Origin of the sequence: Nocardia miyunensis NBRC 108239 (genome assembly GCF_001613065.1) — a bacterium.
Classification (GTDB): Bacteria; Actinomycetota; Actinomycetes; order Mycobacteriales; family Mycobacteriaceae; genus Nocardia; species Nocardia miyunensis.
Map to the genome: position 1 here is coordinate 1 of NZ_BDBQ01000044.1, position 57,671 is coordinate 57,671.

At 64.9% G+C, this 57,671-nt stretch carries 53 protein-coding genes and 1 tRNA gene (1 of these 54 running past the window's edge); 27 read left to right on the plus strand and 27 right to left on the minus strand.

Annotated features, from left to right (window positions below; genetic code table 11):
* Positions 1-758: 758 nt before the first annotated feature.
* Entirely contained in the window at positions 759-2,156 is a 1,398-nt protein-coding gene (locus NM2_RS18595; protein WP_067670523.1) for a cystathionine beta-synthase, read from the minus strand.
* 125 nt (positions 2,157-2,281) lie between these two features.
* Between NM2_RS18595 and NM2_RS18600 the strand changes: the two genes are divergently transcribed.
* The 3 genes from NM2_RS18600 (at position 2,282) to NM2_RS18610 (ending at position 5,312) form a co-directional block, all read left to right on the plus strand.
* Complete coding sequence (locus NM2_RS18600) at positions 2,282-2,752, plus strand: hypothetical protein (protein WP_245718113.1); 471 nt, start codon at positions 2,282-2,284, stop codon at positions 2,750-2,752.
* A gap of 279 nt (positions 2,753-3,031) precedes the next feature.
* Positions 3,032-3,928, plus strand: coding sequence for an SGNH/GDSL hydrolase family protein (locus NM2_RS18605; RefSeq protein WP_245718101.1), 897 nt, complete (start codon positions 3,032-3,034; stop codon positions 3,926-3,928).
* 163 nt (positions 3,929-4,091) lie between these two features.
* Complete coding sequence (locus NM2_RS18610; protein ID WP_067670290.1) at positions 4,092-5,312, plus strand: acetyl-CoA C-acetyltransferase; 1,221 nt, start codon at positions 4,092-4,094, stop codon at positions 5,310-5,312.
* 188 nt (positions 5,313-5,500) lie between these two features.
* On the opposite strand, the gene NM2_RS18615 is transcribed toward NM2_RS18610, so the two are convergent.
* Positions 5,501-6,280 carry an alpha/beta fold hydrolase gene (locus NM2_RS18615; RefSeq protein ID WP_067670292.1) on the minus strand — a complete coding sequence of 260 codons (780 nt, stop codon included), beginning with the start codon at positions 6,278-6,280 and terminating at the stop codon, positions 5,501-5,503.
* A 283-nt stretch (positions 6,281-6,563) separates the two neighbouring features.
* Here NM2_RS18615 and NM2_RS50230 point away from each other — a divergent pair, with 283 nt between their 5' ends.
* From NM2_RS50230 to NM2_RS18630, 3 genes are read left to right on the plus strand one after another with little or no spacing between them, the layout of a single operon-like run.
* Positions 6,564-7,193 (plus strand): nuclear transport factor 2 family protein, encoded by a 630-nt coding sequence (locus NM2_RS50230; RefSeq protein ID WP_169816190.1) that lies wholly within the window; start codon positions 6,564-6,566, stop codon positions 7,191-7,193.
* A complete protein-coding gene (locus NM2_RS18625; protein WP_067670296.1) occupies positions 7,190-8,194 on the plus strand; it encodes a sigma-70 family RNA polymerase sigma factor in 1,005 nt (334 codons plus the stop codon). Before NM2_RS50230 ends, NM2_RS18625 begins: the two co-directional genes overlap by 4 nt.
* Positions 8,182-9,069, plus strand: coding sequence for an NAD(P)H-binding protein (locus NM2_RS18630; protein ID WP_067670298.1), 888 nt, complete (start codon positions 8,182-8,184; stop codon positions 9,067-9,069). Before NM2_RS18625 ends, NM2_RS18630 begins: the two co-directional genes overlap by 13 nt.
* A 91-nt stretch (positions 9,070-9,160) precedes the next feature.
* Here NM2_RS18630 and NM2_RS18635 read toward each other — a convergent pair whose 3' ends face one another.
* Both NM2_RS18635 and NM2_RS18640 read right to left on the minus strand, forming a co-directional pair.
* The gene (locus NM2_RS18635; RefSeq protein WP_067670525.1) at positions 9,161-10,018 is read right to left on the minus strand and encodes a Bax inhibitor-1/YccA family protein; all 858 of its coding nucleotides are present in this window, start codon (positions 10,016-10,018) and stop codon (positions 9,161-9,163) included.
* Between the two features lie 146 nt (positions 10,019-10,164).
* The gene (locus NM2_RS18640; RefSeq protein ID WP_067670300.1) at positions 10,165-11,316 is read right to left on the minus strand and encodes a class I SAM-dependent methyltransferase; all 1,152 of its coding nucleotides are present in this window, start codon (positions 11,314-11,316) and stop codon (positions 10,165-10,167) included.
* Between the two features lie 415 nt (positions 11,317-11,731).
* Between NM2_RS18640 and NM2_RS18645 the strand changes: the two genes are divergently transcribed.
* From NM2_RS18645 to NM2_RS18655, 3 genes are all read left to right on the plus strand, one after another.
* Complete coding sequence (locus tag NM2_RS18645; protein WP_067670302.1) at positions 11,732-13,294, plus strand: S10 family peptidase; 1,563 nt, start codon at positions 11,732-11,734, stop codon at positions 13,292-13,294.
* Between the two features lie 229 nt (positions 13,295-13,523).
* Positions 13,524-14,222, plus strand: a complete 699-nt coding sequence (locus tag NM2_RS18650) for a DUF6153 family protein (protein ID WP_067670305.1) — start codon at positions 13,524-13,526, stop codon at positions 14,220-14,222.
* Between the two features lie 91 nt (positions 14,223-14,313).
* The gene (locus tag NM2_RS18655; protein WP_067670307.1) at positions 14,314-14,937 is read left to right on the plus strand and encodes a DUF305 domain-containing protein; all 624 of its coding nucleotides are present in this window, start codon (positions 14,314-14,316) and stop codon (positions 14,935-14,937) included.
* Positions 14,938-15,035: 98 nt separating this feature from the next.
* Here the strand turns inward: NM2_RS18655 and NM2_RS18660 are convergent, their stop codons facing one another.
* Both NM2_RS18660 and NM2_RS18665 read right to left on the minus strand, forming a co-directional pair.
* Positions 15,036-15,323 (minus strand): hypothetical protein, encoded by a 288-nt coding sequence (locus NM2_RS18660; RefSeq protein ID WP_067670309.1) that lies wholly within the window; start codon positions 15,321-15,323, stop codon positions 15,036-15,038.
* Between the two features lie 342 nt (positions 15,324-15,665).
* On the minus strand, positions 15,666-17,039 hold the full coding sequence (locus NM2_RS18665) for a lipase family protein (protein ID WP_084531223.1): 1,374 nt from the start codon (positions 17,037-17,039) through the stop codon (positions 15,666-15,668).
* 220 nt (positions 17,040-17,259) lie between these two features.
* Between NM2_RS18665 and NM2_RS18670 the strand changes: the two genes are divergently transcribed.
* Together NM2_RS18670 and NM2_RS18675 are read left to right on the plus strand one after the other, a co-directional pair.
* Entirely contained in the window at positions 17,260-18,492 is a 1,233-nt protein-coding gene (locus NM2_RS18670; RefSeq protein WP_067670527.1) for a PucR family transcriptional regulator, read from the plus strand.
* A gap of 264 nt (positions 18,493-18,756) precedes the next feature.
* Positions 18,757-19,332, plus strand: a complete 576-nt coding sequence (locus tag NM2_RS18675; RefSeq protein ID WP_157121164.1) for a hypothetical protein — start codon at positions 18,757-18,759, stop codon at positions 19,330-19,332.
* 30 nt (positions 19,333-19,362) lie between these two features.
* On the opposite strand, the gene NM2_RS18680 is transcribed toward NM2_RS18675, so the two are convergent.
* The 3 genes from NM2_RS18680 to NM2_RS18690 all read right to left on the minus strand — a co-directional run bounded on the left by NM2_RS18680 (position 19,363) and on the right by NM2_RS18690 (position 23,694).
* Positions 19,363-20,805 carry an amino acid permease gene (locus tag NM2_RS18680; protein ID WP_067670529.1) on the minus strand — a complete coding sequence of 481 codons (1,443 nt, stop codon included), beginning with the start codon at positions 20,803-20,805 and terminating at the stop codon, positions 19,363-19,365.
* Positions 20,806-20,990: 185 nt separating this feature from the next.
* Positions 20,991-22,328: a phosphotransferase enzyme family protein gene (locus NM2_RS47580; protein ID WP_157121165.1), complete on the minus strand. Its 1,338-nt coding sequence runs from the start codon at positions 22,326-22,328 to the stop codon at positions 20,991-20,993.
* A 25-nt stretch (positions 22,329-22,353) separates the two neighbouring features.
* On the minus strand, positions 22,354-23,694 hold the full coding sequence (locus NM2_RS18690) for a purine-cytosine permease family protein (RefSeq protein WP_067670317.1): 1,341 nt from the start codon (positions 23,692-23,694) through the stop codon (positions 22,354-22,356).
* 179 nt (positions 23,695-23,873) lie between these two features.
* On the opposite strand from NM2_RS18690, the gene NM2_RS18695 reads away from it, so the two are divergent.
* Positions 23,874-25,175, plus strand: coding sequence for a glycosyltransferase 87 family protein (locus NM2_RS18695; protein ID WP_084531227.1), 1,302 nt, complete (start codon positions 23,874-23,876; stop codon positions 25,173-25,175).
* 282 nt (positions 25,176-25,457) lie between these two features.
* Here NM2_RS18695 and NM2_RS18700 read toward each other — a convergent pair whose 3' ends face one another.
* From NM2_RS18700 to NM2_RS18715, 4 genes are all read right to left on the minus strand, one after another.
* A complete protein-coding gene (locus tag NM2_RS18700; protein ID WP_067670319.1) occupies positions 25,458-26,426 on the minus strand; it encodes an ornithine cyclodeaminase family protein in 969 nt (322 codons plus the stop codon).
* A gap of 3 nt (positions 26,427-26,429) precedes the next feature.
* The gene (locus NM2_RS18705; protein ID WP_067670321.1) at positions 26,430-27,347 is read right to left on the minus strand and encodes an ABC transporter substrate-binding protein; all 918 of its coding nucleotides are present in this window, start codon (positions 27,345-27,347) and stop codon (positions 26,430-26,432) included.
* A 27-nt stretch (positions 27,348-27,374) separates the two neighbouring features.
* Positions 27,375-28,757 (minus strand): MFS transporter, encoded by a 1,383-nt coding sequence (locus NM2_RS18710; protein ID WP_245718102.1) that lies wholly within the window; start codon positions 28,755-28,757, stop codon positions 27,375-27,377.
* A 266-nt stretch (positions 28,758-29,023) separates the two neighbouring features.
* Positions 29,024-29,632, minus strand: coding sequence for a GntR family transcriptional regulator (locus tag NM2_RS18715; protein ID WP_067670323.1), 609 nt, complete (start codon positions 29,630-29,632; stop codon positions 29,024-29,026).
* A 233-nt stretch (positions 29,633-29,865) separates the two neighbouring features.
* On the opposite strand from NM2_RS18715, the gene NM2_RS18720 reads away from it, so the two are divergent.
* From NM2_RS18720 to NM2_RS49105, 4 genes are read left to right on the plus strand one after another with little or no spacing between them, the layout of a single operon-like run.
* Positions 29,866-30,201, plus strand: a complete 336-nt coding sequence (locus NM2_RS18720; RefSeq protein WP_067670531.1) for a WXG100 family type VII secretion target — start codon at positions 29,866-29,868, stop codon at positions 30,199-30,201.
* Positions 30,198-30,503, plus strand: coding sequence for a WXG100 family type VII secretion target (locus NM2_RS18725; protein ID WP_067670325.1), 306 nt, complete (start codon positions 30,198-30,200; stop codon positions 30,501-30,503). Before NM2_RS18720 ends, NM2_RS18725 begins: the two co-directional genes overlap by 4 nt.
* Entirely contained in the window at positions 30,500-31,843 is a 1,344-nt protein-coding gene (locus NM2_RS18730) for a hypothetical protein (RefSeq protein WP_067670327.1), read from the plus strand. The genes NM2_RS18725 and NM2_RS18730 overlap by 4 nt, the downstream gene beginning before the upstream one ends.
* Positions 31,840-32,241 (plus strand): hypothetical protein, encoded by a 402-nt coding sequence (locus NM2_RS49105; protein WP_157121166.1) that lies wholly within the window; start codon positions 31,840-31,842, stop codon positions 32,239-32,241. Before NM2_RS18730 ends, NM2_RS49105 begins: the two co-directional genes overlap by 4 nt.
* Positions 32,242-32,607: 366 nt before the next feature.
* On the opposite strand, the gene NM2_RS18735 is transcribed toward NM2_RS49105, so the two are convergent.
* On the minus strand, positions 32,608-33,714 hold the full coding sequence (locus NM2_RS18735; protein ID WP_067670329.1) for a YeiH family protein: 1,107 nt from the start codon (positions 33,712-33,714) through the stop codon (positions 32,608-32,610).
* Between the two features lie 4 nt (positions 33,715-33,718).
* Positions 33,719-33,880 carry a hypothetical protein gene (locus NM2_RS50235; RefSeq protein WP_169816192.1) on the minus strand — a complete coding sequence of 54 codons (162 nt, stop codon included), beginning with the start codon at positions 33,878-33,880 and terminating at the stop codon, positions 33,719-33,721.
* Here NM2_RS50235 and NM2_RS49110 point away from each other — a divergent pair.
* Complete coding sequence (locus tag NM2_RS49110; RefSeq protein ID WP_157121167.1) at positions 33,879-34,355, plus strand: hypothetical protein; 477 nt, start codon at positions 33,879-33,881, stop codon at positions 34,353-34,355. The two genes, NM2_RS50235 and NM2_RS49110, sit on opposite strands and share 2 nt — an antisense overlap.
* A gap of 89 nt (positions 34,356-34,444) precedes the next feature.
* Here NM2_RS49110 and NM2_RS18745 read toward each other — a convergent pair whose 3' ends face one another.
* From NM2_RS18745 to NM2_RS18755, 4 genes are read right to left on the minus strand one after another with little or no spacing between them, the layout of a single operon-like run.
* Entirely contained in the window at positions 34,445-34,687 is a 243-nt protein-coding gene (locus tag NM2_RS18745; protein WP_067670332.1) for a hypothetical protein, read from the minus strand.
* Positions 34,662-34,772, minus strand: coding sequence for a DUF397 domain-containing protein (locus tag NM2_RS47585; protein ID WP_084531231.1), 111 nt, complete (start codon positions 34,770-34,772; stop codon positions 34,662-34,664). The genes NM2_RS18745 and NM2_RS47585 overlap by 26 nt, the downstream gene beginning before the upstream one ends.
* A gap of 28 nt (positions 34,773-34,800) precedes the next feature.
* Complete coding sequence (locus tag NM2_RS18750) at positions 34,801-35,007, minus strand: DUF397 domain-containing protein (RefSeq protein ID WP_067670333.1); 207 nt, start codon at positions 35,005-35,007, stop codon at positions 34,801-34,803.
* Positions 35,004-35,894 carry a helix-turn-helix domain-containing protein gene (locus NM2_RS18755; protein ID WP_084531233.1) on the minus strand — a complete coding sequence of 297 codons (891 nt, stop codon included), beginning with the start codon at positions 35,892-35,894 and terminating at the stop codon, positions 35,004-35,006. The genes NM2_RS18750 and NM2_RS18755 overlap by 4 nt, the downstream gene beginning before the upstream one ends.
* Before the next feature lie 554 nt (positions 35,895-36,448).
* Between NM2_RS18755 and NM2_RS18760 the strand changes: the two genes are divergently transcribed.
* From NM2_RS18760 to NM2_RS18770, 3 genes are all read left to right on the plus strand, one after another.
* Complete coding sequence (locus NM2_RS18760) at positions 36,449-36,967, plus strand: hypothetical protein (RefSeq protein WP_067670334.1); 519 nt, start codon at positions 36,449-36,451, stop codon at positions 36,965-36,967.
* Between the two features lie 74 nt (positions 36,968-37,041).
* The gene (locus NM2_RS18765; RefSeq protein WP_067670336.1) at positions 37,042-37,677 is read left to right on the plus strand and encodes a DUF6461 domain-containing protein; all 636 of its coding nucleotides are present in this window, start codon (positions 37,042-37,044) and stop codon (positions 37,675-37,677) included.
* A 419-nt stretch (positions 37,678-38,096) separates the two neighbouring features.
* Entirely contained in the window at positions 38,097-38,567 is a 471-nt protein-coding gene (locus NM2_RS18770; RefSeq protein WP_245718103.1) for a GtrA family protein, read from the plus strand.
* Positions 38,568-38,660: 93 nt separating this feature from the next.
* Here the strand turns inward: NM2_RS18770 and NM2_RS18775 are convergent, their stop codons facing one another.
* Positions 38,661-39,548, minus strand: a complete 888-nt coding sequence (locus NM2_RS18775) for a Sco1979 family transcriptional regulator (protein ID WP_067670538.1) — start codon at positions 39,546-39,548, stop codon at positions 38,661-38,663.
* 705 nt (positions 39,549-40,253) lie between these two features.
* Here NM2_RS18775 and NM2_RS18785 point away from each other — a divergent pair.
* The 4 genes from NM2_RS18785 (at position 40,254) to NM2_RS18795 (ending at position 45,483) form a co-directional block, all read left to right on the plus strand.
* Positions 40,254-41,723, plus strand: a complete 1,470-nt coding sequence (locus tag NM2_RS18785) for an MDR family MFS transporter (protein WP_067670340.1) — start codon at positions 40,254-40,256, stop codon at positions 41,721-41,723.
* A 273-nt stretch (positions 41,724-41,996) separates the two neighbouring features.
* Entirely contained in the window at positions 41,997-42,350 is a 354-nt protein-coding gene (locus NM2_RS18790; protein ID WP_157121168.1) for an effector-associated constant component EACC1, read from the plus strand.
* Between the two features lie 22 nt (positions 42,351-42,372).
* Positions 42,373-43,725, plus strand: coding sequence for a caspase family protein (locus tag NM2_RS49115; RefSeq protein ID WP_169816193.1), 1,353 nt, complete (start codon positions 42,373-42,375; stop codon positions 43,723-43,725).
* Between the two features lie 204 nt (positions 43,726-43,929).
* Positions 43,930-45,483, plus strand: a complete 1,554-nt coding sequence (locus NM2_RS18795; RefSeq protein ID WP_245718104.1) for a class I adenylate-forming enzyme family protein — start codon at positions 43,930-43,932, stop codon at positions 45,481-45,483.
* 277 nt (positions 45,484-45,760) lie between these two features.
* Here NM2_RS18795 and NM2_RS18800 read toward each other — a convergent pair whose 3' ends face one another.
* Together NM2_RS18800 and NM2_RS18805 are read right to left on the minus strand one after the other, a co-directional pair.
* Positions 45,761-47,203 carry a lipase maturation factor family protein gene (locus NM2_RS18800; protein ID WP_067670345.1) on the minus strand — a complete coding sequence of 481 codons (1,443 nt, stop codon included), beginning with the start codon at positions 47,201-47,203 and terminating at the stop codon, positions 45,761-45,763.
* 72 nt (positions 47,204-47,275) lie between these two features.
* Positions 47,276-48,046 carry a Mut7-C RNAse domain-containing protein gene (locus tag NM2_RS18805; protein ID WP_067670347.1) on the minus strand — a complete coding sequence of 257 codons (771 nt, stop codon included), beginning with the start codon at positions 48,044-48,046 and terminating at the stop codon, positions 47,276-47,278.
* A 483-nt stretch (positions 48,047-48,529) separates the two neighbouring features.
* Here NM2_RS18805 and NM2_RS18810 point away from each other — a divergent pair, with 483 nt between their 5' ends.
* A complete protein-coding gene (locus tag NM2_RS18810; RefSeq protein ID WP_084531237.1) occupies positions 48,530-49,903 on the plus strand; it encodes a lipase family protein in 1,374 nt (457 codons plus the stop codon).
* A 129-nt stretch (positions 49,904-50,032) separates the two neighbouring features.
* Positions 50,033-51,145: an alkane 1-monooxygenase gene (locus tag NM2_RS18815; RefSeq protein ID WP_067670541.1), complete on the plus strand. Its 1,113-nt coding sequence runs from the start codon at positions 50,033-50,035 to the stop codon at positions 51,143-51,145.
* A gap of 79 nt (positions 51,146-51,224) precedes the next feature.
* Here the strand turns inward: NM2_RS18815 and NM2_RS18820 are convergent, their stop codons facing one another.
* Positions 51,225-51,893: an HAD family hydrolase gene (locus NM2_RS18820; RefSeq protein ID WP_067670349.1), complete on the minus strand. Its 669-nt coding sequence runs from the start codon at positions 51,891-51,893 to the stop codon at positions 51,225-51,227.
* 290 nt (positions 51,894-52,183) lie between these two features.
* On the opposite strand from NM2_RS18820, the gene NM2_RS18825 reads away from it, so the two are divergent.
* Entirely contained in the window at positions 52,184-54,481 is a 2,298-nt protein-coding gene (locus NM2_RS18825; protein WP_067670351.1) for an arylsulfatase, read from the plus strand.
* 48 nt (positions 54,482-54,529) lie between these two features.
* Here the strand turns inward: NM2_RS18825 and NM2_RS18830 are convergent.
* The 4 genes from NM2_RS18830 to NM2_RS18845 form a co-directional block, all read right to left on the minus strand.
* A tRNA-Leu gene (locus NM2_RS18830) sits at positions 54,530-54,603 on the minus strand.
* A 66-nt stretch (positions 54,604-54,669) separates the two neighbouring features.
* Entirely contained in the window at positions 54,670-56,136 is a 1,467-nt protein-coding gene (locus NM2_RS18835) for a peptide MFS transporter (protein ID WP_067670356.1), read from the minus strand.
* A 400-nt stretch (positions 56,137-56,536) separates the two neighbouring features.
* Positions 56,537-57,502: a Ppx/GppA phosphatase family protein gene (locus NM2_RS18840; RefSeq protein ID WP_067670358.1), complete on the minus strand. Its 966-nt coding sequence runs from the start codon at positions 57,500-57,502 to the stop codon at positions 56,537-56,539.
* Positions 57,489-57,671, minus strand: the 3' end of a protein-coding gene (locus NM2_RS18845; RefSeq protein ID WP_067670360.1) for a DUF501 domain-containing protein. The gene runs 369 nt beyond the window's last position; only the last 183 of its 552 coding nucleotides appear in the window; its start codon lies beyond the right edge, outside the window — the gene reads right to left on this strand; it ends in the stop codon at positions 57,489-57,491. The genes NM2_RS18840 and NM2_RS18845 overlap by 14 nt, the downstream gene beginning before the upstream one ends.

The window sequence follows — 57,671 nt, forward strand, 5'->3', positions numbered from 1 at the left end:
GGCCGGATGGGTCGCCTGCTCGATCGTCGAGGCCAGGGCGACGGGCTCAACCTGCGGGGTGTGCTGCCCGGCAGCCGAGGTGATGGCGGCGAGGGCGGCCACGGCCAGGGTGGCGGATCCGGCAGTACGCGCGACCGCCTTGGCTCTACTGGACTTGATGGACATGCGAAGTGGTTCCTACTCTGGGTTTCGGCCGTTGCCGGCCTGCAGCAGGCAGCACTGAACAGCGCTGACACCGTTGTGGTGGCTCGCCCGGGTGCTGGATGCTGTTGGGCTCAGAAAAGGGGGAGACTCTGACTCCCCGCTGATACGACGCGACTCAGCGGTTGCCGGGTGGCGCGGCGACGCGAGAGATGTTCACGCCCGCGGCGGCAAACGCTGCGACTGTGGCGCCGGGTGGCGCGACAAGCTCGGTCGTATTCCGCATAGCGTTGACACCTCCTCGTGTGTAATCCGGACATGCGGTCCGATAACCAACGAGGTCACAGGATGATTGCGGTAGGTTAACGTAAACCTAACTGAAGATGAACAGATAATGTTTCTAGGGCCGTTTGCCCACGATCCGCACTCGCTATCAAGCTCTGAGCGGGGAGTTTGATTGATAGCGACGAGTGCGCCAGATCACAGAAAAAGTTAGCGTGTCGTGATGAAAAGACCCGATTTGTCCGGTTTTCAGCCCTCTTCGGACACGGCTGAATAACGAAAAAGCCGGACCCTCGAACGGAGTCGAGGATCCGGCAATCAGCTGGCGATCACGCTCAGTGCACGGCGGGGATTCCCGAGGTGCTCAGGAAGCCGAGCAGATCGTGTCGGGTGATGACGCCGATCGGCTTGCCGTCCTCGACGACCATCAGCGCATCGGTGGACTCGAGCTCCTTGGTCACCGCCGACACCGGCTCGCCGGAACCGATCAGCGGGAACGAGGGGCTCATATGCTTCGACACCGGATCGGTGAGATGTGCGCGACCCTCGAACACCGCCGAGAGCAGATCACGCTCGCTGACGCTGCCGGCCACCTCACCGGCCATCACCGGCGGCTCCGCGCCCACCACGGGCATCTGCGACACGCCGTACTCGCGCAGGATCTCGATGGCGTCGCGCAACGTCTCCTGGGGATGGGTGTGCACCAGATCGGGAATTGCCCCGGATTTGCCACGCAGGAGGTCGCCAACGGTCGGCTCGGCGGTACTGCCGTCCAGACGGGACTGCAGGAAACCGTAGGAACTCATCCACTGATCGTTGAAGATCTTCGACAGATAGCCGCGGCCGCCGTCGGGCAGCAGCACCACCACGACCGCGTTCGGATCGCGCTCGGCCACACGCAACGCCGCCACCACGGCCATACCGCAGGACCCGCCGACCAGCAGGCCCTCCTCGCGGGCCAGGCGGCGGGTCATCTCGAAGGAGTCCGCATCGGAGACCGCGATGATCTCGTCCGGAATCGCCGGATCGTAGGCACTGGGCCAGAAATCCTCGCCGACGCCCTCGACCAGGTACGGCCGGCCGGTGCCGCCGGAATACACCGAACCCTCGGGATCCGCGCCGACGATCGCGACCTTGCCGCCGGAGACCTCCTTGAGGTACCGGCCGGTGCCGGTGATGGTGCCGCCGGTGCCGACACCCGCGACGAAGTGCGTCACCTTGCCCTCGGTATCGCGCCAGATCTCCGGGCCGGTGGTCTCGTAGTGGCTGGCCGGACCGCCGGGGTTGGAGTACTGATCCGGCTTCCACGCCCCCGGGATCTCGCGCACCAGACGATCGGAGACCTGGTAGTAGCTGTCCGGATGCTCGGGCGGGACGGCCGTCGGGCACACCACGACCTCCGCACCGTAGGCGCGCAGCACGTTCCGCTTGTCCTCGCTGACCTTGTCCGGGCAGACGAAAACGCATTTGTAGCCGCGCTGCTGAGCGACCAGCGCCAGGCCGACACCGGTGTTGCCGGAGGTCGGCTCGACGATCGTGCCGCCCGGCTTCAGCAGGCCCTGCTCCTCGGCGGCCTCGATCATCTTGACCGCGATGCGATCCTTGGAGCTGCCGCCCGGGTTCAGATATTCGATCTTGGCCGCCACCAGGCCGGACTCGGGCCCCACCACCGAGTTCAGCCGAACGAGCGGAGTGTTGCCGATCAGCTCGACGACGTGATTCGCGATGCGCATGCCGCCCATCGTTCCAGAAGTAACCGACAGTGTTGCTGTGACCCCGCAGTCATCGCACTCATACCTTTGAAAGCGCGCGTCGGGGGCACTCGACAACGAACTCCCCTATCATCTCGGGCGTGAGGATGCCTCAGACCGCCCGCAATGCCGCAATCGTGCTCGGTTCCCTCGGGGCCGCGGCCGCGATCGCGTCGTCCGCTGTCGCGGGCGCACAAACCACCGAATTCCCGCAGACGCCCAGCTTGTTCCACGGCGGAGTCTGCGGAGGAAATATCCGGACCTGGGCCGATACCAGCCCCGATTACGCCGGCCGGGCCGTGTTCAACGTCCAGGCCCGGGCCATCCAGGGCGTCGGCTCCGGCTCGTACCCGTTGGCCCCGCTGTGCAACGTGAACACCACCGTCGCCTGGCGCAATCTGAACACCGGCGCCGCCGGCCAGTGGCGGGTGAACGTCGTCTCGGGCATCTACGGCAGCATTCTCTACGCCGTCTACCAGAACACCGGTCCCGGCCGCATCGACGTCACCGTCACCACCGACAGCCTGAGCACGCCCAGCCACGGCACGTTCGACGTCCCGGCCCCTCCGGGACACTGACCACAGCACCCACTCGCTCGGCGCACCCCGTCCACTCGGACGGGGTGCGTTTGTCTATGTGGTGTGGGCGCGCCGGCACGAACCGGGAATCGGACACGCACACGGTCGCGGAACCCGCACCTGCCAAAGGCCGTTGAGAGGGGTGCGAGTTCCGGCAAAGAGTGCGGCTGACATTTCGAGAGGTGCTCGCGGGCAGTTGATGGTGCACGATAGATGCGAACGGCCGAGCAGGCCGATGAACAGGGACGAAACCGATAACGAGGACGGAGAGGCACTGCCGTGGTAAAAGGCTGGCGCACATTCGCGGTGACGAGTGCCGCGACAGTCGTTGCGGGTTCCGGGGCCGGAACCGCCTCGTGGGCGACCTACCGCCTGCTGATGTCACAGGCGCAGGCCGCGCGCACGCTGATCGGGCGGGACACCGCCAAACCCCCTGAAGCAGACGGTATCTACACCGCCGGATGCGCCGCACCCGAATCATGGCGCACCGGAACGCCTTTCGACATCCATCTGATGATCTTCGGCGATTCCACCGCCGCCGGAGTCGGCTGCCACAGCGCCGAGGAGGTGCCCGGGGTGCGGATCGCCCGCGGTGTCGCCGAGGCGACCGGGGGTCGAATCCGCCTGAGCACCAAGGCCATTTCGGGTGCCACCTCGAAAGGCCTTGCCGGACAGGTGGATGCGATGTTCGTGGCCGGTCCGCCACCGGACATCGCGGTCATCCTGGTCGGCGCGAACGACGTCACGAAGAAGCATTCGGTGCTGCAGTCCGCGCATCGATTGGGCAGCGCGGTCGAGCGCCTGCACAAGGCCGGAAGTGTCGTCGTGGTCGGCACCTGCCCGGACCTGGGCACGGTGGCGGCGATCCCGCAGCCGCTGCGCACCCTCGTGCACGGCTGGAGCGTCCGGCTCGCCCGAGCCCAGGTTGCGGCGACCCGGTCCGCGGGCGGATGCGCGGTGCGGATGGGTGATCTGCTGGGCCGCGATTTCCGCAGCACACCCGAGGTCCTGTTCTCCGCCGACGGTTTCCACCCCTCGGCCGCGGGATACGAACTGGCGGCCGGATATCTGCTGCCCGCGGTCCTGCGCGAAATCGCCGATCGGCGGACACACGCCGTGGCCACGGCCCGGACGGATAACCACCACCGAGCAGGCGCGTCGTCACCGACCGGTTGACCGGGGCGAATAGGCGGCGGGTGCAGGCCGGATCACCGCATACCGGAATACGGCATACCGGGTGTAGGTTCCCCGATCCCGGCGACGTAAGTTCGGAGGGGAATTCCGCACTCGAGTACCGAATGACCGCCCGGTCGTTCACTCGCCCGACAAAGGAGTCCTCATGCCAGAGGCCGTCATCGTTTCCTTCGCCCGCTCCCCCATCGGCCGCGCGGGCAAGGGTTCCCTCGTGAGCATGCGTCCGGACGACCTCGCCGCGCAGATGGTCCGCGCCGCCCTGGACAAGGTCCCGGCGCTGGATCCGACCCAGATCGACGACCTGATGCTCGGCAGTGGTCAGCCCGGCGGCGAGGCCGGTTTCAACATGGCCAAGGTCGTCGCCACCCAGCTGGGTTACGACTTCCTGCCCGGCGTCACCCTGAACCGGTACTGCTCCTCCTCGTTGCAGACCACCCGCATGGCGTTGCACGCGATCAAGGCCGGTGAGGGCGATGTGTTCATCTCCGCCGGCGTCGAGACCGTCTCCCGCTTCCCGAAGGGCACCTCGGACGGCTGGCCCGACACCCACAACGGCCAGTTCGCCGAGGCCGAGGCCCGGACCGTCAAGCGGGCCGAGGGAGGTTCCGGCGGCTGGACCGATCCGCGCGAGAGCGGCGAGCTGCCCGACATCTACATCGCGATGGGCCAGACCGCCGAGAACGTCGCCCAGTTCACCGGGATCTCCCGCGAGGAGCAGGACCACTGGGGCGTGCGGTCGCAGAACCGGGCCGAGGAGGCCATCAAGGCCGGGTTCTTCGAGCGCGAGATCACCCCGGTGACCCTGCCGGACGGCACCGTCGTCTCCACCGACGACGGCCCGCGCCCCGGCACGACCTACGAGAAGATCTCCCAGCTCAAGCCGGTCTTCCGTCCCGACGGCACGGTTACCGCCGGTAACGCCTGCCCGCTCAACGACGGTGCCGCGGCGCTGGTCATCATGAGCGATACCAAGGCCAAGGAGCTGGGCCTGACCCCGCTGGCGCGCATCGTGTCCACCGGCGTGTCGGGTCTGTCCCCGGAGATCATGGGCCTGGGCCCGATCGAGGCCGTGCGCAAGGCGCTGAAGATCGCCGGCAAGACCATCGACGACATCGACCTCTACGAGATCAACGAGGCCTTCGCCGTGCAGGTGCTGGGCTCGGCCCGCGAGCTGAAGATGGACCTGGACAAGCTGAACGTCTCCGGCGGCGCGATCGCCCTCGGCCACCCGTTCGGCATGACCGGCGCCCGCATCAGCGCCACCCTGATCAACAACCTGCAGACCCACGACAAGCAGTTCGGCCTCGAGACCATGTGCGTCGGCGGCGGCCAGGGCATGGCGATGGTGCTGGAGCGCCTGAGCTAGACCGCGCCTGCCTGAATTCCGGAAGATAAACCGGGACAACGCATTTCGACGAAGGGCGACCGCTTCGAGCGGGCGCCCTTCGCCATGCTCGGACAGCTCGTCACCACGCTCACTTAGCCCTTCGATACACTCGGCCGACGCGCCGAAACGCTCGAGCAACGCCTCGCCCACACGGCTGAGCACTCACCTCACGCGATGGCCGAGGCGAGGAAGTCCCGAACCAAAGGGCTTGCGATGGAACGGAATTCCTCGAAGTACGCATGCCGCGCGCCGGGGATCAGCTCGAGGCGCGCGCCCGGAATTCGTTCGGCGAGCAGCGGCGCGTTCGCCGCGGGGTTGAACCGGTCGTCCGCACCGTGCACGACAAGAGTCGGCGCGGTGATGGTGGGCAACACATCCCACGCGTCGTGCCGGTGACTCGCGATCAGATGACGACGTTGCGCATAGGAGGGCATCGCCGGATCGCCGAGCGTCTGATACGGCCCGATGGTGTGGGCCAGCCAGTCCGGTGTGTACATCAGATCCAGCAGCGTCTGTCGCGCGGTGGCCGGATCGGCGAGCAGACGGCGGATGTCGTTTCCGCGATCCGCGCCGTGGCGCCCGCCCGGTGACGTACAGCCCAGCACGAGGGCACGCACGCGTCCGGGATATTCCGCCGCGATCCACTGCGCTACCCGCCCGCCCATCGACGTGCCGTACACATCGGCCCGATCGATCCCCAGCTCGTCCAGCACCGCGATCGCATCCTCGGCGAATCCCCTTGTGCTGTAGGGAATATCAGGCTTATCGCTGTCACCGGTACCGCGATAGTCGAACGTGACGGTGCGATGCGATCCGTGGAAGTCCTCGCGAATGCCGTCCCACCAGTGATGATTGTTGGACTGCCCGGACAGCAGCAGCAACGGAAATCCGTCACCCTCGCCCTGACAGGCGAGACGAACCCCGTCACCGGCCTCCGCGTAGGGCATCGCTGATCCCCTTCCTCACGCATACGAAAATCGGCCGACCGCCAACAATACTGTGCGCGATCAGTCGATCTCCCCGAGCAGGTCCCCGCGCTGTCACATGGTTCACCGGCAGTTGGAGTCCGACGGTTCGCCCCTCTGCAGAAAATTCGCCACGTCGTCGCGGCGTGGACAACGCGAGCAAAGGCATGGACAGCGCGAGCAAAGCGGAACTCGCCGCACCGATGAGTTCGAGCGCCCCTCCGGATCTATATCAGTGACCGCTACGGATTCGAAGGAGTACGACATGGACAGAACAGTGGTGGTGCGATACCGGACCCGCGAGGACGCCAGGGCGGAGAATCGGCGGCTGATCGAGGAGGTATTCGCGCAGTTGACTCGCGAGCAGCCCGCGGAGGTGACCTATTCCGCGTTCGAGCTGGGCGATTCGGGGCAGTTTGTGCACACCGCGACGGCCGCCGATGGCGCGCTGTCGCAGCTCGACGCTTTCCAGCGGTTCCAGCGCGATATCGGATCGCGGGTCGTGACGGGGCCCGAAGCGGAGACGGCGACGGTGATCGGCGCCTATCGCCCCGTCCCGGCGAGCGTGCCCGTCGCGGTGGCGTTCGTCGAGGCATTCGGGCGCCGGGATCTGCCGACCGTCACCGGCATGCTGCATGAGGACGTCGTATTCGACAGTCCCCGAACGCATCTCACCGGTGTCGCGGACGTGTCCGCCGCCATCGGGGAGTTCGCCGCGGCGGTGACCGGGGTGGACGTCCTCGACGCGTTCGGCGACGACGACCGCGCGCTGGTCGTCTACGACATGCACACCGGCCCATTCGGCACATTGCGCACCGTCGACCACATCACCGTGCGTGGCTCTCGAATCGCCTCCGACACAGTGGTTTTCGATACCGCGCGGTTGCCGCGGTGACCACCGAGACGTTCGATGTCGCCGCACAGCGCTATCGCACCGAACTGTTCGCCTACTGCTACCGCATGCTCGGCTCGCCGCACGACGCCGACGACGCGGTTCAGGAAACCTATCTGCGCGCCTGGCGGGGTTACGACGGATTCCAGGGCCGCGCATCGCTGCGGACCTGGCTGTACCGGATCGCCACCCACACCTGTCTGCGGGCGATCGAACGCCGGGCGCGTCGCGCGTATCCGTCCGGGCTGGGTGGACCGGTGACCGACCCGACCGGGCCGTTGCAGTCGCGTCGAGCCGAAATCGCCTGGGTGGAACCAGTTTCCGATGCCGAGCTGGACCCGGCGGAGGTGGCGGCGGCCCGGCACACCCTGCGGCTGGCCTTCATCGCCGCGCTGCAGCATCTACCCGGTCGCCAGCGCGCGGTGCTGATCCTGCGCGAGGTGCTGATGTTCCGCGCCGACGAGGTCGCCGATCTGCTCGGCACCACCACGGCCGCGGTCAACAGCGCACTGCAACGGGCGCGGGCGCAGCTGGCCAAGACCGCGCCGCACGGTTACGACCTGACCGAACCGCAGGATGCCCGGCGTCGCACCCTGCTCGATCGCTATGCCGCCGCGTTCACCCGCGCCGATATCGACGGTCTGGTGGAGATCCTCGCCGAGGACGCGGTGTTCGAGATGCCGCCGGTGCCGTCCTGGTTCCGCGGACGCGAGCACATCGCGCGCTTCCTGCGGACCCGGCTCACCGAACCGGACGGCCGATATCTGGCCCCCGCCGCCGCGAACGGCCAACCGGCCTTCGGCCTCTACACCCGCGGCCACGGGGGCGTGCACCGCGCGCACGCACTACAGCTGCTGACCCTCGGCCCGGCCGGGATCGCGCGCATCGACATGATCCACGACCCCACCCTGTTCCCCCGCGTCGGACTGCCCCATCTGGCGCCCGGCGACACCGCACCCGATTCCGTTCCAGCGCAAGAAAAGAGCACATCATGCATCTCCTGACCGGCGTCACCGGGCTGTCCGGTTCCATCGTCGTCCGGGAATTCGCCCGGCAGGCGGTTCCGGTTCGCGTCCTGGTCCGCGATCCGGACGCCGCACCCTGGTTGCGCGAGCTCCCGAACGTCCAGGTCGTGCGCGGCGATATGACCGTGGCCGAGTCACTGACCGCCGCGTTCGACGGCATCGACCGCGCGCTGATGATCTCCTCGCCGCGCGGCGACATGGTCCGAACCCAGTGCCGCTTCATCGATGCCGCCGCCGCGGCCGGGGTCCGGCACATCGTCAAGTTCAGCGGGAAGGAGTCGGGAACGACCTTCGATCCGCAGGCATTCCGCGGCACCCGCTGGCATCTCGAGATCGAGAATTATCTGGAGAATTCCGGACTGGCCTGGACGCATCTGCGCCCCAGCCAGTTCATGCAGCTCTATCTCCCGGGCACACTCACCGGAGTGGATGCGAAACGCCGGGCGCTGGTCATGCCGATCGGGCAGAGTCGGCTCGCGCCGGTCGACATCGCCGATATCGCAAGGGTGGCGGTGGCGATGATGGGAGCCGACGGGATCGAGGGGCGGGCGTTCGACATGACCGGGCCCGAGGCGCTGACCATGTCCGAGATCACGGATCGGATCAGTGCGGCCACCGGCCGCGCGTTCGGCTACGAAGAGGTGACACTCGAGCGCAAACGCGCGCTGCATACCGCCGAGGGGTTGCCGCCGGAGGTCGTGGATCTGCTCGAGGAGATCTATCGCGGCCGCTACGCCTCACCGGAGTCGCAGGTGAATCTGTCCACCCATCACGAATTCGGTGTGGAACCGACCAGCTTCGCGGATTTCGCGCGTCGGCACGCGGCCGACTTCACCGCGGAGGCGGCGGCCTGACCGCGACGCCGCGAACAGACGCCCGGGAATGCGAACGGGTGGCCGCCTATTCGGCGACCACCCGTTACTCGGATCTCAGTGCGAGACCGCGCTAATTGCGTTGCAGGTAGCTCAGCAGGCGCAGGATCTCGATGTACAGCCAGACCAGGGTGACGGTCAGGCCGAGAGCCACGCTCCAGGCCGCGCGCTCCGGCGCACCGGCGCGGATGAGCTGATCGGCGGCGTCGAAGTCCAGCAGGAAGCTGAACGCCGCGATACCGATCACGATGAGGCTGAACACGATCGACAGCGGGCCGCCGTCGCGCAGGCCGAAGCCGCCGGGGGTGAAGAAGCTCGCGATCACGTTGCCGACCACCAGGACCAGCACGCCGATCATGGCGGCCACCATCATGCGGGTGAATCGCGGCGTGACGCGGATCGCGCCGGTCTTGTAGACCACGAGCATGCCGAAGAACACGCCGAAGGTGCCGAGCACGGCTTCACCGATGAGGCTCGCCCCGCCGACGCCGCCGAACTTCACATTGGTGAAGACGAACGACAGCGCACCCAGGAACAGCCCCTCGAAGGCGGCGTAACTCAGCACGATGGCCGGGTTGTCCTGTTTGCGGCCGAAGCTCGCGACCATCACCAGAATGAAGCCGACCAACCCGCCGACGCCGACGAAAAGGCCTGCGAGGCCGTTGTTCATCGAGGTCAGGGCGTAGGAGATGATCGCCATGACGGTCACCACGCCGAGCGTGATGCCGGTCTTGGTCACCACATCGTCGATGGTCATCGGCCGGGTGGCCGGTGCCTGCTGATACGGCTGCTGCTGGTAGGGCTGCTGATAAGGCTGGCCGTACTGGTCGAATTGCGTGGCACCGGCAGTCGGCGAACCGAACCCGGCGTAGCCGCCGCCGCGCTGCTGTTGCGGCAAGTTTCTGAAGATCGGGTTGCTTGTTGTGCGCACCGTTCTCGTGCCTTTCCGGAAGTCGCGGTCCACGGCGATCGTGGCCGTTCTGAGTATCCAACGTGTCGCGGGGAAGACAAGTTCCCAACCGGACAGAAATCGGACAAAACAGACTGTACCGGCTGAAAAATCCGCGCGCACGAAACCTAGTCCGCGCGCGGGTCCCGCATCCCTCGTACAGATCGAGTCACCGTGAACTTCCGGTTGCGTCCCACCACGTCGGTCATCCCGACGAAACGCTCCACCACACCCCGGTAGTTCAGGTGTGAATTGTAGACAGTCCAGAGCTCTCCGCCCGGTCGCAGCACGCGCCCTGTCTCGGTGAACATCTTGATCGCCGATCCGGTGTGCACCGCGGCTCCGACATGGAACGGCGGATTGCACAGCACCAGATCCGCGCTGTTGTCCGGCACGGCCGACATCGCGTCGTCGCGCACCACCCGCACCCGATCCGCGACGCCGTTCACCGTCGCGGTCGCCCGCGCCGAGGCCACCGCCGCCGCGGACTGGTCGGTGCCGATCACCGTCATGTGCGGGCGCGCCTTGGCCAGCGCGACCGCGAGAATCCCGGTGCCGCAACCCAGATCGATCGCATCGCGGGCGTCGGGTTTCATCCGCCGCAGATGTTCGATCAGGAATCGCGTGCCGATGTCCAGGCGCGGACCGGAGAACGCGGCACCGTGCGCGACCACCTCGAGCTCCAGCTCGCCGAGCTGTTTGCGAATCGGATACGGCGGCTCGCCCACTGCTCTGGGCCCGCGCGCCAACAGAATCCGCGACTTCTGCCGCCCCCGGCTGGCCTGCACCGACGAAAACGATTCAGCCAGAACCTCGTTCATCGCCGGGGTCAGGTACTTGTCCCGGGCGCCCGCGTACACCTGTACCTCGGGATCTGCGTAACGGGCTATGGCATCGGCGATTTCGGCCAATCCGGACAATGCTCGCGGCAATCGCAGCAGCACCACCCGCACACCGTCCAGCAGTTCGCGATCGAGCGCGTGCGTGGTGTAGCGGTCGGCGAGCGCGACCGTACGAGCGTTGTGCGACAACGCGAGCTCGCCGGTGAGCAGATCCTGATGCACCCGCACACCGCGCAGATCGTGTGCGGCGATGGCGCCCAGCGTGAGCGCGCCGTACCCGTCGTCCACCACCGCGACCCGGCCGTGCCCCGCCGCGGCCAGCGCGTCGGCCGCGGCATCGAGAATCAGCCGGTCGGCGGCATCGACCGCGTAGAGGTTCACCGCTTCCACGTCGGGGTATCGCCGCAACCGGCCCAGTACGTCGTCGACCTCGTGCACCCCTACAGTGTGCTAGATCGTTGCCATGCCGTCGCGCCGACCCCGGCAGTTGACCCCTCCACCATCCGCCCCATACGTAACAGCCGAGCATGGATCGCGGCCGGACGATACGCGTCGGCACAGGGTTGCTGACCCGAAGCTGGGGACCGCGAAGCATTTCGCCGCACAACCCTCGGCAGATCGTGCCGACCGTATCGTCCCGGCCACGTGAACGGAAACTGATCGCTGCACACATCTCTCCGAAGGCATTGCCGCACAACACTGTTGGCCACGAAACTCACTATTGCCGAACGTCTTGCCGCTCAGTAGGCTGACTTCCGAACGCATCATCACGTTCGGGGGGATTCTGGTCGGCCGAAAGATCCGGCGTGCCAAATCATTTGCCCGAACCCGTCGGACAGTGGGGGGATTTCACATGAGCAGCGATTCGCTGACGACCGGAGCGAGCACGGCCACAGAGGCCGATCAGCCGTACTTCGATCCGATCGCGTACGGCACCGGCCCCGACGACAACGTCACCGACACCGCCGAGACGGCCGCCGTCACCCATCACACGATCACCCTCGGCGGCCGCGAAATCGCCTATACGGCAACGGCGGGACACCTCGTCACGGTCGATCCGGGCACCTCGCGGCCCAACGCGAAGATCTTCTACGTCGCCTTCACCCAGGACGCTCGGTCCGAGACGGCACGTCCGTTGACGTTCTGCTACAACGGCGGCCCGGGATCCTCGGCCGTATTCGTCCTGCTCGGTTCGTTCGCCCCACGGCGGATCAAGACGAATATGCCCGATTACACCCCGCCCGCGCCGTACGCGATGGAGGACAATCCGGACAGTCTGCTCGACAAGACGGATCTGGTATTCATCAACCCGGTCGGCACCGGATATTCCGCCGCGATCGCACCGCACAAGAACAGCGAATTCTGGGGCGTCGACCAGGATGCCGATTCGCTCAAACAGTTCGTCAAACGCTATCTCACCGAGAACAATCGCTGGAATTCCCCGAAATTCCTGTACGGCGAGTCCTACGGCACCGCGCGCAGCTGCGTACTCGCCTACCGATTGCACGAGGACGGCGTCGACCTCAACGGCATCACGCTGCAATCCTCGATTCTGGACTACGCCACGTCGAGCGATCCGATCGGCCTGTTGCCCACGGCCGCGGCAGACGCCTGGTACCACAAGAAGGTCTCGATCACACCCGTGCCGACCGATCCGGCCGCCTTCGTCGAGGAGGTGGAGAAATTCGCGTCCGGTGATTACGCGGCGGCGCTGAAGGCGTTTCCGAAGGCAGATCCGGCGGTGGTCACCAAGCTGTCCGAATACACCGGCATCGACGTCGCGACGCTGACCTCGTGGAAGTTGGCCATCAACTACAGGTTCCTGACGACCCTCTTGCAGGACCGCGCACTCGCCCTCGGCGCCTACGACGGCCGCGTGACCGGCATCGATTCGGGCATCGCCGGAAAGGTCGATCCCGCGGCGGGCAGCAACGATCCGACGATGGCGGCCGTCTCCGGCGTCTACACCGCGATGTGGAATTCCTATCTGAACGAGCAGTTGAAATTCACCTCGAATTCGGAATACACCGCCCTGAACTCACAGGTTTTCGAACACTGGGATTTCTCGCACACCGACCCCACCGGCGTCAAGCAGACCGGCCCGTTGAACACCGCCGCCGATCTCGCCGCACTGATGGCGATCAATGTCGATCTACGAGTGTTGTCCGCCAACGGATTCTACGATTTCGTGACTCCCTGCTACCAGACCGTCCTCGATCTACAGCAGATGCCGCTGGAGGATGCTCGGGTGCGCAAGAATCTGACGATCCGCTTCTACCCGTCGGGCCACATGGTGTACCTCGACGGCAATTCGCGCACCGCACTCAAACAAGACCTCGCCCAGTTGTACGACACCGCGACAGGCGATACGGGCGCGGTGAACCGCGTTCTGGCGCTCCAGCAGAACAAGGGTTAGGTTGCAGCCGCTCAGTCCATGATCGCAGCGTGGGCAGGGGTGGTCGCCACACGTCCCTTCTGCAGCAACATGATCTCGACGTCCCGGCGCAAGACAAAGGTGCACTGAGCGCGCACCCGGACTCGGCCACGTCGTTGTGGCGACGCCGCGCCGTCACGGAACCCGCCGACGATGTTCACGATTCCGGGTATACGGGCAGGGGGTATCCAGTGGTCGCTACACTGTTCGCGTGAGCCGTCGGCCCGAAGATCTCGCCACCGGATGCGTCCGGGTGGCGGGCCTGCTCATGCTGTTGATCGGGATCGTGGTGATGCACATTTTCGTCGCCGCGCACGCATCGGCACATTCATCCGAACACCTTGCGGCACAGTCGAATTCCCAGCACTCGCCGGCGAAGTTCGACGAACCCACTGCCCGATTCACCCCTGACCTGTACCGAGGCCACGCGGCCATCTCCGCCGTAACACCGGCCGCAGCCGACATCTCTGCCACACCACGGGCCGCGGCCGATATACCGGCGATGAATCCTCGGGTGACGACCGCAACTGCCACCCGCCTCGCCCCCGATTCCCACCACCACCGATCGACGATCACCGAGGCAGACGCATCGGAATCGATGGCGAACCCGGGGACGACCGCCGCGCGGCATGATCCGGCAAGCATGATGGCGGCACCAGCCTCGATGATGCCCGGCGGTCATATGGATATGGGGTGCGCGAACGACTGCTGCGTGATGCGCGGCGGGATGCATGCCTGCGTGTTCATCCTCACCGCGCTCGTGCTGCTGCTGGGGCTGGCGTTTCTGGGCCGGGTCGGTGACGACGCGGCCGTGTCCACGCGAACGGTGCGCGGATGGGCGGCCCGGCATGCCCGTCCGCCACCCTGGACGACACCCTCTCTGGCCGAATTGTCGATTCTGCGGATCTGATGGACCGCCGTGTCGGCGTGACATCGCCACGCGGACACGGGTTTTCCGGACTCCAGTTCAGACCGTCGCAATTCTCCCCAGGAGTACAACCATGTCCACCTCACGTGCACGAATCACCCTGGCCGGTACCGGAATCGCCGTGGCCCTGCTCATCGCGGGCTGTAGCAGTGATTCTGGGAGTTCCGGCTCCGGCGCGGCCACCCCGATGGCCGATATGCCGGGGATGAGCCACAGCACCGCGAGCTCGACAGCACCCACTCGCACCGATTTCGATGCCGCCGACGTGACCTTTCTGCAGATGATGTACCCGCATCACGCGCAGGCGGTCGAGATGGCCGAGATGGTGCCGAGCCGGTCGCAGAATCAGCAGCTCATCGCGCTGGCATCGAAGATCCGGGCGGCACAGGCACCTGAGATGACGAAATTCGCCGATCTGCTGCGCAGCTTCGGCAAACCGGCCCCGTCGACCACGATGGATCATCCGATGGACGGCGTGATGTCGCAGGATCAGATGACGGCGCTGCAGAAGGCGTCGGGTGCGGACTTCGACAAGATGTGGTTGCAGATGATGATCGAGCATCACAAGGGTGCGGTCACCATGTCCGACGCCGAGTTGGCGAATGGCAGCAATGCCGAGGTCAAGGCGCTGGCACAGGGCATCATCACCGCCCAGCAGGCGGAGATCACACAGATGCAGGGCATGCTGAAGAGCTGATCGGACACTCGAAGGAAGGTCCCCCGCAACCGGGACCTTCGTTCGAGTGCGTCATCGGCGCCCGCTCGTGCTCGGCCTACCGGGCACGAGCGGCTCGATCAGCTGCCGATGACGGCGTTCATGATGGTTCCTGCGCTGGTGGCGACACCGCCCCCGATCATCGCGCCCGCCACCATCTTCGGCGACTCGAGATTGCCACCGTTCCACTTCTCCCAGGCGAATTTGCCGCCGCCGTAGGTGACGGCCGTGACGCCGGAGAGCAGTACGAACCAGGTGAAATACCGGACCAACTTGAGCAGCTTGTCCGCCGCCGGCGGGGTCTCCGGAGTGGGGTTGCCGACCTGGGCAAGCACAGTCGTATACATCTCGTGTGCGGCGAGAACCATGCTCACGTTCGTTGTCCTCTCGGGATGCTGAGGTGATGCTGGTGTGACCACCCGCCCGAATGTCGCTCAGAAGCGGCGGGAGCATGCAGGTAGAACTCGTCGAACATCTCCATTGAACCGCATTTGCCAGCCTCCGCGCAGGCGGACACACGAAATCGCCCGGCAGACGCACCCGAACCGCCGCTCACCCGGCGCGTCGCACGACGGCGAAGCTCTCAGCACTGCGAGGAGTGCGGGCTCGGCCGCCCGGAACTCAGGCGCGGCGGGCCACGCCCACCGGTCGATTGCGGTCTCCACCTCACCACACCTCGAGCCGGGGTCATCGAGGTTCGGACTGTCACCTCACGCCCGCGCCGGAGCAGGATCCGGGTGCGGGTTCGGAACGGGTGGCAACTGAGCTCCGGCGACGCGGGCGACCTCCGGGTGACGTGCTGGCCTATCGAGCTGCGGGACAAGCGGTTCGGGGCGGATCGGGCGAGCGGTGAGGAGGCGGGCGGTGAGACGGGCCATCGTGCGGTGGCCGCGGAGGGCTCGCCGGGTGGCAGCGACGGAACGGACCGTCCTGGTGCCGGTAGGGGCGGGGATGGCCGCGAAGCGGTCGGCGATCCAGTCGAGCATGGTGGGAATTGCGATGAACTGCAAGGGAAGATGAGTGCTGAGGCGGTCACGGAGGTAGTGGACGTGGGTGCCCGCGGCGGTGTAGCGGCCGACCAGGGCGTCGATGTCGGCGACGGCGATGATCTCGTCATTGACGCCCTGCACTATCAGCAGCGGCATATCGGGCGCCACTTCTCCCGGGCGGATGTCCGTGATGACCTCCTGCATCTCCGGCAATCCCAGCAGGGTTTCGACGTCGTGATCCGAATGCCTGCCGACGTCCCGGCCCGCCAGCCGCACGAGCAGCGGAAGAGTCAGGCCCACTTCGGCTTTCGCGAGCATATCGAGGTATCGCGCGCGCACCCGCGCGCGTGCGACCGGCTCCAGTTGCGGATAGGCGCGCCGCAGCCCGGCCAGGAAGACCATCGCGAATCCGGCGAACAACGTGCCGTTCATCCGCACGAATGCCGCACCCGGGTCGCCGACCGGCGATCCGGCCACCGCGCCGACGATCTCGAGTTCCGGCGCGTACCGCGCGGCCACTTCGGCGGTCCAGACCGTGGCCAGCCCGCCACCCGAATAACCCCACAGCGCAACGGGTGTACTCGCATCGAGGCCGAGGGGTTCGAAGGCCAGCGCGGCTCGAATACCGTCCAGCGCACGGTATCCGGGCTCGCGCGGCGCGCCGAATCGGCCGCCGAGCCCGCCGTGGTCGGGCACCGACACCGCCCACCCGCGTGCCAGCGCCGCGGCGACGAGCGGCATCTCCAACTGCGGAATCGCCCCGAGTGCCCGGGCTCCCCGCCGCAACGCATACGACGGAAAGCATTGCGGCGCAATCGCATCGATCGCACACTGAAACGACACCAGTGGGCGTCGCCGATCCGGCGTCGCCCCGCGAGGCAGCAGCACGGTGGTCACCGACGCCTCGGGCTCACCGTTGAGATCACAACTGCGATACAGCAGCTGCCAAGCCGAAACCCGCAGCGGCACAATGCCGAACACGGCGAGCTCGACCACGCGGCTGCGCAGCAGCGCCCCGGGCGGACGGTGTTCGAATCCGGCGGGCGGGCGGTAGAACGGATCACGATCGGGCCGCAACGGCCGAAACCCACTCACAACCGACCTCTATCCTGATCGCATCCGGCGCGGTGCCCGAATGTTCGCATCATTGCAACCCTTCCATGGAGTTCGAGTCGAAATGTATGCGGGGCCGGCGAGCATTGTCACTGCACTCACATGGACAGATATTCCGGATGAGATTGTCTCGCAATACAAAATCCTGCTCGGGGAGAGCGAAACCTTGCTCTGCCTGCTGTTCCCGATAACAATCGGCGGCATGTCCGACGCCGCCCGCACCACGCCTCGACGCGCCAGCATCGCCATGCGCATGCTCGATCGTCTGCCCCAGATAGCCGAGCGCATCCTGGCCTCGGGATTGGGCGCGACGCCGGCGGCGGCGGATCTTCCGGACGGGCATTTCCTCGAGGTTCTCCCCGCAATACACGGATGCGCGCACGCCTTTCTGCATTCAGTGGATCAACAGCGTGAATTCACGCACGACGAGGCCGCGCAATTCATCGTCCCGGTGGTGGAACACCATGCGCAGGACCGGCTTCCATTGCGACTGCTGCTCGAGGCGGTACACGCCTCGGCGCGACAGGTATTGCGGGAGGCGGTGGCATCGAGCGATCCGGACGATATGGATCAGCTGGTGGATTTCGGCGATCGCATGCTGTGTCTGCTGATGCACATCAACGCCATCACCGTGGAGTCCTATGCGGAGATGGAACAGACGATCTACCACGCCGAACGCGAGGCGCGCCGAGCACTGTGCCGCGCCCTGCTGCGTGGCCTTCCCCCGGGTGAACTCGCCGTCCGCGCCGGAATCGCGCTCGCCGAACGCTATTCGGTCCTCGCGATCGGACTGCCGCCCGCCGAGCATCCCGCCGCGGCGGCGCATCTGCTCACCCGGCGACGCATCCGGCTGCTGCAACAGACACTCGACAAATCGGCCGGAGTCGCGGTGCTGAACACTTTCGACGGTTCACGCGGAATCATCCTGCTGCCCAGCCGTTCCGCGAACACCGATCACGAACCATCAACGCTGGCAGAAGATCTCGCCGCACAGTTCGGCACCGTTGTCGTGATCGCCGAAATACCCGGCGTCCCACGTGAATCCATACCGGATTCGGCGCAATTGGCAACCGAACTCGCCGCGCTGGCACGACTACTGGGGCGCCCCACCGGCGCGTACCTCCTCGACGATCTACTCCTGGAATACCAGCTCACCCGTCCGGGCGCGGCGCGGGACCGGCTCGCCGAGCGCGTGGCCCCGCTGCTGCGCAGCCCGCATCTGCTGGAAACCCTCGACGCCCACCTGCGGCACGGCTCCGATCGCAAGGCCGCCGCGGCCGAAATCCACGTCCACCCCAATACTTTCAGTTATCGGCTGCGCCGGATCGCCGAACTTACCGGCACCGACCCGAGCGAACCCACCGGTTCCCGACTGCTGTCCGCCGCGCTCATCGTGCACCGCCTGTACCCGCCGCACGAATCCGCCGCCTCCTGAGATCGCGCCGCGATGGGGGCAGCCGATCACCGAACTTCCCGAATCGGACAGCAATTACGCAGCACCTTGGTAGCCAATCGACATAATCCCGCCATACCGTCAATCAATCCCCGAGATCAGGGCATTAGGCGAAGCAATCCGAAAATCAATCGCCCATACGTATAGGCAAATTGTTTGCCAAAAGGTAGCCTTTCGATCGACAGGGCGGCCCCCCGCCTCGTCGACTGGATGTATGCCTAGTACATGGCGGGGAAGCAGGTATTCATGGTTACGAATGGACAGCTCAGGGCGGTTTTGGCGATACTGCACGCCGATACCGACTCCGTCGAGGAGCAGGTCTGGCAGCGGGCGATGGCGAGTGCGGACAGCACCGGCGTCGAACATGCCATGCTGGCGGGGCTGCTGTACCGGGTGATCGGCGCGGACCTGCGGGATTCGCTGGCCACCGCACCCGATGTGGGCAGCCTGGAGGATCGCGCCCGTGCCGCCGGTCCCAGCGCGGTCGCCGTGCGGGGTGAGGATCTCTACGGTCAGGCGCATTTCGAGGCGTACTGGCTCACCGACCGCATCGCCGAACTCTACGGTGATCTGGATTCGGTCCCCCCGCCGCTGGCCGCCGCGGCCTATACCGCCGAGGTCACCCGCACCCTTTTGCGCATCCATCGTGACCTGCTGGAAAGGCCGAGAGCCGATGCCGCACATCCGGGTTGGGAGAGCATTCTGGATCAGCTGGATCGCGCCCGCGCACTGGCCCGCGCGGCGCACGCGGCCGCCGAGACGGTCCCCCAGCACAACATCGGCCGCCCGCCGACCAGACAGGAATTCCCCGCCGCCCGATGACGCACGGCGGCGGGGAATTTCATCTCGCTGCTATCGAAAAGCCTTGCGCAACAATGAATGCCGCACACCATAGGTGAAGTACAGCCCGAACCCGATGATCATCCAGATCACGAATCGCAGCCAGGTCTCCACCGACAGATTCAACATCAGCCAAATGCACGCCAGCACAGCCAGAATCGGAACGACCGGAACCAGCGGCACCCGGAATCCGCGCGGCAGTTCCGGCCGGGTGCGGCGCAGGATCAGCACACCGACCGACACCAGCACGAAGGCGAACAGCGTACCGATGTTGACCATCTCTTCGAGTGTGCCGAACTGCACGAAACCGGCCAGCACCGCGCAGACCACGCCGACGATCACGGTGATCCGCACCGGCGTTCCCTTGTTCCCGGTGTGCGCCAGGCCGCGCGGCAGCAGACCGTCACGCGCCATGGCGTAGAGCACGCGAGTCTGTCCGAGGAACAACACCATCACCACGGTGGTCAGACCGGCCAGCGCGCCGACCGAAATGAGGTTCTTCGCCCAGGTCACCCCGTGCACCGCGAACGCCGTGGCCAGGGTCGCATCCTTCGCGGCCAGGTCGGTATAGGGCACCATGCCGGTCAATACCAGTGAGACCACCACGTACAACACGGTCACGATCGCCAGTGAGCCGAGGATGCCGCGCGGGACGTTGCGTTGCGGATTCTTGGTCTCCTCCGCCGTGGTGGCGACGACGTCGAATCCGATGAACGCGAAGAACACCAGACTGGCCGCGGCCAGCAGCCCGTACCAGCCGAATTCGCTGTTCCCGGCGCCCGTCAGCCAGGAGAACAGCGTCTGGTGGATACCGGATCCGCCGCTGCCCGGCTTCGCCGGCGGGATGAACGGACTCAGATTCGACGCCTTGAAATACCGCAGCCCCACGACGACCACCACGGCGATGACGGCGAGCTTGATCGCCACCGCAACCGCCGACACCCGCGAGGACACCTTCGTGCCGATCGCCAGCAATACCGTGAGCACCGCGATCAACAGCACCGCACCCCAGTCGAAGGACACCGAGCCGAAGTGCGCGATCGGACTGTACGAGCCCATCACCTGGCCCAGATATTGCGACCAGCCCTTGGCCACCACCGAGACGGCCAGGGCGAATTCCAGGATCAGATCCCAGCCGATGATCCACGCGGCCAGCTCACCGAAGGTGGCGTAGGAGAAGGTGTAGGCGCTGCCCGCGACCGGGACCGTCGAGGCGAATTCCGCGTAGCACAGCGCGGTCAGCCCGCAGGCGATCGCGGCGAAGACGAACGCCAACGAGACCGACGGCCCGGCGACGCTGCCCGCGGTCTGCGCGGTGAGGGTGAAGATGCCCGCGCCGACCACCACGGCCACGCCGAAGATGGTCAGATCCCACGCCGTGAGGTCCTTGCGCAGCTTCGAATCCGGTTCGTCGGTGTCGCGGATCGATTGTTCGACCGACTTGGTGCGCAGCAGCGCCGCCCACCGTCCGGCCGGTGCGCCCGAGGCCCTCCGCTGTTCCGGCTCCGGCTGGTCCTGCTCGCCGCGGATACCCAACGTCCCTCCTCCCTGTGCGCCGCCGATGCGACGCGATCACATCACGCCCGAACTTAGCAGAGCCGATGTGACCGAAATCTCCAGGTTGCTGCCATGATGCGGGATCAGTGCGAAAGCTCACCCAGCAGTGCTCGAAAATCCCGGCCCTGCTTGGATGCCGACCACCGCAGATGTCCCAGAAAATAGCTGCGATAAGCGATTTCGGCATTTTCGCGATTCGGCCGAGCCAGTACCGAACAGAAATAGTCTATCTCGGAGAGTTCGTAGTGAATATGCACGAGTGGGAAGATCTCTGGCAGCGCGACACGTTCGCGCTCGGTCATCGGCCGGACTCCGCGGTAGCCGCGCAGGAAGGAACCGAGTTGCCGGGTGTGGATGCGGACCGGCTCGCCGCGGCGCAACGCGAGCCAGTCGATCGCGAAACGCTCGATCGCGGTGGCGATGTCGAAGACCGCTGTGGTGCGATCGGCGAGGCCGAAATCCAGGACCGCGGTGATCTCGTCGTCGTGCCACAGCAGATTCGTGCCGTGCCAATCATTGTGCGTCCACAGCGGTTTCAGGCCCGAGAGGTCGACCGTGCTGGGCGCGGAGGCCGCGCGCAGGTCCGCACGCCAATCACGTTCGGCCAGAAACTCCGCGAGCGCGGGCCGGGCGGCGATATGGCGTTCGACCGCCACGACCGGATCGGTGCACAGGGCCGACTGCAACGGTCGCAGCGGACGCTCGGGTGCGTCGTAATCCTCAGCGGCGCAATGTATCCGGGCGAGCATCGCACCCGCCGCGCCGGCATGCTCGCACGACAGATACGGCGACCAGGAGAACGCGTCCCGGTACCGGTCGGCTCCCGCACCCGGTACCTGGAATTCGTAACTGAACTCCGCGCCCGTGTACGACCACACCTCTGGTACTGGAATACCCTGTGCCCGAACATGATCCATGAACGCGTGTTCCTCGGCGAGCGCATCGGCCGCACGCAGCGCCACCGGAACCCGCTTCACCACCTGCCGCGTGCGGTCGGCGAATCGAACGAGGGCGGTCGTCGAAAGCGGACGCGGACTATGCCATTCGATCGCTATACCTTCGGCCTCCGCTTCGCTCCGGCAGTCCGCGGCCCCCCTTTTTACTTCCACCGGTCTGTCGCTGGGCTTCTCCGCTCGATCAGACCAGGATCGCCCCTCGACACTGCCCAATTCCGCTGCGGCGGGCCACGGCCACCCAAGAGCCGATTCTTCCCTCCCCCGCTTCGCTCCTCCGCTCCGCTCGGTCCGGAATCCACCCGGGCCGCCAGGTTTCGGCATTGCCCGAGGTGGGTGGGGTCCAAAATGCCCCGGCGCCGCATCGTCGGGATGGCCGTCCCACGAATTACCCTCCCGCAGAACGTTGTTGATCTCCTCCGTGGTCAGCGGCGGCCAGTCGGGCTCGGCGATGGGGGACGTCCCCATCCCGAAGACCCGATGATCGCCGCCTTCACGCACGGGCGAACCGGCGTTCGGCGAGCACCAGCACACCGGTGGCCAGGCCCGCGACGACGAAGGAGAACAGCGATGCCGACGACCACCAGCCCGGGTGCACGTCCAGGGCGTTCTGCGCGTGTGTCCACAGCCGGGCCCACCAGGCGATGGATCCGGGATTGAGCAGCTGGTAGACGGCGAATCCCAGCAGCCACGGCAGCAGCATCAGCGGCCGGGCGGGGGCGCGATCGTCCAGATTCCAACCGCGACGGCCACGGCCGAAGAAGTAGTCCACCACCAGCACCGCGCACAGCGGGACGAACACCGAGCCGATCAGCAGCAGGAAATTCGAGAACCCGGTGAAGTCGTGCACGCCCAGCGCCAGTACGGTCGCCAGCGCGCCGACCGCGCCCGCAAGTATCCGGCGGTCCACCCGGGGCAGCAGATTCTGCAACGACATCGCCGTGGAGTACACGTTGGCGAAGGACTGATCCGATTCGCGCAGCACCAGAATCGCGAAGAACACCCAACCCGCCGCGACGCCCAGGAAGGTGTCGAAGATCCGGTCCGGATTGCCGCCCACCTGGATCAGCGCGACAACGCCCAGCAGATAACACCAGGTCTGAGCCACCGAATAGCCGAGCATCGCAGCACCCGAGGCCGCGCGTGCGGACCGCGCGTGCCGGGTGTAGTCCGCGGCCAGCGGCACGAAGGACACCGCCACGGCCAACGCGGTGTCCACCCCGGGGAAGAATCCGCTCCACGACGTCCCGTGCACCGTCGGCAGCGGATTGCGCAGCAGCTGCGCGGTGAAGTACAGCATCGAAATCGCCACGGCCACAGTCACATACCGACGCAGAATATGCAGCACCCGCAGCGGCCAGATCGACATCGCGGTACACAGCACACCCGCCGCGATGATCACCGGCGCATGCGCGACCCGGCCGTGGGTGAGTGCCAGAACTCCACCCGCGATGACCGTCAGCTCGTACACGCCCCATCCGATGCACTGCACGATATTGGCGACGGTCGGCAGATAGGACAGCCGCGTCCCGAACAGTCCGCGGAAATTCGCCATGGCCGGTGCACCCGTGCGCGCGCCGACCGCACCGGCGGCGACGACCATCGCGGTACCGAGCACGGTCCCCAGAATCGTCGCCAGCAACGCCCCGAGGATCGGCAACTGCGGATGCCCGGCGGGCTGCAATACGTACACCGCCCCGGTGAACCCGATGAGGCTCACCCCGAGATTGGCCCAGAAGGCGGTTTGATCGGCAAAAGACAGGCTGCGCGGCGGCTCGGTCGTCAGCACCAACGGCGCCTCATCGTTCCGGCGCCGTGGTCGGATGATCGTCATAGCCTGTCCGATGCTACGGCCCGTGCACCGCCGCCGTGGCACCCGATGTCGTGCGGACACCGCTCCGCAGCTGGTGGCGACGTCCTTTCCGGTTATCGAGATGGCTACCGCCCGGGCGGGCTTCACCTATCCGACGGGGGTTCGGTGGGGCCGGTCGACAGCAGGTAACCTCTTACCGGATGGTTAGTGTCACGGCCTCCGTACGTCAGCAGCCCGCCACCCGCCGCATGCGGCGTGTCGCCTGGCTGGCTCCGCCGACCCTGCTCACGGTGTCGGCGCTATGGCTGATCTTTCCGTCGTGGCCGCTGAAGCCGATCAGTCGTGGATTCATCGACCTGCAGGTGTATCGGCTCGGGGTGCAGGCCGCCATGCACGGGGTCGACATGTACGGGTCGCTGCCCAAGACGACGCTGGACATCAGCTTGCCCTTCATCTATCCGCCGTTCGCGGCCATCGCGCTGGGCCCGTTCGCGCTGCTGCCGTGGGACGCCGCGCACATCACTTTCTTCATCGTCTCGACGCTGGCGATGGCGGTCACGATCTACCTCGCCGCACGACGCCTATGGGGTTACGGCGGCACCGAACTGGTGTTGTGGGCGGCGGCATGCGCTGCGCCCCTGGGCATGCTGCTCGAACCGATCCATTCGACGCTGGACTTCGGCCAGGTCAACCTGATCCTGATGGTGCTCGTCGCCGCCGACTGCCTGACCGAGCGTCCCAAGTGGAAACGCGGCATCGGCGTCGGGCTCGCGGCCGCGATCAAACTCACTCCGGCCGCGTTCGTCCTCTACTTCCTGGTCCGCCGTGACTACAAGGCCGCGATCACCGCCGCGATCACCGGTGCCGTGGCCAGTGCGCTGGCCTTCGCGCTCATGCCGAAAGAGTCGATGCGGTACTGGTTCGGCGGTATGGGCAACGTGTCCGGGCTCAGCGGTTCGGCCTTCCACACCAATCAGTCGATCCAGGGCGTGCTGGCCCGACTCCGAGTGCCGGAACCGGCCTTCACCTGTCTGTGGCTGGTGCTGAGTCTGGTCCTGCTGGTCCTGGTCGTCGCGGCCATGCGCCGTGCGAATGACAATCCGCCGCTGGCGATGTCGTTCAACGCGGTCTTCACCCTCCTGGTCTCCCCCATCTCCTGGTCGCACCACTGGGTATGGATCGCGCCCGCCCTGCTCGCCGCCGTCGGCGCGGCCACCAGACTCCCGCTTCGCGCGGCTCTCGTCTGGTACGCCGTGATCCTCGGCACCGCCGTGATCTTCGTGATCGGCCCCCAGAACCAACTCCCCGGCGACAACAACCGCGAATTCGCTTGGACCGCATGGCAACACGTCTACGGCGACACGTACGTCTGGTTGAGCGTGCTACTCGTCGCGTGGTACGTCCTGGTCACCCCGCGCAACCCCGATCCGCTGCTGCCCACCTCGATACGCGGCTTGCGTTCCCGGGTTTCGTCCGCGGCCCGAGCCGAATCATTCATCTGATCAGAGTTTTCGGAACGCCCGGGCGATCAGTCGGTTCAACGTCGTAACGACCGTCTGTTGGTCGTTCGAAAACGACCTTGCCGCAGCGAGATCCGCAGTCGAAGGTCGCATGCGGAGGCGAGTTTCCGACCCACTGAGTTCTTTGACCGCAGCGGCATCGAGGCGAGACTACGTCGATGTCCGGGCTGCGCTGTGAGCAGCTTCGGGTAGCCCGGACGGCTTGTCCGGGCTCTCGGTCCGGACCCCGATCGGCTGCCGATCGAGAGCTGCGGATCGTCGCAATCAGGTGGTCGTCTCGGTGGATTGTGTTGCGGTGAGGGCGGGCAGGATCAGTTGGGCGGTGGTCAGGTCTTGTAGGGCAAGGCCGACGGATTCGAAGAGAGTGATGTCGGTGGGAGTGCGGCGGCCCAGGTGCGGGTTGGTAATTATGTGACCCAGTTCGGTGTGGGTGTCGGCTTCGGTGATGGCGTGGTCGGCTATGGCCAGGCGAACTGCGCCGGATTTCGCTATGGCAGTGAGGTGACTGTCTACGATCAGGCGGGCGCGTTTCATTCCGTAGGAGTCGATTTCGCGATGGTCGGGGCGGGGTGGAGCGCCTACGGCGTTGATGTGCTGGCCGGGACGGAACCAGTGGCCCGAGACGAGGGGTTCGCGGGAGGGGGTCAGGGTGCAGACGATATCGGATCGCTCGAAGACCGATTCGGGAGAGTCGACCGAGCGGGTGGGGATGCCGAGGGGTTCGGTTTTCGTGCGGAAGGTCTCGAACGTTTCGGTGGTGCGGGACCAGACGACGATTTCGCTGAGGGGGCGGACGTCTGCGATCGCGTGGACGTGTTCGATCGCGAGGTTTCCCGCTCCGACCAGTCCGAGTACCGAAGCATCTTCCGGTGCAAGGTATTTCGTGGCGACCGCGCTGGTTGCGGCGGTGCGCATCGCGGTGATGGCGCGGCCGTCGAGTATCGCGACGCATTCGCCGGTGATCGCGGACGTGATGATGACGGTCGATCGCTGGACCGGTAGGCCGCGATCGCGATTCGACGGGAGATCGGTGAGGAGTTTCACCGCGACATGGTCGCCCGCAACCGCGACCATGGGTAACGCAGATCCGTTGTCAGGCAGGGAAAGAGCCTGTGGAGCCGGGTTCTGGAATCGTCCGGCGGCCAGTTCGGCGTGCGCGGATTCCATGGCTTGCCGCACCGCGCGCCGGTCCAGCAGCGCGACGATGTCGGAGTGGTCGAATACCAGGGGCATGGGTTACCGGTCCGCCGTGGCGAGTTCGACGGCGTCGACGATGCTCGTGTCGACGAGTTCGGCGAATGGAGGCTCGGATCGAATCATCCCCTCCTGCTTCAGGATTCGCATCCAACGATCGGTCGCCGCCGCGTCGATTCGCGTGGTCTCCCAGGTTCGTGACCGTTTGATGCGCTCACAGGCCCGAAGCAGTGTGGGTGTCGCGATGCCCGGCCAGTGAGCGGTCAGCAGTGGTTCGAGTTCGGCGAGGCCGGTCGTCCGCAATCGCCGCATGGCTTCGCCCAGTGCGACGGTGAATCGGACGAGCCGGTCGGAGAGTTCCTCGACGCGGTCGGTGCGGCAGTAGTAGACGCTGTTGGGGCCGATACCACCGACCTCGGTGTAATCGATCGCCGTGACTCCGGTTCCCTTGTCCTGCATCACTTGTGCGGTCGTGCTGTCCAGGACGATCGCGTCGCCGAGCCCGGCCTCGAACAGTTCGACGAACATCGGCGTGGACAGGTCCCGCAGGAAGGTGATGCCCGCGGGATCGACTCCGGCCTCGCGGATCAGGCCCGCGGTGAACGCGTAGGGTGCGCTGCCGCCGATGCCCGGTGCGAGGACGGTGCGGCCGGTCAGATCCGCCCAGGAGAAGCCCTCGATCCGCTCCCGGGTTACCAGCGCCTTGGGGAACTGATGGTTCACCTGGGCGAATACGGTCAGTTCTCGCGGTGTCCCCCAGTACATTCCGGGCACCCACAGTCCGCCCAGGGCGATATCCGCCGCACCGCCGGCCAGATCGTCGAGCACGCCGGTCCACGGATCTTTCGCCGTCGCAACGACTTTCAAATCACGATCGGCGAAAAGCCCCAGGTGGTCGGCGAAGTACTGCGGCAGATAGTTCAGGCCGTGCGCGGTGGCGGATATCGTCAGGTCGAGCATCGGTGGGCCTCCTTGTGAGTGGGCGGGTTATGCGAGAGACGGTTCGGTGACGACTTCCAGGGATTTGCCGAAGGTTTCGGGGCCGAAGCGCGCGGCCACGACCAGCAGCGCGTACATGACGGCGATCATCGCGAATACCCCTGCCACACCGGCCAGGTCGAAGAAGAACAAGGCCGCGAACGGCATCACCGCCCCGGCGACGTTGCCGATGCCGTTGACCACCGACGCGCCCATGGCGCGAATGGAGGTCGGGAACAGCTCCGGCGACCACACCGACAGCATCGTGTTCAACATCATCGTGAAGAACTGAAAGATCATGCCCAACACCAGGATCAGCGCCGTCGAGTGCGCGAAGACCGCGAAGGCGATCGCGGAGACGCAGCCCAGCACCGCGGCCGCGCTCACCGTGAACCGCCGCGGAACCCGTCCGGCCAGATACGAGGCGGCGCACGCGCCGAGCAGACTGCCGATATTCATGATCATGGTGAAGGCCAGCGAGTCCGACAGCGAATATCCTCTCGACTGCAACAGGATCGGCATCAGGAACAGCAGCGTCACCTGCGCGCCGAACGACATCCACGACGCCGCCCCGATGGCCGCGGTACGACGCAGATTCCGGCCCCGGAAGACCTCGAGGTAGGACGTGCCGCTGGCGGGTATCGCATCGGCCGCGGTCACGAAATGCCCTGCGGGACCGGGGTTCCGCAGTCCGGATACGGTACCGCTGGCCAACCGCGTCAAGCTGACGTTCGCGTCGTCGACCCGGCCCTTGGACAGCAGGAACCGTGGCGACTCGGGCAGATACCGGCGGAAGAACACCACGAGAACCGCAGGCACAGCGAGGATTACGTACGCCCAGCGCCACGAGCTGTGATCCCCGCCGAGGGCGCCGTTGAGGGGCCCGAGCACCAGCAGGAAGAAGCCGAACGAGGCGATGTTCCCGACGCCACCCGAGGAGACGTTCAGCGTCGCCAGCAACGATCCGCGATGACGCGTGGCGACCAGTTCGGCGAGAATCGCCAGCCCGACGGTGAATTCGCCGCCCAGCCCGATCCCGACGATCGCTCGGCTGGCCAACAGCATCTCGTAGTTCACCGCCGCGGCACTGATGAGCCCGCCCAGGGTGTAGACCAGCAGATTCAGGCTCAGCGCGGCGCGGCGTCCCCACCGGTCGGCGATGTACCCGCCGATCAGCCGCCCGACGAGGCCGCCGACCACGGTGACCGTGTTGATGAGGGTGAGCTGGGCGTTGCCGATGCCGAAGGACTCCTTCAGCAGCGTGCCCATGGCTCCGGTCGAGTTCTGTTCCAATGAGTCGAAGAACAGCCCGGCCATCAGCAGTGCTATGACGATCGCTTGGACTCGGCCGAAGCCGATGCGATCCAGCGTCTCGGACAAGGCGGAGGACACAGGCTGGACGGCCGGAGATGCGGACGAGGTGGGCGCGGTAGCGACTGGGGAAGGTTTGCCAGGCAGCGTGAGGGACATGTCGGAACTCCGAACACAGGGAGTGTGGCACCGACACCGGTTGTGTCGGCGAGCCGACTTCGCAGCGGAACTGGAATCGAACTGCCTCTAGTTGTATACAGTCCTAGTGACAAAATTGTTTCTCCACTGCTACTTCACGTTAAGTAACCGATATATCCCTCTGTACTGTATACCATCTGAGCGGGTGGCTACCGATCGAACTCGGCGGTGAAGAACCGTTCGTCGCGCCGCAGATGCTCATCCATGAGGTAACCCGCCTGTGCGACAGCGCCATTGAGGATCGCGATCGCCACCGCGCGGTGATCCGTGATGGAGGTCTCGCGGTCGTGACCCAGCCCCCACTGCACCCGCTCGCTGAGGCTGGCGAGCATCTCCCGCAGATGCCCGTTACCGGCGGCGATCGCGATCAGCTCGTGCAGCGAGGGTCCAGCGCTCGCCACCTCCCCCGAGAGGTCGTCGGCGATCTCGCGCAACTCCCCCGCGACCGTGCCGCCCCGATTCTCCGCAGCCAGCTGAGCTGCGAAAACCTCGAGCCCCCGCCGCACCTGAAGCAACTCACGGCCGTCGTGGAGCAGTGACTCCGAGACCGTCGCGCCCCGATGCCGCACGATCGTGACGAAACCCTCGGACTGCAAACGAGCGAGCGCCTCGCGCACCGGAATCCGCGACACCCCGTACCGCTTGGCTATCGTCCCCTCGACCAGCCGCTCCCCGGCCGACAACCGACCGGCAAGGATCTCCGCGCGCAACGCCCGAGCGATCGCATCCCCCGACGAATCCTCGGCCGAATCTGCCATCCCCGCAGCATAAGCGGCTCTCGCCGGTGGGCCGCGCGGAGGTGCCGGTGGTGTGCCCTGTCACAACGGATCCGCAGGTCCGAGTCTCCGCCGCCTCCGGGTGCGGAAAGCCATTGTCCGGCAATAATTGCCGCAGTCGTGCTCACAAGCGTTCGAGGCCGTGCGCAGCGGGAGCAACTACTCCGACGCTTCGGCATAGACCTCCGCGGTTGGCCTGAGCTATGGTCGAGCACATGAGCGGGAGCGGGGGACCGTCCGGAGTAGGTCAGAACCTGTCGGTTGTTCCAGAGGATGTACAGGCAGTCGGCCGATACGCATACGACATCGCTGACACGATGAAACAGGCCCTGGCCTCCGCCGCTCGCGAGGTCGACCAGTTGCTGTCCTCCAGCTGGAAGGGCGATCTCGCCGATGAGTTCTCGTCGGGCTGGAGCGAAACTCACGACGGCGGCAAGCAACTCCTGCAAGATCTGACCGCGTTGGCAGAAAAACTCGGTGTCACAGCCGACGCCTATCAGTCCACCGATACCTCCAACGCCTCCCACATCTCCAGTCTGGACCTGCCGTGAGTTCGGAGTTCACCGTAGATCTCGAGCAACTCGACCGGATCGTCTCTCGCCTGAGCGGACTGGCCGAATTTCTGCATGATCATCTGAACGAGCTCGACCGCAAGGTTCGTACGCTCTCGGGTGGCAGCTGGGAAAGCAAGGCCGCGAGTGCGTACAACGATGCCCACACAGCCTGGCTGTCCAGCGCCCGCGAGTTCGCCGAGGGCGTCGCGACGATGAGCGACGCCGCACAGAAGGCCCACGGACGCTATACCAATGCGGTCGATGTAAACCGCCGGATCCTGCAGTCCGGGCAGGCATGATCGTCGACTGGCAGGTCTACTACGACGCCGCCAAGAAGTGCCACGACCTCGCCGACGACCTGCGCAGCGCCGATAAACCCATACACCAGGCGGTCAAGGGTCAGTGCGCGGGAATGGCAGGAGACGCGCCGGGCTGCAAGGAGTGGGGCAGGGCATATGACAAATCCGCTCAGCAGACATTGCAGGCATGTTCCAGCCTGGCCAATGCCCTCACCAACTACGGATCAGTCCTGTACGCGATGGGTTACAACTACGGAATCGCGAACAAGAGCAATCCGGCACCGCCGCAACCGAGTGTCGCCCAGGTAGGTGAGTACCAGGTCCAGGTTCCGTCGTCCGTGGCCGACAACGGAATTGGATTCGCGGACCACGGTGGGGTCAAAGCGTTCTTCGACAGACTCGTAGCAAAAGTGTTGTCCGCCTTCGGAAAACTCCCCAACGGAGACGCCACCAAACTCAGCGCAGCCCACACCACCTGGAATACCTTCGCCAACCATGACACGATAACCGATGCCGCTGGCCATATCTCGGCGATCTCGGCCCAGTTCGACCACATGGACGACGCCACCAACCGGCAACTGCTCCAGGACCATTTCACCACCCTGAAGACCAGTGCGGACACCGTCTCCACCGCAGCCAAGGCCATGGCCGGACCGGTCGGCGACTATCACGACGCCACGGTAGCCCTCGGCCATGACACGTCGAGCAAGATAAACACCCTCGAGTTGACTATCGCCGTCACCGCCATCGCCGGCGGCGTAATGGCCCTGTTCAGTCTCGGCACTTCCGCCGCCGCGGCCACTGCCGCGATCGACGCCGATGTGGTCGCCACCGTCGAAGCCATCGAAACCACCTATCAGGCCAGCCGCATGACCAAGGTCATCGGTTTGACCAGCCTGGCCGCCGGTGCGGTCGGCGTCATCGACGCCTTCCACGCCATCCCTGTAGTCGATCTCGACAAGGCCGTGAAGAACCTCGCCGCGATCATCGCCATGAAGGCAATTATCGACGCAGAAGGCACTGGTGACGGCGACAACGCCGAGCTACCCAATGTGCGCGATCCGAAGACATTCGATCCTCAATCACTTACCGGGAAAACTATGGAGGAAGTCGCAAAAGGCATACCGTCCGACTGGACTCAGTCGCCAAGCAAGAGCGGCGACGGAACCGTGTATCGTGATCCGCAAAATTTCGGGCGCCAGATCAGGATCATGCCCGGATACACCGACGGGAACCGACCCAACCCTCTCACCCACGGACCCTATGTTGAGGTGTCACAGAACGGAGGCACAACTAAAGTGCCATTAGCAGGAAATCCAACTCTCGGAGGATCGAAATGAGCTCTGCGATCTACCTGCGGCTGTTACAAGAGGCCATCGACCATCTAGAAATGGACGATGTCGGTATATACGAAATTCTCTGGCTCGCCAGAGGATCTGAATTTAATCTTGACGACGTTACCGCAAAAGAACTGACACGCACTGTCGTAAACCAGCTACTGTCGGACGGCACAGCGCGTCTCATCATCTTAAAATGGCCCACGCACGAGATCACTGTCCAGGAGCCACAGAACGTCGACCTCAATCTAGACAGTATATTCGAACCAAATTCAGATAATGAGTATCTGGGACTGACCGCAGACGATATCCATGATATTAAATCAAACACACCAGGACGGGACGATGGAGCATCCGCGAGAAGAATAGACCCCACGCAATCCAGCCTTGACCTGCCGTGAGGGATAAACTTGAACATTTCCTCCTGTGTGAGTTGTCGGATGACTGGGCACCGATCTTCGCTGCCGCCCAGGGCGATTCGATGAGATGTACAGAGGGAGCTCGAGCTGCTTGCCCGACTGGGATCCGCTTGCGCTCACCGGACGGACCTTCACCGACGACATGCCGGGGCCTGCCGGCGATACGGCCATACGGGCGGATTACCGGAGACGATCCGGCCCGAATCCCGTTGCCGGTCATACCTTTCGGCGAATCACAGGGCATGGCCAGCGACCAAAACCGCAAGGAGCCCGAAGGATTCGCTCGGGTTCCCTCAGTGTCGGTGCGCCGCAACCTGCTCGATTGCGCCACTGGCAGCCGGTGCCCGATCAGTCGGCCACGCCCCAATGCAACACGCGCACGGTGAACAGCACCAACCCCAGCGACACCGTCGCGACCACGACCAGCCCGACCACCGCCACCGCCAGCGGACGCCAGCCCGTGCGGCCGAGTTCACGGAAGTCGGTGTTCAGCCCGACTCCGGCGAAGGTGAGCAGGAACGCCCACTTCGACACGTTGCCCAGATTGGTGAGCTGTGCCTTGTCGATCCAGTGCACTGTCGCCAGCGCGGACACCGCCAGGAAGCCGAGCACGAACTTGGGAAACTTCTCCCACACGAACGCCGCCTTGGCGCGCAGTCCGGGGGCGAGCGCGTCGGCCTCGCCGCGCGCGGCCCAGAACAGGGCGAAGCCCAGCACGACGAACCCGATCAGCGCGTTGCGGGTCGACTTCACCAGCACGGCCACCTTGCCCGCGGCATCGGAGTAGGCATAGCCGGTAGCGGTGGTCTCGGCGGTGTTGTCGACGGCCAGGCCCGCCCACAGCCCGAATTCGTGATCGGTCAGGCCCAGGCCATGGCCGAGCGCGGGCAGTGTGAACAGCGCGACCGCGCCCAGGGTGAGAATGGCCGCGATGGCGTAGCCGACATCGGCATTGCGGGCGCGGATGGTGCCACGCGCGGCGACGATGGCCGAGACACCGCAGATCGAGGTGCCGATCGCCAGCAGTGAGCCGAGCTTGCCGGACAGGTTCAGCAGCCGCGCGACGGTCAGGATGATCGCGCCCGCCACCGTCATATCGATCAGGATCAGCACGAAGCTGGTGCCGCCCAGCTTCGCGACGTCGCCGAGGACGAAGCGGGAACCCAAGGCGACGATGCCCGCCTTCAGCCAGAACTCGTAACTTCCGATACCGGGCTTGAAAATCCGGTGCACGCCAACGGTATTGGCGATGATCAGCCCGAATATGATGGCCCACAGCACGTATTCGATATCGGGAAAGCGCCAGTGGTGATCCTTGACCACGGCGTTCACCCAGATTTCGGTGTACTTGCCGAGCAGGCCGACCGCGATCAGCAGAACGATACCGGGCAGGTAGGCGAGCGGACCCCGGAGCCGCCCGGTTTCCGCTGCCGGAGTAGGTGTTTCGGTGCTCATCGGATCACCACGGAATCTTCGGCAGGACCCCGGCGACCGCGAGCAGCACGAACGCTCCCGCGACGATCACCGCCCACCAGTCCACGCCGATACGCTGGACCACGGACGTTTCCGGGGAGTTCGACCCCGATCCCTCCGGGCTGGACACCGCATCCGGTTCACTCATGGCCGACTCCCTCATCACGGCGACAGCAGCGCACTCCGCTGCGATCAGCAGCAATGGTGAAGGGGACCGCGCTCCCGCAGAAGTGATCGAATCAGCGGGATTCGAAGAGGAGCGGTCCGACGACGAGATTCCCGAGGATGATGACGCGCCCATCGACCACCACCGGCCCAGCATCGACCAACCGCCGAGACCTCGCCGACCTCACTCGAAATCCCCTGCTGCGGAAGCCAACTGGCGAAGGTCATCCACCATCGAAATGAACTTTCCAGTCGTGGTTCAATTCTTCGTCGAGACGAGTTGCGAGGTGTCGACCAAGACGCTTGCTTCCGTCCCGCTTGCGGAGTTCAACCTCCCGACCTGCCGTGAAGTCGCCTGCAATATCGCCAACCACGAAGGGGGTGGGCCTGAAGCTCACCGGGAAGAGTTCCTAACCAATCCCGCCCGATACTGGTCAATACGAACCTTTTCGTCCTGATGCCCGTTCGGCCGGCCCAGAGCAACCGCATCTTTGATGATCGACCAACCGAAAGGCTCGGGAATTCCATTTCCCAGCAGCCGAATACGTCACGTGGCGGGACAGGGATCATGGGCCAGCTGCGGGGCGGGCGGAGACGGCAGTTTGCTGTGGTTGGCGGCGTTCTCGGCAACTTGGTGATTGTAGGCACCGACGACGATCAGGTTCCGGGTCTGCCCACACCCGGTGACAAGCTTCGCGGACACCGAAAACGCCTGCTGGGCAGCCTTGTCGTACGTGCTCGCCCACTGCTGGCCGGTACTGTCCTCACCCGCCACGCACGCAAGCACCATCGAGATAAGCCACCTCGACACATTCCTTCTGCGAACTGCTGCGGCTGGACTTGAACCACTTCGCCCCGGACAGATCGACGCTCATGCTCGTACTCCCTTGCTAGCGAAGGGATTCAAGCACGATCGAAGGTTCCGCCCTGGACTCCCTGAGTAAAAGCGTCCCACTCGGACGGCTCGAAAACCAGGGCTGGACCCGTCGGGTTCTTGGAGTCACGTACCCCCACCATGCCCTCATCGAGATGGGCGACTTCCACGCAATCCTTGGTCGAGCTGCTGCGGCTGGACTTGTACCACTTGGCCCCGGACAGGTCGATGCTCACTCGCCGTACTCCCTTGCTACCGCCAGGATGAACTCCCTGGAATTGCCTTGATCCAACGATACACGGCGAATCTCCGCCAGAGCCCGCTGATAACGCTCGATCTCTTCTGCACGCTCGAGATAGAGGTCCCCTGCGTAGCCCTCCACGTAAATGATCGGCGACTCAGTCGACTTCGAGTGCGGCAATGGCGGAAATTCAATGAAGGTAAACGGACCGGCCAGCAAGCCGACGATGCTGCGCGCATCGAACGGCACCACATAGATCGAAACATTGGGCATCTCAGATACTCCCGCAAGATGGCATGCCTGATTCTTCATCACCCCACGACCTCCTACCTGGCTTCGCAGTACACCCTCCGACAGAAAGATCTCGGCCGTGAAGTCCGGAGCCGCAAGCCGCGCTTGTCGTTTCGTCGCCCACTCGATGCGCTTCTCGATCTCCTCCGCAGGTGCATTCGGAGCCTCCGCCCAGGCGATCGCACGTCGATATTCCGAAGTCTGAAGCAGACCCGGAAGGGTGCTGACCGACCAAGAGGTGATCTGAGCAGCCGCCTCCTCGAGGGCCAGATAGTGATTGAAGTCCTCAGTGAAGTTGTCGAGATAGGCTCGCCACCACCCGGTTTTGCCCTCGCGTGCGGCCCGCGCCTCCCTCGCCAGGTCGAGCACCACGCGTCGCTCATCATCCGACGCGGCGTACGCGTCGCACAGCGCGTTGATCTGGAAGCTGGTGATGCGGGTGTTCTGGCCCTCTTCCAAGCGGCCGATCGACTGGGGAGACAACTCCGCCACCCGCGCTGCCTGGGATTGGCCGATTCCCTTGGCGATTCGGAGTCGGCGGAGTTCGCGACCCATGGCGCGGGAGGCGAGAGTGCTGCTGGTGATGGTCATTTCGTTAGCCTCGCTATCGGATGTGACGGGGATTCTGGAAACCCTCCCGAGGCAGCCTCCGCGATGGCACGGTCCGACAAACTCCCCCGGCCGGAATCCGCCGGAATCGGACCTTTTTCGGTGCGGGACTGCGCCGTTCGAGGGTGTACTGATGACACCCGGCGGACGGAATATCCCCTGATTTGCCGAAACTCCCTCTACAGCAAGTTATATCAGCTCGCGGTCGACGGGCGCATCATTCATCACACAATTGGAGCAGGCCGAGATGTACAACCTTCCGATCACGGATCACAGTCGATTGTCTTCCATGACAATTGAATACGCGCATTCGATTATGCAGGTGCATCTGGAATGTTCCATTGCGAATTGTCCAGTAAAGGCACAGGCCAAGCGGCAGTTGATCGATGCGGGTCGCCTTGTACCTGCCGACGCACCGCATGTCGGGAGTTGAGCCGGTGACCGATAGTAGTGGTACTCCGCCATATCGCATTCCCGAAGAGGCGCGTAGGGACGAGTTCTCGCGGGTCGCCTGGTGTTCCCATCATGAGGTCGACATGATGGCGAAATTGCTGAGTGATCGCGAAATTATCATTCTCGCAGGGCAATTGGAGGCGGTCGCCATGCATCTGGCGTCGCGGGCGGGGGGCGAGAGCGGTGCGCCGCCGGGGCCGATTCTCAGGGCCGAGCGGATAGAGCTTGCCGCGCAGTGGGATTCGGTGACGATCGCCGGGCGGTTCGTTCGCAACACGCTCACTCGATGGCTCTGGGTCGATGCGCTTTTCGATGCCCAGCTCGCGATCTACGAGCTGACCAAGGCGTTCGTATCCGTCGTTCAGGCGGCCGATGCCATCGAGCCGACCCGGATGACGGTCCGGGTACGCGCGGTCTCGACCAGTCGCCTGGTGCTCGAAGTCCACGACTCCCCTGATAATGCCGAAATACTCTCTGCCGCCGACAATCTCATCAGCGAGCGTATACGCAGAACGGCCATCCGATGCGGACTGCATCGAACGAACGGCCGCACAACGGCGTGGTGCGAGCTGGCACGTCCCGAATTCAATCGATGGATTTGAAGGCCGTCGATCATGGACCCGAACTTGTCACAGCCCTCGGGTATGGTCCCCCTCGATCGAGAGATGAGGTTGGTATGACGACACCCGGGTTCCCGCCGAATACGCTTGACGACGAAGGTTTTCCGCTGTGGATCAGCGGCCTGGAGTACGAGGATCCCAACCACTGCGTCCACGTGGTCAAGGGGCTCGAACCGGCCGAGGCGCTCGAGGCGCTCGGCGCGAAGCCGCGCCTGTTCCGGCCCTGCGAACTGCCGGACCACAAACCGGACCGCATGTCCCTCCCGCAGGCGGCGCTCGGGGAGGCGCGAGGCGACGCCGCAGCAGCCCTGCTGGCAGGCCGGATCGGCGAATGGACCTTCGTCTACGACGATTTCGGCGCAACGGAGGACCCGACGGACCTCTCCGCCGACGGCCGAATCGCCGCCATGAGCTACTTCTCCATCAACGCCGACGCAAGCCTCACGTACTGCGCCGATGGCACCCAACTCGCCTGGATCAACGTCGACGACCTCGAACTCGAAACCGACCTCGCCGACCTGCCGCCCGACCTCCGCGCCGCATTCGAGGCCGCGGGCACAGTCGAATTCGACTACCTCGACCCCGGCGAAGCCGACTTCGCCATCTGCATGCGCGCCATCAGCGCCCTCGCAGGCATCTACACCCTCGACGACCTACGCCGAATCCCGCTACTGATAACACCTTTCGGCTGAACCACGACCGACCCGGCATTCGAACCGCGACCGATCCTGCACTTCTGCAACAACTTTCCCGAACACGAACGTCATCAGCCGCCTGAAGTTGCGGCAAGGTCGGATCCACCGGATTTGCTATCGTCCGCCCAAGGCCCGAGGCGACGTACCCCTCGCGGACACGCCGCCGCGATCTCGACAACAGTCACCCCGATACCACTGGGTTCTCCATCGCGGCGGCCCGGCGACCCCGCTGGGAATGACCCGCCGATAGCTGTAGCCGATCCCACGATCGAAGCGCACGACGACGCGGGCGGGGTGACTGGTCGAGACCTGGTCGTATGCCCGGTGCCACCGTTACCGGGACGCAGTTCAGGTTCCGTTCGGAAACTGATCATCTGCCCACAATCTCGCCCTGGCAGCTTGGCGAGGTGCACGCTGTGGCGAAGACTGAGTCGACACGGGTGGTCGAGCGGTTTCACCGGGCCTGTGAGGTGGTGGTCGCGCGGCTGCCATTCGGGCTGAATGCTGTTGTGGCACCGACACTTCTGGGGTTCGCGGTGATCAACAGCGGGACCTTCGGGATCGATCTGCTGTTGCTGACGCTGCTGCGGAGCGGGTTCGGGTGGCCGGTGCCGGTCGCGGTCACCGTGGCGTACGGGTGCGCGTTCGGGGTGAGTTACGTGCTGAACCGGACGCTGAATTTTCGCTCGCATTCGGCGGTGGGGCCGCAGCTCGCGGTGTACATCGGCGCGGTTGTCGTGAACTATCTGGTGTTCATCCTCGGGGTTTCGGCAGCGCTATCGGCCCTGGGTGTCGAGTACCACTTGGCCCGCATCGCCTCCGGCGCGTGCGAGGCCGCGTTCATGTACTGCGCCATGCGTTGGGTGGTGTTCCGCCGCGCGCAATGAGCACATTCGATTCGACCGCCCGATGCCACGGAGCATCGGCAGATCGTGCGCAACGCCGCGCACAGGAATCGAGTCCGGTCGAGCAGCCCGGACTCAGAGCTGCTCTGCCGCCTCGTGCAGCATCTGGCGGGAACGATCGGGTGTCTCGGCCTGGACACTGATCCGGTCCATCACCCGGCGGTAGTTCTCCAGGTCGTTCTGGCGGTCCAGATACAGCGAACTCGTCAGTTGCTCGGAGTAGACCATGTCCGGGAGTTCGTCCTCGGCGAAGCGCAGCATGGTGAACGAGCCACTCAGGGCCGCGTGCCCGCCCGCGGAATACGGCAGCACCTGGATGGTGACGCGGAGGTGGTCGCACATCCGCACCAGATGTTCGAGCTGGGCGCGCAGCACGGTCGCACCGCCGATCGGGCGATGCAGCACCGACTCGTCCAGGACGGCCCACAGCGTCGGGCCGCTCTCGCGATCGAGCAGCTCCTGACGACGTCTGCGCAGCTCCACGCGGCGAGTCGCCTCGACGTTCTCATGCCCGAGCGCGACTACCGCGCGGGCGTACGCCTCGGTCTGCAACAGACCCGGCACCAACTGCGCCTCGAAGGTCCGGATGGACAGCGCCGCATGCTCGAGCCCGAGATAGGTCTCGAACCAGGCAGGCATCAGATCGCCGTAGCGATGCCACCAGCCGGGCTCGTTGGCGCGGCGGACCAGTTCGAGGAACGACTGCACCTCGACCGGATCGCGTACCCCGTACATATTCAGCAGATCCCGGACGTCGCGTTCCTTGAAACCCGTACGCCCCAGCTCGAGCCGACTGATCTTGGCATGCGAACCGCGAATGCGGTCCCCGGCCTGCTCGGGACTGATACCGGCCGCGATGCGCAGTTTGCGCAACTGTCCGCCGACCACGATCCGCAGTGCGGTCGGGCCGCGGTCGGCCACGATATTGTCCGAGCCCGAGATCCGGAAGAACTCTGCGGCCATGAATCTGCTCCGATAGTCGAGGTCCGGCGAAGGCGCGGAAGCGAGCCCGTTCGTCACGAAGTGCAGCGCGCCGGAGTCCATGTTATCGCCCGGCAATGGGACGAGTCGAATCTCCCCGCGCTCCCGGCGATCGTGTCCTATGGTGATCGCAAGGTGGCGAACGGTGTCCGACCGGTCGGTTCCGACCTCGCAGGGCACTCCGGAACAATCGATGAACATGACGCCCATGCTGGCCGAATCCTCCACTGCCCCAGGGAATATCGGGTGATCTCCCGATCCACCAGCCAGCGGCACGCGGCCGAATCCGCCAGGAGGACAACCGTGTCCACCGATCACATCATCGAGATGTGCACCGACATAACGCATTCCGCGCGCATGCGGAATTACTCGATGGGCGGGACGGACAACCACCGGCAAATGCGCGGAGTCTTCGAGGGTTTCGAACCGATCGAGCCGGGCCCGATCACGCATCGGCGCACGAGCCGACAGGGGTGCGGGAGAGCGCGGCACAAGGCGCGGTAGCGCGCGATCCTGATCCCGCGACCGGAAAAATCGAGTGACTCGGGCCGGGTGCGCTGGAATACTTTCGCGCGACCGATGAGTTGTGGGAATCGACCCCGTCCGTACTCATGTGGCATCACCGCCGGATCCCCGGCATCGGGCCACGCATCGTTCAACGCCCGTCAGCCGCTCCGGAGGTACCTGATGTCCGCCCAACTAGACGTTCGTCCAACGAAACGGCGGACGCCGGTCGTCATCCGGCTCCTGGTACTCGCGACCTTCGTGGTGATCCTGAACGAGACCATCATGATCAACGCGATCCCGCGCCTGATGACGGATCTGCACGTCACCGAGATCGCCGCGCAGTGGGTATCCACCGCGTTCATGCTGGCCATGGCGGCGATCATCCCGGTGACCGGCTGGTTCCTGCAACGGGTCAGCACGCGCCGGGCCTACGCCATCGCGATGAGCGTGTTCCTGGCCGGGACCGCGATCGCTGCGGTCTCGCCCTCCTTCGCATTCCTGCTGGTCGGACGCGTCGTCCAGGCGGGCGGCACCGCGGTGATGATGCCGCTGCTGATGACCACGCTGATGACGGTGGTGCACGAGCACGATCGCGGCCGGGTCATGGGCAATGTCACCCTCGCCATCTCCGTGGCGCCGGCGATGGGTCCGGTCATTTCCGGTCTGGTATTGCAGATCGCTTCCTGGCGTTGGCTTTTCGTGCTGGTGCTGCCGATCGCGGCGAGCGTCACGTGGCTGGGGCTGCGGAAGCTGGAGAACATCGGTGAACCGGAGACCGGTTCGATCGACTGGATCAGCGTGGTGTTCGCCGCGTTGGGATTCGGCGGTCTGGTGTACGGGCTGAGCCTGTTCGGGCAGGGCAGCGTCGCGGAACCGGTGCTGGTCGTGGTCGCCGGAATCGTGCTGATCAGCGCGTTCGCGTGGCGGCAGATCCGGTTGCAGCGCAACGGAACTCCGCTGCTGGATCTGCGCACGCTGAGGTACGGCGCGTACACCAAGGGCCTGATCCTGATGTCGGTCGCCTTCCTCGCGATGCTCGGCGCGACCATGCTGCTGCCGCTGTACCTGCAGAATCTGCGGCATCTGAGCCCGCTCGAAACCGGCCTGCTGGTCATGCCCGGCGGTCTGGCGATGGGCGTGCTCGGCCCGAGTATCGGGCGGCTGTTCGACCGATTCGGCGGACGCGTCCTGGTGATTCCCGGCTCGATCGGGATCACCGCCGCACTGTTCGGCCTGACGCAACTGTCGCTGAACACGCCGTATTGGGAGCTGCTGGCGCTGCACATCCTGCTGATGCTGTCGCTGGCCGCGGCCTTCACGCCGGTGTTCACGCTCAGCCTGGGTGCGCTGCCGCAGCATCTGTACTCGCACGGCAGTTCCATCCTCGGAACCTTGCAGCAGGTCGCGGCCGCTTTCGGCACGGCGCTGGTGATCACGGTGATGTCCAGCCGCGCGACCTCACTGATCGCGCAGGGCTCCGACCCGATCTCGGCCAACCTGGACGGGTTGCGGCTGGCATTCCTGGTATCGGCCGGGCTGTCCGTGCTGGTCATCGTCACGGCCGTGCTGCTGCCGAACCGTTCCAGCAATACCCCGCTGGAGGAGCTGGCCGAATCCGGGAGTGCCGCACCGGAACTGATCGAGGACTGATTCGGCCCGTTGTCCATGCGCAGCGCCCCAGGGGCACCGCGTGCGGTGAGCACCTTCTCGAGTTCGGCAACCAACCGCTCGACGGTAATCGAGCGTTCCACCCAGCATCCGGATCGGACGGGGTCTGCGCGACCGGCAACCGCCAATAGGTGAACCGATGCGGCCCGACAATCAGGTATGCGCTACTACTCCAGCCTGTTTGCCGAGGACTGTGACAGATGGGCCTGAACTTGCGATGGTGGTGTCATGACGTCAACGCGCTTGTGTATCAAGATGACTGACGGTCCGGAGTCGCTCCGCTCGCTACTCGAGTGGCTACGCGCTGAGGATGAACTGCGAGGTCGAGTGAGCCTCGAGCCTGTTTTCGACAAGACTGGTCACGAAATGGGCGGAATGGTCGACGTGCTGGCTGTTGCGCTCAGCTCGGGCGGGGCCGGGGCGGTACTTGCCGGCTCCTTGTCCACCTGGCTCACTCAGCGCCGCTCGGACGTGAAAATCACTGTGACCGACGCCGGTGGTCGCAGCATCGAACTGGACGCGCGGCGAGTTCCGGACGTGTCCGCATTAGTGCGTGATATCGGCAGGTTGATCGATACGACGGAGCACAGCGGTGAAGAGGTTCCCTGATCCAGTTCGATCTCGTGCTGTCTTGATCGGCGTCAGCGACTTTCCTGAGTCACCCGATCTTTCCCGCCTGCCCGCTGTTCGAGAGAACTTGGTGGGGCTATGGCATAGGCTGACCAATCCGGATACAGGCGTTCTAGAGAGCCAGAATTGCATAGTCGCCGATCCGATGTCGTCTGTGGCCGAGCTCGGCCATCTCATCGGCAAATCGGCGGGAGAAGCGTCGGATATGTTGCTGATCTACTATGCCGGACACGGTCTCCTCGACGATCGCGGCCGCCTTCATCTGGCGACGAGTCAGACACGAGCTGAGGCACCGAAATACAGTGCGCTGGCCGTAGATCTGCTGCGTGAGGATGTCGGCAACAGCGCGGCCAGGGCCAGGGTGCTGATTCTTGACTGCTGTTTCTCAGGGCGGGCCATCGAGACGATGAGTGATCAACAGGGACTGTTCAGCGAGCAGGTCACAATCGCGGGCACATATACGATGACGTCGACTACCGCCAATTCTCCCTCCTATTCGCTTGCCGGGCACAAATATACGGCGTTCACTGGCGCGCTGCTGACTGCTTTGGACAACCCGGAACCACTGAAGCTGAACGACATCTACCTTGCCGTCGCTGAGGACTTGCGATCCCGGGGCTTGCCCCGCCCCCAACAACGGGCAACCGACACCGCGGGCGCCCTGGCGCTGTCCCGAGGGCGTGTGGATCCCCTTCCGCCCACTGATCCCTTACCTGATGAGGTGCGCTTCGGTCCCGGGCAAACGGCGGCAATTCGAGAGAAGGGACTTCAGGTAATGCGTCGCGCTCGTGCGTTCACGACCGCGATGTCCCTTGGTTTATACGCGTTTTTTGCCGTCGCCAACCATGATCCTGGCTGGATTTGGCAAGGAGTGCCGGTAGCGCTGGTACTCTATTCCGTCACTACACTCTTCTTTCATGCAAATAGACGAGTCGGAGCCAAAGATCCAACTTTGATTATCGACCGGACCGGCCTCACCATGACGTGGAGCAAAAGCGCACTGCGGCCCGAGGGACGCTCATTCTTCCCCTGGAAGGACATTTCTCACGTGGGTGTCGTCCGGCCGCTACCAGGTACTGTGAACCCGAAACTAAAAGAGATCCACGATGCCAACCACGCTTTGATCGTGCGGTTGCGTCCCGAGGTTCCTGATCTCCCGGGCGAAACTCATTTCCATATCTCCAGCGAGTTGAGCAAACTCGGCTATCACACAATAATTTCCCGAATCGGAGCATTCGGCGCTACCAAAAAAGAGCTTTTGGCCGCGCTCGACCGATTCGCCGGAGAGCGGGTAGTGCACAGCGAGAGAGAATTTCTAGCGCGAGATCCCAGACTACGCCCGGATATTCTCTGATGCGTTCACGGCCACCAGCTCGCCGTGCGTCCAGTTGGTACGCCCGTTAGCTCGTCGAGGGTTGCCAGGCGGTGGGGCCTGTCCGGAGGGAAACGTTCATAGAGGCTTCCAGGGCGAGGTCTACGCGAGATGCCCTTGCCCTGAACCGCGGCTGGATCAGAACCATATTCTCTGTATATGAGAACCCTGCTCTATCATGGAGGGGTGTCCACTTCAGACGTCGAACCGGGTTCGACCATTCCCGAACTGCTTCGGCGTTGTGTGCGTGAGGTCGGACCCGAGCCGTATGTGGTGACCACCGACGATCGGCTCACCTACGCCGACGCCGACCGACGTTCCGCCGAGATCGCGCGGCGCCTGCTGCACAAAGGGTTGGGTAAGGGCGCTCGGGTCGGGTTGTTCTTCACGAATGGTCCCGAATGGGTGACGTGGTGGCTCGCGGTCAGCCGGATCGGTGCGGTCGCGGTGCCGCTGAGCACGATGTACGCCCCGGCCGAGATTCGGAAGGTGTTGCGGCTGGCGGATATTCAGCTGTTCGTCGCACCGGGGCGGGTACTCACCACCGATACCGGCGATACGTTCGAGGCGGCGCTGCCCGGACTGACCGCCTCGACGGCGGGCGCGCTGCAACTGCCCGAGACGCCGTATCTGCGGGAGATTGTCCTGACCGGAGCGCCCGGCCGCGACTGGGCGACCGGATGGAGTGCGGATCTGCCCGCGGTGTCGCCGGAGATACTCACCGCGGTCGAGAACGAGGTGTCACCGGCGGATCCCGCGATCATGATCCACACCTCCGGATCCACCGCCGATCCCAAGGGCGTGCTGCACACGCACGGGACGCTGGTCCGGCAGACCAGCACCTGGCCCGCGGCGATCCGGCACATCACGCAGACGCCGGGCACGCCGCGCATCCTGTGCGCGATGCCGATGTTCTGGATCGGCGGCGTCCTGGCCGCGACGGGGGCGTTGCACGAACCGGTCACGCTGCTGGTGCTGCCTCGGCTCGATCCCGGGCCCGGACTGGATCTCATCGAACGCGAACGCGCCGTCGGGGTGATCGGCTGGCCCGCGTTCACCCAGCGGCTGCGCGAACATCCCACCTTCGGCGAGCGCGATCTGTCCAGTGCGCCCATGCTGCGGGACGGACCGCTCGATATCGCGATGGCCGGTGTGCCGGAACAGTTTCCGGTGCATCGCAGCCTGACCGAGACGGCGGGGAGTTTCGCGTACACCGAGATTCGCATCATCGGATCGGACGGCGCCCAGACGCCCGACGGGGACGTCGGCGAACTGCTCATCCGTGGCGTCGGGGTGATGGCCGGATACAACAAGCGCGAACGCGCCGAGGTCTTCGACCCTGACGGCTGGTACCACACCGGCGATCTGGTCTACCGCATCACCGGCGACCCCCGCCTGTTCTACGTCGGCCGCACCAGCGAACTGATCAAGTCGGCGGGCGCGAACGTATCTCCTCGCGAGGTCGAGGCCGTCGTCGAATCCTTCGATGACGTACGGCAGTGCATCGTCCTGGGCGTCGAGGACCCGACCCGCGGCGAACAGGTCTGTGCCGTCGTCATCCCGGCCGCACCCGATATCGACCTGGATTCCCTGCGCACCCGCACCCGCGAACAGCTGTCCGCGTACAAGGTGCCCACCCGCTGGTTCGTCACGCCGAGCGACCGCATCCCCACCCTGCCGTCGGGCAAGCTCGACCGGCGGCGGTTACGCGCGCTGATCGTCGAGGACGCCCTCACCTGAGCGCCGCCGAATCCGTTCCGCGGCAAGCCTCATGCCCATCCGATCGACGTCTCGATCCCGGCTGGGGCGCGACGACCTGGCGGTGATCCTGCTCGACCGGCCCGTCGAGGGGGTGCCCGTCCTGCCGACCGCGTCGAGCCGCCCGTCTCCCGGTACAGCGATTTCGACTTTCGCACATGACAATACGGGTAAGGCCGTCGACTTCGAGGGTCCCGGCTATCGCGACGACACGTTGCACCGGGGCGATCTCACGGTCATATCCCACGCCGACCGCGTGTCAGGGTGCGGATTGCACGTTTCCGAGCGTTATCGGCGGAACGTATGCGCCCACGACGGTGCGGTGCCACCATGATCGCTCGCGCAGCAGTTCGCCGGGGGTGGTGAATCGGTAGAGGTAGAGCTGCGCTCGCAGGAAGTGCGGCGGGGATTCGGGGAACGGATTGTGGCGGATCAATCGCAGGGTCGCCCGATCGTTGCGCAACAACCGAAACATCAACGGGCCCAACCACGGCTGCGAATAATCAGGAGAGAGGGCGGCGAACCACATGAGCCAATCCAGGCGCAGGTGATAGGGCGCCCACTGTCTGGGCAGCCGGTGCGGATCGCCGGGCTTGCCTCTGAATTCGTATTCCTTCCACGCCGTCCGCTCCGTGATGTGCGGCTCGTCGGTGCCCTCGATGACGACCTCGAAACGTGTCCGTCCGATTCTGCCGAAGGCCCCGTAGGTATTGACCAGTCGGTACGGGTTGAAGGACATGTTCATGCGCTGGTGGCTGGAAACCAGATTGCGCGCCGGCCAAAAGCTCAGCACCGCCACCAGAGTGGTGAGCGCGATGACCAGGACCATGAACCAGGGCGGCGCCGGCGGTAGTACTGGTGAGCGGGGAATCGGCAGCACCGAGGCCGCGGCCGAATCGGTGATCGCGCTCGCGGCCAACAGGATGGTCAGCCAGTTCAGCCAGGCGAAATTACCCGACAGCACGAGCCAGAGTTGCGTCACGACGACGATCGCGCCGGCGGCGGAGGCGATCGGCTGCGGAGCGAACAGTCCGAAAGGCACGACGAGCTGGGCGATGTGATTGGCCGCCACCTCGAGCCGGTGCAACGGTTTGGGCAGGTGATGGAAGAACCAGCTCAGCGGGCCCGGCATCGGCTGGGTCTCGTGGTGGTAATACAGGCAGGTCAAGTTGCGCCAGCACGGGTCACCGCGCAGCTTGATCAGTCCCGCGCCGAACTCGACCCGGAACAGTAGCCACCGCGCCAGCCACAGCACCAGCACCGGGGGCGCCACCCGGTCGTTGCCGAGGAAGATCGCCAGGAACCCGGCCTCCAGCAGCAGGGACTCCCAGCCGAACGCGTACCACACCTGACCGACATTGACGATCGACAGGTACAGCGCCCACAGCACCAACCAGATCGCCATCGCCGCCCCCAGCGGCACCAGATCGGCGAGTCCGGCGCAGACCGCCGCCGCCAGCGCCGCCCCGAACCAGGCCACGACGGCGAAGAACCGGTCGGAATAGTGCAGCTGGAAAACACTCGGAACCTGCCCGAACGATCGCCGAGCCAGAAATCGCGGCACCGGCAGCATCCCGTTGGCGCCGATCAACGCCCGGAATTGCCTGGCAGCCGCCACGAAAGCGAGCAGGTAGACGGCCGCGGTACCCCGCTCGAGTATCTGCCGGCCGAACCAGTATTCGGGTGCGTCGAACCATCCCATGCCCGTCGCTCCTCGGACGCTGGACGTTCGATCTCCATTGTGGCACCCGAGCCGCGGCCCGAAAACGGCCGATCAGGGCACGGCATCCCCTCCGGTCCCGATCGCGACGCGGATCCGGTCGACGAGGTCGTTCAGCCGCCGCTGATGCGAACCCGCCCAGTAGATCCGGCCGCAGTCCCGGCACTGCCTGAAGGTGTCGTAGTAGTCGCGGGTGAGTGGTTCGAGTCTGTCGATGACGTCCTGTTTCGCCACGTCGACGATGACACCGCCGCAGCGCAGGCAGCGACTGAACGGCATCAGCCGATCAGCCAGATCGAGTCGGCGGATCACCTCGACGATCTGCTCGAAGGACCGATTCGACCGCACGAGCACACCGTGAGTTACGTTGCGTCGCTTGAGAAGTCCGCGATCACGGGTGAGTATGATCCGTCCCTCGGCCGCGGCGGCCTCGGCCAGCGCTGTGTCGTCGGCATCCCACGGGCATCGGGCGTCGAGTCCCATCAACCGCATGAGCCGGGCGAGCCCGCCGAGATTGACGTCCACGATGAAGCGCGGATCGCGCAGCGGGCGGGGACGGACCCGAGTCAGCAGCCCGATATCCAGTGTCTCGAACACCGGGTAGGCGGCGAGCCGATCGCCGGGCCGCGGGTGGTGGCCGAAATCGACGGATTCGCCGTTCACCAGCATGAGGTCGACCTCGGTGTGCGGGATGCCGGCGGCCTCGATGATGTCCTTCACGGTCTGGTGCGGACGGATCGGCCGCAGCTGTGACCTGCTCCGCGCCGCCACGGGCACGAAATCGTTCAGCTCGGCATACACCCGCAGTTCGACACTCGGGGCCACAGGACCATTGTGGAACGGGTGGCGGCCGGGCCGCGCCTACTCCCCGGCACTTCTCGAACTCCTCAGCGGGAACAACCGGACCCCAGCCGTTACGGCCGCATCGCGCATGCGGTGGACCCAGCGGACTCGTCGGCGACACACAACCGATTACGCCGATCGAGGAATATCGGACATCGGCTTACTCGAATTGATTGCCGTGACTACACGGCGACACGAGCGCGCCCACCTCGACCCATCGAACAAATATTCGCAAACCCGAGATCAATACGGCCGTTTCATGTGACTTAATACCCTAGCGCTCCGCATCGGGCCCGGTCGACAGGCCGAGGCGTTCTCGCTACGCCATTGCCGCCCAACGGCTTTGATTACAGTTCGAAAGCGCCTTCTTGGCTGTCAACTACCCCTTTGATAAAGTCGCTCCGCATAGCGCCCCCCACTACGGATACTCCCGGGTAGCTTCGTCCGAACAAAGGATGTTGGCTTATGAGAGCGTTTCTCGCAGGTGTGGTCACGGTTCTTCTCGGTTGTGCACTATTGGGCAATCAGCCCGCCCAGGCGGACGCGCCCCCGAATGGCAGGCCGGCGACGCCTCCGGCATCGGGTAATTTCCTGCCCACACCGGTACAGCAGTGGATCGACAGTCACATCACGCCGCCGCCACTGACCGCGGCCGGTGACCGGCAGACGGCATTGTGGCGTGCGACGTTGTCGCCGCCGACCGGGGATCCGGCTTTCGATGTCTGGCCCGCGAATCTCGCCGCCCTGCATCCCGGGCAAATCGTCGAATCACGCGACGTGACGGCGACGGCCGCCCAGCGAATGACGACCCCGATCCGGCGTGCGATGTTGTTGAAATTCCGTTCCACCTCGGCGACGGGAACACCGTCCTTCGGCACCGCGACATTGCTCATTCCAGCGGCGCAGTGGAACGGTCCGGGAGCCCGCCCGGTCGAGGTGAACGCGTTGCCGATCAACGCACTCGGGTCGCACTGCACCCCGGGTTATCAACTGTCACACGGCCTACTCGACAGGCCCAACACCGATCTCGCCTGGTTCGTGCCGGCCATCTGGTCGGCCCTGAGTCTGGGGCACGCGGTTCTGCTGCCCGATCACGAGGGCCCGCTGATGGCATATGCCGAGCCGAATGTGGCCGCGCACATGATGCTCGATTCCATTCGCGCAGTGCGGAACTTCATGCCGGCCGAGTTCGGCGCCAGTCGCTATGTGGCCACCGGCTATTCGGGCGGAGCGATCGCCTCGTACGCGGCCGCGATGCTGCAACGCGAGTACGCGCCCGACCTGACGAATGTTCTGGTCGGGGCCGCGACGGGTGGACTGGCCAGCGATTATTGGGACATCGCCCACCGCTTCAACGGCGGGATCGCGTCCGGCATCCTGCTTGCGGTGTCGCTGGCGCTCGCTCGTGAACATCCGGAGATGCTCCAGTACACGAACCATCTCGGGCAGTGGGTGGCGACCTCATCGGTGCGGGACGTGTGCGGTGATGCCGATGGGCCGCTGGGCGTGGTCGGGATCCCGATGGACGGCATGACCAACGTCAGCAACTCGATCGACACCCCGATGGCCGCAAACCTTTACAGGCAAATGGATCTGAGCAATCGGACGTCGGGGGTACCGCTGTACGTCTACCACGGTTCGTGGGATCCCTGGATTCCCATCCAGGACGTTCAGCGGATGTACGGCCAACAATGCGGCCGTGGTGTTCCGGCGATCTTCCGCGTCGTGCCGGGCGAACACCTGACCAGCTACGCCACCAGCTCCGCCGGACTCGGCGACTGGGTCAACCAACGGCTGAAGGGCATACCGGCGCCGAGCGAATGCCCTGCGCGGCGTTGAGGTCTCTACGAAAGTAACCGGTTCCGGCACACCGGGATTCCGATCGAATTCCGGTGGCCGCCGGAGCGCAACCGTTTTCAACAGCAAGCATTCAATTGAATCTTTCTCGATTGGATGAAGGAAACGGCCATGACGGTTTTCAGACCTTCCCAGGCGCGCGATCATAAACGCTACCTGTGGATTCTGAGTTCATTAGCACCCGCAGGCGCTCTACTACCTGGGCAACTGGTGAGCCTCACGGGGCTCGGCCTCTTCTGGTGGATCGGCCCGATCGCCGTGCTCGGCGTGATTCCGCTGCTGGACGTGGCGATGGGAATCGATGGGAGAAACCTGCGCGACGAGGACTACGAGGCATTGTCCAACGATCATTATTACCGTTGGTGCACCTATGCCTTCCTGCCGATCCAGTTCATCGGATTGGTCATCGCGGGATTCATGTGGTCCAGTCCCGAGCTGGATCTCGTCGACAAGCTGGGGCTGGCCGTGACCATGGGCTTCGTTTCCGGCATCGGCATCAACGCGGCGCACGAACTCGGCCACCGGGCCGAACATCTCGAACGCTGGCTGGCGAAAATCGCGTTGGCGCAATCCTGGTACGGACATTTCTTCGTCGAGCACAACCGCGGCCACCATATCCGCGTCGCCACGCCCGAGGACCCGGCGAGCGCCCGATTCGGCGAGTCGCTCTGGGTTTTCCTGCCCCGCAGTACCTTACAGGGATTCCGCTCGGCGCTCGAGCTGGAACGAGAACGCCTGGCCCGCAAGAGGAAAAGGTGGTTCAGCCGGGACAACCATCTGCTGCAGGCATGGTCGATGAGCGCCGCGTTGTTCCTCGCGATGACCTTCGCCTACGGGTACGTGATCATTCCATTTCTGTTGGTGCAGGCCGTGATCGGCATCGGATTGCTCGAAACGGTGAACTACATCGAGCACTACGGTCTGCTACGCGCGCGTCGAGCGGATGGCCGATACCAGCGGTGTACGCCGCGCGACAGCTGGAACAGCGACAGTCTCGTCACCAATGTCTTCCTGTTCCACCTCCAACGCCACAGCGACCACCACGCCAACCCCGGCCGCCGCTACCAAACGCTGCGCAGCTGCGAAGAGGCCCCCCAACTCCCCTTCGGCTACGCCACCATGATCCTGCTCGCCCTGATCCCCCCACTGTGGCGCACAGTGATGGACCCCCGGGTACTCGCCCACTACAACGGCGACATCACACTCGTGAACAGGGGTCCGTGAGCACCACGTCGGTCACCAGAACCGAGATGATCATCTGAATCCCGCCCTCGGCGGGTGATTCCAGCGAGATTCCGGATCTTCAGTGCGATGCGGGTAACAGCTCGGCCATGCTGCGGATTACTGCTGCAGGTTGATACCGAGTGAAGTCGTCGGCCTTGCCGGGCTTGTTCGCGAAGGCCACGACCGGGACGTGGGCGGCGTGGGCGGCCTGGAGGTCGGTGATCGAATCACCCACGAACACACAGTCACTGGACAGTACGGCGAGTTGGTCGACGGCCTCCTCGAGGAGGAAGGGCGAGGGCTTCAGCTTCGTGAGGTTGGTGGCGGTCCTGCCGAAGATGCCGCTTACGAACGGTCGCAGGCCGTGCTGGGTGAGATAGGCGTCGATGGCGGTGACAGAATTGTTGCTGACGATAGCGATGATCCGGGAATTCATTGCGGTATAACGGATTACCTCATCAGCATGTGGAGTAGGCCTCGCTTTCCGGGCCGCGGCGAGCTCGAATTCGGTGAAGCACCGTTCGAGCCTCGCCGTCGTCGAATAGTCGTAAGTCGTTGCGGCGTACTGGAGTACGAAAAACGGATCACGGGTGGTGCGCAACTCGTCCGGAAGCGGTGCGGGCAATTCGGCAACAAGCTCGGCTACGGCTGCGCGGTCGGTGAGATCCGAGAACACCGCGCATACCGGGCCGTCGAAATCGAGCAGCAGACACCGGTGAGCCTGGGCGATGGCAGATCCGTCGATCATGAGAGGCCCCCTGTCAGCTTCCCAATTGTGCCAGAGGGGCATCAACCGAGCCTCGGTCGTCCAGCATCGCGCGTTCGCACTGCGCTACGGCGCGGACGAGTCAACAGCCAACATCCAGTTGTTGATCGTGGACGGACTATTGACCGTTACCTGATCCTGGTCCGGACTCGTGTGGCCGCCTGGCATGAACGACGAGCATGCTAAGTGAGTCTGCGGAGGGAAACAGCTGTTGTGCGCAGCGTGCACAGAATGCTGGCCGATCGGGAGAATATTCGTATTGTCTGGCAGTCATGCCTGTTCCCGAGTTTGCGCGCGGCTATACCGACTTCGCCGGTGAAATCGGTCGTACCACTGCCGATTCCACTCCGCGGTGGGAGTATCCGCCCGAGGCCCCATCCAGTGCACCGAACATTATCGTGGTGCTGGTCGACGACATGGGCTACAGCGATATCGGGCCGTTCGGTGCGGAGATCGAGACACCGACCCTGGATCGATTGGCCGCGAAGGGAATTCGGCTGACCAACTACCACACCACGCCGCTGTGCTCTCCGTCGCGGGCTGCGCTGTTGACCGGGATCAACTCGCACCGGGCAGGTTTCGGCTTCGTGGCGAATGCCGATCCCGGATATCCGGGATTGCGGCTGGAACTGGCCGACGACGTACTCACGCTGCCGGAGATCCTGCGGCACAACGGTTATGCCACCTATGCGGTCGGCAAATGGCATCTGGTACGGGATGCGACGATGAACCCAGCGGCGCATCGGGATTCGTGGCCGATCCAGCGCGGTTTCGACCGGTACTACGGTTCGCTGGAGGGATTCAATTCCTACTTCTACCCGAACCAGATCGTCTCGGACAATTCCGTGGTCGACGTCGAAGAGTATCCGGACGACTATTACGTGACCGACGATCTCACCGACAAAGCGATCTCCTACCTGAAGGATCTGCGGGCACACGACGCCACCAAGCCGTTCTTCCTCTATTTCGCTCATGTGGCGCTGCACGGCCCGCTGCAGGCCAAGGACGTCGATCTGGCGAAGTATCGTGGTCGCTACGCCGAGGGCTGGGATCGATTGCGGCAGAACAGATTCGCAGCGCAGAAAGCACAGGGACTGTTCCCCGAGGGCGCGCGCCAGAGAACGCGAAATACCGAACCGGGATACGATGCGCGGGAGTGGGATTCGCTCACACCACAGGAGCAGCGACGGTTCGCCCGGTACATGGAGGTGTACGCGGCGATGGTCGACAACATCGACCAGAGCCTGGGCCGGTTGCTCGACACGGTGGAACAGCTCGGCGAACTCGACGACACCATCGTCGTATTCACCTCCGACAACGGCGGCACAGCCGAGGGCGGCCCGGACGGAACCCGTAGCTACCTGGCGGAATTCGCGCACATCGACGACCCGGACTGGGTCGGCGACGTCCCGCACGACGAAGAACTGATCGGCACCGCGCGACTGGGGGTGCACTATCCGCGCGGCTGGGGCCAGGCGTCCAATACTCCGTTCCGGTTCTACAAGGGGCAAACCTTCGCCGGTGGCGTGCGGGTGCCGTTCGTGGTGTCCTGGCCGAAAGGACTCCCCGCAGGCGAGATCCGGCACGAGTACGCCTACGTGACCGATCTTGCGCCGACACTGCTGGAGCTGGCCGGGCTACAGCGGCCGACGGTACGTCACGGCCTGCCCGCCAAGGACTTCGACGGTGTCTCGGCCGCGACGGTGCTGCTCGACGGACAGGCGAAATCCCGGCACGTCGAGCAATATTCGGAGATGACCGGGCACCGCGGTTTCTACCGGGACGGCTGGAAACTGTTGGCGCTGCACGAACCTGGCGCCGATGTCGACGACCCGCGGTGGCAATTGTTCGATGTGCGCACCGATCCGACCGAGCTGCACGACATTTCGTCGCAGTTCCCGGACAAGGTGGCCGAACTCGCCGACGCCTGGGACGAGGCCGCCTGGCGCAACACGGTATTCCCGCTGCTCACCCGCTCGGACCTGGCGCTGCGACGCCCCGAAGAGGCACGGCTGTCCGAACCACTGCGCCTGCTGCCCGGCACACCGACGCTCGAGCGCTACCGCTCGCAACGACTCATCGCCTACCGCGACTTCACGATCACCGTGGAACTGGCCGGTTACCGCACCGGAGACGAGGGAGTGCTGGTCGCGCACGGCGACCCACAAGGCGGATACCTGCTCTATATCGAAGACGGCCGAGTGGTGTTCGGGTTCAACGGCTACGGTCGCTACGCCACAACCGCGGCCCGGATTCTCCCCGATGCGCAATCGATCACACTCTCGGCGCAGGTACGGCCGAGGCTGCGCTGGGACTTCACGATCGGTATCGATGGGCACCGGGCCGCCGAGCTGCCCGACCAGGTACAGCTGGCAGGCATGTCGCCGTGGACCGGTATCTCCGTCGGCGTCGACGCCCGCGGCCCCGTCGCGTGGGAGCTGCGAGCACGCCGCGGCCCGTTCCGCTACAGCGGCGAACTACGCGCCGTCACATACACCCCGGGCCCGGTTCGGGTACCTGCGGGAATCGCGCAGGCGGTCGAGGCGGCGGCCGAGCTGGTGGGCGAGTAGAGACGGCCGCGAAAACCCGGACAACCCGATCTACCTGCGGTGTCGTAGTGCCCCCGGTCGGGCTCGAACCGACACTGGGCGGATTTTAAGTCCGCTGCCTCTGCCAATTGGGCTACGGGGGCGACCCGGTTAGCGTACCGAAGTCGTACGTCCGTCTCGGAATTCTGCGCAGGTTCGGTGGTGTGGAGTTAGTGAACTCCTTCCATCAGGCGGCTGATGCGGGGGGCCAAGAGGTAGACGACCAGGCCGACGACGATGGTGACCAGGCCGATGATGCCGAAATAGGCGACCTCGTGGTGCGGACTGTAGTAGTCGGACAGCACACCGGACATGGAAGTGCCGATACCCACGGAGAAGAAATACAGGGCCATCATCTGGGCGCGGAACGCCTCGGGCGCGAGTTGCGTGGTCACGGCCAGGCCGATCGGGGACAGCATCAGCTCCGAGATGGCGAAGGCGCCGAGGATGAAGAAGACCAGCAGCGCGGGCACCGTCTTGCCCTCGAATCCGGACAGCAGCACGAACAGCATGAACGCCACGCCCATCCCGATCACGCCGTAGGCGAATTTGCGCGGCGTGGTCGGAGCGCGGTTGCCCAGCCGCGTCCACATGAGCGCGAACAGGGGTGACAGGGCGATGACCCAGACCGGCTCCTCCGAGCCGATCCAGTTCGACGGCGCGGTCCAGCCGAAGACCGACCAGTTCATCCGCTCGTCCGAATAGACCGCGAGCACCGTGAAGATCTGCTGGAACAACGACCAGAAAACGGCGTTGGCGATGAACAGCGGAATGAACGCACGCACCCGGACCCGTTCGAGCGGGGTGACCTTCGAGCTGGTCAGCATCAGATAGAAGTAGACGATCGATGCGGCGGCGATGACACCGGTGATCCACCACGCGAGGGCGGACAACTTCACCAGTCCGGTCACGCCGGCGATCGCGACCACCACGACGACCACGACGACGAACCCGATCACCATCGGAATCTGATTGCGCGGCAACGGGTTCGGGACGATACGCCCGTGCGTGCCCAGATTCCGCCGGAATACCACGTACTGAATCAACCCCAGGGCCATACCGATCGCCGCCGCGCCGAAACCGTAGTGGAATCCCAGATCGGTCTGCAGGACACCGGTGATCAGTGGGCCGATGAACGCGCCGAGGTTGACGCCGAGATAGAACAGCGTGAATCCGCCGTCGCAGCGGGGGTCGCCCTTCTCGTACAGGGTGCCGAGCAGTGAGGACGCATTCGCCTTCAACGCGCCGCTGCCGAGCGCGACCAGCGTCAAACCCGCACCCACCCCGGCCAATCCTGGCAGTACGGCCAGCGCGATATGCCCGGCCATGACGACCACGCCGCCGTAGAAGACCGTGCGTTCCATGCCCAGCACCCGGTCGGCCAGCCAACCGCCCAGCACGGTGGACAGGTACACCACACCGCCGTAGGCGCCGACGATGCCTGTCGCAGTGGTCTTCTCGAGCCCCAGCCCGCCCTCGGTCAGCGAGTAGTACAGGTAGTAACCCAGGATCGTGACCATGCCGTAGAACGAGAAACGCTCCCACAGCTCGACCCCGAACAGATTCACCAATCCGATCGGATGTCCGAACACGGTGCGTTCGGATACCCGTTCGGGCTGGTCGTCCACCTCCGTCATGCATTCGACCTTTCCATGACACGCAATTTTCCAGCAACCAGGGTGGCGGTTGCGTCGCACGATGCGAACCGGTCGCCGGCTCGCCGCCGAGGGAAGAGTAGTCAGTTCGTCGGGTTCGTGACGAAATTTACGACCAAGATGATCAGGCTATGAGCATTCTGCTCGCATGAGCGAAGCCATCAGGTGGTACGACTGAACATTTTGCACCCTCTCAATGGCATATGTGAGCGCTCACAGATGACCGTTCCGTCCGGCGATGAACGATTACGACTGGCTCGTCGCTTCGACTGAGGCACGGCCGGGAAATGTACAGCCACACATCGGGAACCGACCGGCATTTCCCGAGACGCCCCAGTACCGCCTCCCCCTCGGCGAACGGAAACCGTTCCGCGGCACCGATTCAGGACAGCGACAACGCGATTCCGTCGAGAATGTCGTGCTCGCTGACGACGAGCTCGCTGATCCCCGCCCGGCGCGCCAGCTCGTCCGCCAGCACCTCGGTGATCACCGCGCCGCCGCCGATCACATCGACCCGGCCGGGATGCATCGGGCCCAGGGCAGCGCGCTCGTCGTGATTCATGGCGATCAGCCGATGACAGACCGCGCGAACGTCAGCGAGGCTCATCCGGGTGAGATGCACCTTCTCCGAATCGTATTCGGGCAGATCGAGGGCGACCGCGGCGATCGTGGTCATGGTTCCGGCGACGCCCACCCAGGTGTGCGCACGCTCCACGGGCACGACGCCGAATGCCTGAGCCAGCCGCCGTTCGGCGAAGAACCGCGCGGAGGCGACCTCTTCACCGGTCGGCGGATTGCCGTGCAGGTGACGTTCGGTCAAGCGCACACAGCCGATATCGGCCGAGTAGGCCGCCTGCACGCCCGAGGCATCGCCGAGGACGACCTCGGTGGATCCGCCGCCCAGGTCGACCACCACGAAAGGCCCTTCGGCACTGGATAATTCACCGACCGCACCGGCGAAGGACAGTCGCGCCTCCTCGTCGCCGGTGATCACCTCGGCCTGCGCGCCCGGTACGACACGACCCAATTCCGTTGCGGTCATGGCGAAGAAGTCGTCGCGATTGCGGGCATCGCGGGTGGCGGAGGTGGCGACCATGCGAACCGTGGAGACCCCGGCCTCGCGCATCAGGTCCACGTAATCGTGCAGAGCGACGCGGGTGCGCTCGATCGCCTCCGGATTCAGCTCACCGGTGGCGTCCACCCCCTTCCCCAGGCGCACGATGCGCATCTCCCGATGCAGATCGGTCAGCCGCGGCCGATCCGACGACCCGTCCGTCACGTCGGCGATCAACAGTCGGATCGAATTGGTGCCGCAGTCGACCGCGGCCACTCGGTCATTCGTCGCCATTCGAAACTCCTGTCGAATCCGCCTGGTACTGCTCGTATTTCGGCCAATCGGCCGGGATCGCGGTGCCGCGCAGACCGCCCTCGGCGGCCAGGGCGACCGCCTCGTCGCCGAACGGGTTCACCCCCGGCCCCTTGGCCAGGGCGTGCGCGATCAGCACGTGCAGGCATTT

What these genes read in the sequence shown, in the direction of transcription:
- NM2_RS18595 (WP_067670523.1), bottom strand. Translation starts at nt 2,156, where the DNA reads ATGCGCATCGCGAATCACGTCGTCGAGCTGATCGGCAACACTCCGCTC.
- NM2_RS18600 (WP_245718113.1), top strand. Translation starts at nt 2,282, where the DNA reads ATGCCTCAGACCGCCCGCAATGCCGCAATCGTGCTCGGTTCCCTCGGG.
- NM2_RS18610 (WP_067670290.1), top strand. Translation starts at nt 4,092, where the DNA reads ATGCCAGAGGCCGTCATCGTTTCCTTCGCCCGCTCCCCCATCGGCCGC.
- NM2_RS18615 (WP_067670292.1), bottom strand. Translation starts at nt 6,280, where the DNA reads ATGCCCTACGCGGAGGCCGGTGACGGGGTTCGTCTCGCCTGTCAGGGC.
- NM2_RS50230 (WP_169816190.1), top strand. Translation starts at nt 6,564, where the DNA reads ATGGACAGAACAGTGGTGGTGCGATACCGGACCCGCGAGGACGCCAGG.
- NM2_RS18630 (WP_067670298.1), top strand. Translation starts at nt 8,182, where the DNA reads ATGCATCTCCTGACCGGCGTCACCGGGCTGTCCGGTTCCATCGTCGTC.
- NM2_RS18645 (WP_067670302.1), top strand. Translation starts at nt 11,732, where the DNA reads ATGAGCAGCGATTCGCTGACGACCGGAGCGAGCACGGCCACAGAGGCC.
- NM2_RS18655 (WP_067670307.1), top strand. Translation starts at nt 14,314, where the DNA reads ATGTCCACCTCACGTGCACGAATCACCCTGGCCGGTACCGGAATCGCC.
- NM2_RS18660 (WP_067670309.1), bottom strand. Translation starts at nt 15,323, where the DNA reads ATGGTTCTCGCCGCACACGAGATGTATACGACTGTGCTTGCCCAGGTC.
- NM2_RS18670 (WP_067670527.1), top strand. Translation starts at nt 17,260, where the DNA reads ATGTCCGACGCCGCCCGCACCACGCCTCGACGCGCCAGCATCGCCATG.
- NM2_RS18675 (WP_157121164.1), top strand. Translation starts at nt 18,757, where the DNA reads ATGGTTACGAATGGACAGCTCAGGGCGGTTTTGGCGATACTGCACGCC.
- NM2_RS47580 (WP_157121165.1), bottom strand. Translation starts at nt 22,328, where the DNA reads ATGGGGACGTCCCCCATCGCCGAGCCCGACTGGCCGCCGCTGACCACG.
- NM2_RS18690 (WP_067670317.1), bottom strand. Translation starts at nt 23,694, where the DNA reads ATGACGATCATCCGACCACGGCGCCGGAACGATGAGGCGCCGTTGGTG.
- NM2_RS18695 (WP_084531227.1), top strand. Translation starts at nt 23,874, where the DNA reads ATGGTTAGTGTCACGGCCTCCGTACGTCAGCAGCCCGCCACCCGCCGC.
- NM2_RS18700 (WP_067670319.1), bottom strand. Translation starts at nt 26,426, where the DNA reads ATGCCCCTGGTATTCGACCACTCCGACATCGTCGCGCTGCTGGACCGG.
- NM2_RS18705 (WP_067670321.1), bottom strand. Translation starts at nt 27,347, where the DNA reads ATGCTCGACCTGACGATATCCGCCACCGCGCACGGCCTGAACTATCTG.
- NM2_RS18715 (WP_067670323.1), bottom strand. Translation starts at nt 29,632, where the DNA reads ATGGCAGATTCGGCCGAGGATTCGTCGGGGGATGCGATCGCTCGGGCG.
- NM2_RS18720 (WP_067670531.1), top strand. Translation starts at nt 29,866, where the DNA reads ATGAGCGGGAGCGGGGGACCGTCCGGAGTAGGTCAGAACCTGTCGGTT.
- NM2_RS18730 (WP_067670327.1), top strand. Translation starts at nt 30,500, where the DNA reads ATGATCGTCGACTGGCAGGTCTACTACGACGCCGCCAAGAAGTGCCAC.
- NM2_RS49105 (WP_157121166.1), top strand. Translation starts at nt 31,840, where the DNA reads ATGAGCTCTGCGATCTACCTGCGGCTGTTACAAGAGGCCATCGACCAT.
- NM2_RS18735 (WP_067670329.1), bottom strand. Translation starts at nt 33,714, where the DNA reads ATGAGCACCGAAACACCTACTCCGGCAGCGGAAACCGGGCGGCTCCGG.
- NM2_RS49110 (WP_157121167.1), top strand. Translation starts at nt 33,879, where the DNA reads ATGGCCGACTCCCTCATCACGGCGACAGCAGCGCACTCCGCTGCGATC.
- NM2_RS50235 (WP_169816192.1), bottom strand. Translation starts at nt 33,880, where the DNA reads ATGAGTGAACCGGATGCGGTGTCCAGCCCGGAGGGATCGGGGTCGAAC.
- NM2_RS18745 (WP_067670332.1), bottom strand. Translation starts at nt 34,687, where the DNA reads ATGGTGCTTGCGTGCGTGGCGGGTGAGGACAGTACCGGCCAGCAGTGG.
- NM2_RS47585 (WP_084531231.1), bottom strand. Translation starts at nt 34,772, where the DNA reads ATGAGCGTCGATCTGTCCGGGGCGAAGTGGTTCAAGTCCAGCCGCAGC.
- NM2_RS18755 (WP_084531233.1), bottom strand. Translation starts at nt 35,894, where the DNA reads ATGACCATCACCAGCAGCACTCTCGCCTCCCGCGCCATGGGTCGCGAA.
- NM2_RS18760 (WP_067670334.1), top strand. Translation starts at nt 36,449, where the DNA reads ATGATGGCGAAATTGCTGAGTGATCGCGAAATTATCATTCTCGCAGGG.
- NM2_RS18765 (WP_067670336.1), top strand. Translation starts at nt 37,042, where the DNA reads ATGACGACACCCGGGTTCCCGCCGAATACGCTTGACGACGAAGGTTTT.
- NM2_RS18775 (WP_067670538.1), bottom strand. Translation starts at nt 39,548, where the DNA reads ATGGCCGCAGAGTTCTTCCGGATCTCGGGCTCGGACAATATCGTGGCC.
- NM2_RS18785 (WP_067670340.1), top strand. Translation starts at nt 40,254, where the DNA reads ATGTCCGCCCAACTAGACGTTCGTCCAACGAAACGGCGGACGCCGGTC.
- NM2_RS18790 (WP_157121168.1), top strand. Translation starts at nt 41,997, where the DNA reads ATGACTGACGGTCCGGAGTCGCTCCGCTCGCTACTCGAGTGGCTACGC.
- NM2_RS18800 (WP_067670345.1), bottom strand. Translation starts at nt 47,203, where the DNA reads ATGGGATGGTTCGACGCACCCGAATACTGGTTCGGCCGGCAGATACTC.
- NM2_RS18810 (WP_084531237.1), top strand. Translation starts at nt 48,530, where the DNA reads ATGAGAGCGTTTCTCGCAGGTGTGGTCACGGTTCTTCTCGGTTGTGCA.
- NM2_RS18815 (WP_067670541.1), top strand. Translation starts at nt 50,033, where the DNA reads ATGACGGTTTTCAGACCTTCCCAGGCGCGCGATCATAAACGCTACCTG.
- NM2_RS18820 (WP_067670349.1), bottom strand. Translation starts at nt 51,893, where the DNA reads ATGATCGACGGATCTGCCATCGCCCAGGCTCACCGGTGTCTGCTGCTC.
- NM2_RS18825 (WP_067670351.1), top strand. Translation starts at nt 52,184, where the DNA reads ATGCCTGTTCCCGAGTTTGCGCGCGGCTATACCGACTTCGCCGGTGAA.
- NM2_RS18835 (WP_067670356.1), bottom strand. Translation starts at nt 56,136, where the DNA reads ATGACGGAGGTGGACGACCAGCCCGAACGGGTATCCGAACGCACCGTG.
- NM2_RS18840 (WP_067670358.1), bottom strand. Translation starts at nt 57,502, where the DNA reads ATGGCGACGAATGACCGAGTGGCCGCGGTCGACTGCGGCACCAATTCG.